At 45.5% G+C, this 57,671-nt stretch carries 44 protein-coding genes, 4 tRNA genes and 1 other RNA gene (1 of these 49 running past the window's edge); 28 read left to right on the top strand and 21 right to left on the bottom strand.

Annotated features, from left to right (window positions below; translation table 11 throughout):
- Positions 1 to 620, bottom strand: partial view of an aldose 1-epimerase family protein gene (locus tag VIR50_RS11345; RefSeq protein ID WP_331935223.1) — the 5' portion only. It extends 250 nt beyond the left edge of the window; only the first 620 of its 870 coding nucleotides appear in the window; its start codon is at positions 618 to 620; its stop codon lies off the left edge, out of view.
- Positions 621 to 722: 102 nt separating this feature from the next.
- Between VIR50_RS11345 and VIR50_RS11340 the strand changes: the two genes are divergently transcribed.
- The 5 genes from VIR50_RS11340 (at position 723) to VIR50_RS11320 (ending at position 6,922) form a co-directional block, all read left to right on the top strand.
- Positions 723 to 1,607, top strand: a complete 885-nt coding sequence (locus tag VIR50_RS11340; protein ID WP_331935222.1) for a DMT family transporter — start codon at positions 723 to 725, stop codon at positions 1,605 to 1,607.
- Between the two features lie 530 nt (positions 1,608 to 2,137).
- Positions 2,138 to 3,253 (top strand): tRNA 2-thiouridine(34) synthase MnmA, encoded by a 1,116-nt coding sequence (mnmA, locus tag VIR50_RS11335; protein WP_331935221.1) that lies wholly within the window; start codon positions 2,138 to 2,140, stop codon positions 3,251 to 3,253.
- A 10-nt stretch (positions 3,254 to 3,263) separates the two neighbouring features.
- On the top strand, positions 3,264 to 4,466 hold the full coding sequence (locus VIR50_RS11330) for an AAA family ATPase (RefSeq protein WP_414703555.1): 1,203 nt from the start codon (positions 3,264 to 3,266) through the stop codon (positions 4,464 to 4,466).
- A gap of 61 nt (positions 4,467 to 4,527) precedes the next feature.
- Positions 4,528 to 6,066 carry a kinase gene (locus VIR50_RS11325; protein WP_331935220.1) on the top strand — a complete coding sequence of 513 codons (1,539 nt, stop codon included), beginning with the start codon at positions 4,528 to 4,530 and terminating at the stop codon, positions 6,064 to 6,066.
- Positions 6,067 to 6,184: 118 nt separating this feature from the next.
- The gene (locus VIR50_RS11320) at positions 6,185 to 6,922 is read left to right on the top strand and encodes a sigma-70 family RNA polymerase sigma factor (protein ID WP_331935219.1); all 738 of its coding nucleotides are present in this window, start codon (positions 6,185 to 6,187) and stop codon (positions 6,920 to 6,922) included.
- A 122-nt stretch (positions 6,923 to 7,044) separates the two neighbouring features.
- Here VIR50_RS11320 and VIR50_RS11315 read toward each other — a convergent pair whose 3' ends face one another.
- The 6 genes from VIR50_RS11315 to lysS form a co-directional block, all read right to left on the bottom strand.
- Positions 7,045 to 7,467, bottom strand: coding sequence for a DoxX family protein (locus VIR50_RS11315; RefSeq protein ID WP_331935218.1), 423 nt, complete (start codon positions 7,465 to 7,467; stop codon positions 7,045 to 7,047).
- Between the two features lie 157 nt (positions 7,468 to 7,624).
- On the bottom strand, positions 7,625 to 8,545 hold the full coding sequence (locus VIR50_RS11310; protein WP_331935217.1) for a GYF domain-containing protein: 921 nt from the start codon (positions 8,543 to 8,545) through the stop codon (positions 7,625 to 7,627).
- A gap of 34 nt (positions 8,546 to 8,579) precedes the next feature.
- Entirely contained in the window at positions 8,580 to 9,299 is a 720-nt protein-coding gene (locus VIR50_RS11305) for an HAD family hydrolase (protein WP_331935216.1), read from the bottom strand.
- Positions 9,300 to 9,306: 7 nt separating this feature from the next.
- On the bottom strand, positions 9,307 to 10,653 hold the full coding sequence (locus VIR50_RS11300; protein ID WP_331935215.1) for a glucose-6-phosphate isomerase: 1,347 nt from the start codon (positions 10,651 to 10,653) through the stop codon (positions 9,307 to 9,309).
- 60 nt (positions 10,654 to 10,713) lie between these two features.
- Positions 10,714 to 11,709 (bottom strand): NAD(P)H-dependent glycerol-3-phosphate dehydrogenase, encoded by a 996-nt coding sequence (locus tag VIR50_RS11295; protein ID WP_331935214.1) that lies wholly within the window; start codon positions 11,707 to 11,709, stop codon positions 10,714 to 10,716.
- Positions 11,702 to 13,438 (bottom strand): lysine--tRNA ligase, encoded by a 1,737-nt coding sequence (gene lysS, locus VIR50_RS11290; protein WP_331935213.1) that lies wholly within the window; start codon positions 13,436 to 13,438, stop codon positions 11,702 to 11,704. Before lysS ends, VIR50_RS11295 begins: the two co-directional genes overlap by 8 nt.
- Positions 13,439 to 14,029: 591 nt before the next feature.
- Here lysS and htpG point away from each other — a divergent pair.
- From htpG to VIR50_RS11275, 3 genes are all read left to right on the top strand, one after another.
- Positions 14,030 to 16,084 carry a molecular chaperone HtpG gene (gene htpG / locus VIR50_RS11285; protein WP_331935212.1) on the top strand — a complete coding sequence of 685 codons (2,055 nt, stop codon included), beginning with the start codon at positions 14,030 to 14,032 and terminating at the stop codon, positions 16,082 to 16,084.
- Between the two features lie 106 nt (positions 16,085 to 16,190).
- A tRNA-Arg gene (locus VIR50_RS11280) sits at positions 16,191 to 16,264 on the top strand.
- Between the two features lie 30 nt (positions 16,265 to 16,294).
- Positions 16,295 to 16,371 (top strand) — tRNA-Arg (locus VIR50_RS11275).
- A 234-nt stretch (positions 16,372 to 16,605) separates the two neighbouring features.
- Here the strand turns inward: VIR50_RS11275 and eptA are convergent.
- Positions 16,606 to 18,156: a phosphoethanolamine--lipid A transferase EptA gene (gene eptA, locus VIR50_RS11270; protein WP_331935211.1), complete on the bottom strand. Its 1,551-nt coding sequence runs from the start codon at positions 18,154 to 18,156 to the stop codon at positions 16,606 to 16,608.
- 199 nt (positions 18,157 to 18,355) lie between these two features.
- On the opposite strand from eptA, the gene VIR50_RS11265 reads away from it, so the two are divergent.
- The 4 genes from VIR50_RS11265 (at position 18,356) to VIR50_RS11250 (ending at position 21,119) form a co-directional block, all read left to right on the top strand.
- Entirely contained in the window at positions 18,356 to 19,054 is a 699-nt protein-coding gene (locus VIR50_RS11265) for a phosphatase PAP2 family protein (protein WP_331935210.1), read from the top strand.
- A gap of 329 nt (positions 19,055 to 19,383) precedes the next feature.
- Positions 19,384 to 19,917 (top strand): outer membrane beta-barrel protein, encoded by a 534-nt coding sequence (locus tag VIR50_RS11260; protein ID WP_331935209.1) that lies wholly within the window; start codon positions 19,384 to 19,386, stop codon positions 19,915 to 19,917.
- A 28-nt stretch (positions 19,918 to 19,945) separates the two neighbouring features.
- A complete protein-coding gene (locus VIR50_RS11255) occupies positions 19,946 to 20,581 on the top strand; it encodes a hypothetical protein (protein ID WP_331935208.1) in 636 nt (211 codons plus the stop codon).
- Positions 20,538 to 21,119, top strand: a complete 582-nt coding sequence (locus tag VIR50_RS11250) for a hypothetical protein (protein ID WP_331935207.1) — start codon at positions 20,538 to 20,540, stop codon at positions 21,117 to 21,119. The genes VIR50_RS11255 and VIR50_RS11250 overlap by 44 nt, the downstream gene beginning before the upstream one ends.
- A 307-nt stretch (positions 21,120 to 21,426) precedes the next feature.
- Here VIR50_RS11250 and VIR50_RS11245 read toward each other — a convergent pair whose 3' ends face one another.
- On the bottom strand, positions 21,427 to 22,884 hold the full coding sequence (locus VIR50_RS11245) for an aminoacyl-histidine dipeptidase (protein ID WP_331935206.1): 1,458 nt from the start codon (positions 22,882 to 22,884) through the stop codon (positions 21,427 to 21,429).
- Between the two features lie 152 nt (positions 22,885 to 23,036).
- Between VIR50_RS11245 and VIR50_RS11240 the strand changes: the two genes are divergently transcribed.
- Genes VIR50_RS11240 through VIR50_RS11220 form a run of 5 tightly spaced genes read left to right on the top strand, consistent with a single transcriptional unit; the run spans position 23,037 to position 25,960 of the window.
- Positions 23,037 to 23,231, top strand: a complete 195-nt coding sequence (locus tag VIR50_RS11240; protein ID WP_331935268.1) for a hypothetical protein — start codon at positions 23,037 to 23,039, stop codon at positions 23,229 to 23,231.
- A 31-nt stretch (positions 23,232 to 23,262) separates the two neighbouring features.
- Positions 23,263 to 23,883 carry an OmpH family outer membrane protein gene (locus tag VIR50_RS11235; protein ID WP_331935205.1) on the top strand — a complete coding sequence of 207 codons (621 nt, stop codon included), beginning with the start codon at positions 23,263 to 23,265 and terminating at the stop codon, positions 23,881 to 23,883.
- Between the two features lie 16 nt (positions 23,884 to 23,899).
- The gene (nth, locus tag VIR50_RS11230; protein ID WP_331935204.1) at positions 23,900 to 24,550 is read left to right on the top strand and encodes an endonuclease III; all 651 of its coding nucleotides are present in this window, start codon (positions 23,900 to 23,902) and stop codon (positions 24,548 to 24,550) included.
- A 2-nt stretch (positions 24,551 to 24,552) separates the two neighbouring features.
- Positions 24,553 to 25,254, top strand: coding sequence for a DUF2461 domain-containing protein (locus tag VIR50_RS11225; protein WP_331935203.1), 702 nt, complete (start codon positions 24,553 to 24,555; stop codon positions 25,252 to 25,254).
- A 7-nt stretch (positions 25,255 to 25,261) separates the two neighbouring features.
- Positions 25,262 to 25,960 carry a tRNA1(Val) (adenine(37)-N6)-methyltransferase gene (locus VIR50_RS11220; protein WP_331935202.1) on the top strand — a complete coding sequence of 233 codons (699 nt, stop codon included), beginning with the start codon at positions 25,262 to 25,264 and terminating at the stop codon, positions 25,958 to 25,960.
- A gap of 13 nt (positions 25,961 to 25,973) precedes the next feature.
- On the opposite strand, the gene VIR50_RS11215 is transcribed toward VIR50_RS11220, so the two are convergent.
- Entirely contained in the window at positions 25,974 to 27,002 is a 1,029-nt protein-coding gene (locus tag VIR50_RS11215; RefSeq protein ID WP_331935201.1) for a diacylglycerol/lipid kinase family protein, read from the bottom strand.
- 188 nt (positions 27,003 to 27,190) lie between these two features.
- On the opposite strand from VIR50_RS11215, the gene spt reads away from it, so the two are divergent.
- Positions 27,191 to 28,378: a serine palmitoyltransferase gene (spt, locus tag VIR50_RS11210; protein WP_331935200.1), complete on the top strand. Its 1,188-nt coding sequence runs from the start codon at positions 27,191 to 27,193 to the stop codon at positions 28,376 to 28,378.
- Between the two features lie 218 nt (positions 28,379 to 28,596).
- Here the strand turns inward: spt and VIR50_RS11205 are convergent, their stop codons facing one another.
- Positions 28,597 to 29,844 carry a BaiN/RdsA family NAD(P)/FAD-dependent oxidoreductase gene (locus tag VIR50_RS11205; RefSeq protein WP_331935267.1) on the bottom strand — a complete coding sequence of 416 codons (1,248 nt, stop codon included), beginning with the start codon at positions 29,842 to 29,844 and terminating at the stop codon, positions 28,597 to 28,599.
- Positions 29,845 to 30,520: 676 nt separating this feature from the next.
- Between VIR50_RS11205 and nhaA the strand changes: the two genes are divergently transcribed.
- The 3 genes from nhaA (at position 30,521) to VIR50_RS11190 (ending at position 34,715) form a co-directional block, all read left to right on the top strand.
- Positions 30,521 to 31,837, top strand: coding sequence for a Na+/H+ antiporter NhaA (nhaA, locus tag VIR50_RS11200; protein WP_331935199.1), 1,317 nt, complete (start codon positions 30,521 to 30,523; stop codon positions 31,835 to 31,837).
- A 181-nt stretch (positions 31,838 to 32,018) separates the two neighbouring features.
- Positions 32,019 to 34,403, top strand: a complete 2,385-nt coding sequence (locus VIR50_RS11195) for a TonB-dependent receptor domain-containing protein (protein WP_331935198.1) — start codon at positions 32,019 to 32,021, stop codon at positions 34,401 to 34,403.
- Between the two features lie 75 nt (positions 34,404 to 34,478).
- Positions 34,479 to 34,715, top strand: coding sequence for a hypothetical protein (locus tag VIR50_RS11190; protein WP_331935197.1), 237 nt, complete (start codon positions 34,479 to 34,481; stop codon positions 34,713 to 34,715).
- Positions 34,716 to 34,854: 139 nt separating this feature from the next.
- Here VIR50_RS11190 and VIR50_RS11185 read toward each other — a convergent pair whose 3' ends face one another.
- Positions 34,855 to 35,580 carry a hypothetical protein gene (locus VIR50_RS11185; protein WP_331935196.1) on the bottom strand — a complete coding sequence of 242 codons (726 nt, stop codon included), beginning with the start codon at positions 35,578 to 35,580 and terminating at the stop codon, positions 34,855 to 34,857.
- 188 nt (positions 35,581 to 35,768) lie between these two features.
- Here VIR50_RS11185 and VIR50_RS11180 point away from each other — a divergent pair, with 188 nt between their 5' ends.
- Entirely contained in the window at positions 35,769 to 36,434 is a 666-nt protein-coding gene (locus VIR50_RS11180) for a DnaJ domain-containing protein (protein ID WP_331935195.1), read from the top strand.
- A 332-nt stretch (positions 36,435 to 36,766) separates the two neighbouring features.
- Here VIR50_RS11180 and secA read toward each other — a convergent pair whose 3' ends face one another.
- From secA to VIR50_RS11165, 3 genes are all read right to left on the bottom strand, one after another.
- Positions 36,767 to 40,123: a preprotein translocase subunit SecA gene (gene secA, locus VIR50_RS11175; protein ID WP_331935194.1), complete on the bottom strand. Its 3,357-nt coding sequence runs from the start codon at positions 40,121 to 40,123 to the stop codon at positions 36,767 to 36,769.
- A gap of 131 nt (positions 40,124 to 40,254) precedes the next feature.
- The gene (locus VIR50_RS11170; RefSeq protein WP_331935193.1) at positions 40,255 to 41,658 is read right to left on the bottom strand and encodes an alkaline phosphatase family protein; all 1,404 of its coding nucleotides are present in this window, start codon (positions 41,656 to 41,658) and stop codon (positions 40,255 to 40,257) included.
- 6 nt (positions 41,659 to 41,664) lie between these two features.
- Positions 41,665 to 42,882, bottom strand: a complete 1,218-nt coding sequence (locus VIR50_RS11165) for an Lnb N-terminal periplasmic domain-containing protein (protein WP_331935192.1) — start codon at positions 42,880 to 42,882, stop codon at positions 41,665 to 41,667.
- Positions 42,883 to 43,011: 129 nt separating this feature from the next.
- On the opposite strand from VIR50_RS11165, the gene VIR50_RS11160 reads away from it, so the two are divergent.
- The 4 genes from VIR50_RS11160 (at position 43,012) to VIR50_RS11145 (ending at position 48,599) form a co-directional block, all read left to right on the top strand.
- Positions 43,012 to 44,298, top strand: coding sequence for a hypothetical protein (locus VIR50_RS11160; RefSeq protein ID WP_331935191.1), 1,287 nt, complete (start codon positions 43,012 to 43,014; stop codon positions 44,296 to 44,298).
- 23 nt (positions 44,299 to 44,321) lie between these two features.
- Positions 44,322 to 45,002 (top strand): LPS export ABC transporter periplasmic protein LptC, encoded by a 681-nt coding sequence (locus VIR50_RS11155; protein WP_331935190.1) that lies wholly within the window; start codon positions 44,322 to 44,324, stop codon positions 45,000 to 45,002.
- Positions 45,003 to 45,010: 8 nt separating this feature from the next.
- Positions 45,011 to 46,279: a hemolysin family protein gene (locus VIR50_RS11150; protein ID WP_331935266.1), complete on the top strand. Its 1,269-nt coding sequence runs from the start codon at positions 45,011 to 45,013 to the stop codon at positions 46,277 to 46,279.
- Between the two features lie 181 nt (positions 46,280 to 46,460).
- Positions 46,461 to 48,599, top strand: a complete 2,139-nt coding sequence (locus VIR50_RS11145) for a peptidylprolyl isomerase (protein WP_331935189.1) — start codon at positions 46,461 to 46,463, stop codon at positions 48,597 to 48,599.
- 433 nt (positions 48,600 to 49,032) lie between these two features.
- On the opposite strand, the gene VIR50_RS11140 is transcribed toward VIR50_RS11145, so the two are convergent.
- The 4 genes from VIR50_RS11140 to lon all read right to left on the bottom strand — a co-directional run bounded on the left by VIR50_RS11140 (position 49,033) and on the right by lon (position 55,723).
- The gene (locus VIR50_RS11140) at positions 49,033 to 50,727 is read right to left on the bottom strand and encodes a DEAD/DEAH box helicase (protein ID WP_331935188.1); all 1,695 of its coding nucleotides are present in this window, start codon (positions 50,725 to 50,727) and stop codon (positions 49,033 to 49,035) included.
- A 115-nt stretch (positions 50,728 to 50,842) separates the two neighbouring features.
- A complete protein-coding gene (locus tag VIR50_RS11135; protein WP_331935187.1) occupies positions 50,843 to 52,117 on the bottom strand; it encodes an LptF/LptG family permease in 1,275 nt (424 codons plus the stop codon).
- A 10-nt stretch (positions 52,118 to 52,127) separates the two neighbouring features.
- The gene (gene tgt / locus VIR50_RS11130; RefSeq protein WP_331935186.1) at positions 52,128 to 53,255 is read right to left on the bottom strand and encodes a tRNA guanosine(34) transglycosylase Tgt; all 1,128 of its coding nucleotides are present in this window, start codon (positions 53,253 to 53,255) and stop codon (positions 52,128 to 52,130) included.
- Complete coding sequence (gene lon, locus VIR50_RS11125) at positions 53,252 to 55,723, bottom strand: endopeptidase La (protein ID WP_331935185.1); 2,472 nt, start codon at positions 55,721 to 55,723, stop codon at positions 53,252 to 53,254. Before lon ends, tgt begins: the two co-directional genes overlap by 4 nt.
- Before the next feature lie 177 nt (positions 55,724 to 55,900).
- On the opposite strand from lon, the gene rnpB reads away from it, so the two are divergent.
- Together rnpB and VIR50_RS11115 are read left to right on the top strand one after the other, a co-directional pair.
- Positions 55,901 to 56,291: RNase P RNA component class A (rnpB, locus tag VIR50_RS11120), an RNA gene on the top strand.
- Positions 56,292 to 56,377: 86 nt separating this feature from the next.
- Positions 56,378 to 56,785 carry a YkvA family protein gene (locus tag VIR50_RS11115; RefSeq protein ID WP_331935184.1) on the top strand — a complete coding sequence of 136 codons (408 nt, stop codon included), beginning with the start codon at positions 56,378 to 56,380 and terminating at the stop codon, positions 56,783 to 56,785.
- A 73-nt stretch (positions 56,786 to 56,858) separates the two neighbouring features.
- On the opposite strand, the gene VIR50_RS11110 is transcribed toward VIR50_RS11115, so the two are convergent.
- Both VIR50_RS11110 and VIR50_RS11105 read right to left on the bottom strand, forming a co-directional pair.
- Positions 56,859 to 56,933, bottom strand: a tRNA-Glu gene (locus VIR50_RS11110).
- Between the two features lie 37 nt (positions 56,934 to 56,970).
- Positions 56,971 to 57,057 (bottom strand) — tRNA-Ser (locus tag VIR50_RS11105).
- Between the last annotated feature and the right edge of the window lie 614 nt (positions 57,058 to 57,671).

Genomic DNA, 57,671 nt, shown 5'->3' with positions numbered 1-57,671 from the left:
TGATCGAATATCACCGCGTCGTCCTTAAACGTGTCCTCATCTATTTCCCAAAGGCCATCTTGGGTTTCAACCTTGTGATAACCCGGCTTCAAACAGCCTTCCACGTTGCCAAACACCCGATGAGGCTCGGCCTCGTCTAATCGCAGTTTGGCCTTCATAGGCTCTCCCTTCGTGCATCCGGGCACCATGAAAGCGGGATGACCGCCTATTTGGAAGAATATCTCTTTGCTGTCGGTATTCTCCACATGCCACACGACATGGAGCTTGTTCTCAACAAGTTTATAGCTGATAGCCAAGTTAAAATGGTAAGGATACACCTTGTAAGTCTCGGCATTGTCGTGAAGTCCCAATACGATTCGGTTCTCGCCTTTGGCCAAAACGGTAAAGTCGGTGTCACGGGCAAAGCCATGCCGTTCCATGTGGTATTCCTTTCCATTGATTCTGAATGTGTTTTTCCACAGTCCACACACGATGGGGAAGAGGATGGGAGACTTGCGTCCCCAATATGTAGCGTCACCATCCCATAGGTATTCTTGGTCATCCGCGTCCTTGATACTTTGCAACTCGGCACCGTGTTCCGCTATTTCCACGGTGAGCACGCCGTTCTTTATTTGTTCCATAAGGCTTCTTTTTTTATTTGCTATTGTTGCAAAGGTAGCAACTTTTCCTCAAAGAGCCCTTTTAAACATCAAACTTTTGCTACTTTTGCAGCCAAATACGAAATGATGATGAATACAAAAGTAAAAGGTTTTACGGCAGGTATTCTGGCCGCGATGTTCTATGGTACCAATCCGCTTGGTACACTTTATCTCTATGAAGGCGGCATAACGTCGGGCTCGGTCTTGTTCTATCGCTATGCCTTGGCAGCGCTCATGTTTGCCATTTGGATGATAGCGAAGGGCGAAAGTTTCAAGATCAAGCCCGGCCATGCTATCCGTTTTGCCATTTTGGGCGCCTTTTTCGCCATGTCGTCCACCACGCTTTATCTAAGTTTTCGCCACATGGACGCCGGTATTTCCAGTACCATTCTTTTCAGTTATCCTATCATGACCGCCGTGCTTATGGTGGCTTTTTTCCATGAGAAGATAACTTGGGGCACCACCTTTTCTATCATTATGGCCATCGTTGGTATCGGATTGTTGTACCGGGGCAACGGCACGGGGCGGCTCTCGACCACGGGTGTCAGCTTGGTTTTGCAGTCCTCGCTGTTCTATGCCTTCTATATTATCGGTGTAAACCGCATGAACACGAGCTATTCTTCCTTGAAATTCACGTTTTGGATAGTGCTTTTCGGCCTGCTGTCCATCCTTGCTTACACATGGGTTTCGGGTGAGTCATTGCAACCTTTGCATGGAACTTGGCAATGGGTCAACGCTTTTCAGTTGGCGCTTTTGCCCACGGTGTTAAGCCTTTTCCTCATGACCGTGGCCATAAAGAACATCGGCAGTACGCCCTCGGCTATCATGGGAGCCCTCGAACCCGTGACGGCGGTGCTTATAGGCGTGCTTATTTTTCATGAAAGTTTCTCTTTTCGGCTGGCCGTGGGTATCGTGATGATTCTGTCGGCCGTCATCATTCTTATCCTCTCAAAGCGCATGCGGGCTTGAACAGAGCGTAAGATGAAAACGTGGTTTTGTTAAATTCTTTCATCGAAAAACCTACTCCGGCGGCGAAGCTATCCGGCTTTAAAATGGTCCGAAATACGTATTTCGTGGCTCGATGAGCAGTTTCTTGGCGCCCGTAATGGTGTTATGGGCCGGTCAAATGGCTGCTATGACGTGGCCGGAGTGGTGCTTTCGCCGTTCCGAAAGGCTACATTCAGACCGTAAAAGAGGGCATTTTGAAGGATGAGAAATGGCTTTTTGTTTTATGGAAAAATGTAAATGGTTGATTCATACCGATATACAAAAGCGGCTAAAAACGTGATTTCATTGACCGATAGTTGCTCGTTTGCAAAATCAATAGCCATTTTTTATCCTTTGTAAAGATAATTCTGAACTTTTATTGAAAGCATTGTGATGATGAGTTTTCCATGCTTTCATGATTCTATTTCTTGGAAAGACACCCGCTGTTCTTGGCATTATAAAATATGGAATCTTGCCATGCGTTGTCTCATCTTTTTTGTAACTTTGCACCTATGATACATGAGGAAGATACAATAGACGGTCTTACGGTCGATGAGTTGCGTGGCAAGCGTATTGCCGTGTTGCTCTCCGGCGGTGTCGACAGCAGTGTCGTGGTGTGGGAGTTTGCCCGTTTGGGCCTCCATCCCGACTGTTTTTATATAAAGATAGGTCCCGAGGAGCAGGAGGAATGGGACTGCTCGAGCGAGGAAGACTTGGAAATGGCCACTGCCGTGGCAGCCCGTTTCGGTTGTCGTTTGGAGGTGGTAGATTGTCATAAGGAGTATTGGGACCAAGTGACCCGTTACACCATGGAGAAGGTGAAGGCCGGTTTCACGCCCAATCCCGACGTTATGTGCAACCGACTTATCAAGTTTGGTGCCTTCCATGAGAAGCGGGGACACGACTACGACTTGATAGCCACGGGCCATTATGCCCGCACCGAGCTGATCGATGGCGAGAAATGGCTCGTCACCAGCCCCGACCCGGTGAAAGACCAGACCGATTTCTTGGCGCAGATTTACGACTGGCAACTTAAGAAAGCCATCTTCCCGATAGGTCATCACGTGAAAAACGAGGTGCGGGAGATAGCCGAGGCCGAGCATTTGGTCAACGCCCGACGCAAGGACAGTCAAGGTATTTGCTTCTTGGGGCAAATCAATTATAACGATTATCTCCATCGGTATTTGGGCGATTGCCCGGGTGATGTCATCGAGTTAGAGACCGGTAAGAAGATAGGTGAGCACAAGGCACTGTGGTATCACACGATAGGACAGCGCAAAGGCTTAGGTTTCGGAGGCGGACCGTGGTTCGTCGTGAAGAAAGATGTGGAGCGTAACATACTCTATGTGAGCCATGGTTACGACCCGCAGACGGCCTATAAGCAGGATTTTAAGGTGCATGATTTTCATTATCTCACCCGAACGGACGTGTTGCCGTCGGGCACCAAAGTGACCTTTAAGATACGTCACACGGCCGAATACCATCCTGCTACGATAGAACGGCTGTCCGATCACGAGTTCATCGTGCACTCCGCGGCGCCTATCCACGGCGTGGCGCCGGGTCAGTTCTGCGTGGTTTACGACGAGCAACACCATCGTTGTTTCGGCAGTGCCGAGATAACTTTATAATCAGTGGGGCATGAAAGAGCGCATACAACAGCTTCTTGCCGAACTGAACCGGGGCCTTTTCGAGAAAGAGAGCGAAGTAGCCTTGTCGCTTTTGGCGGCCATTGCCGGGCAGAGCGTCATTCTTTTAGGCCCTCCGGGCGTAGCCAAGTCCATGGTGGCGCGCCGTTTGAAGCGGGCTTTTGCGGGTGGTCGGGCCTTTGAGTACCTCATGTCACGCTTCTCAACGCCCGATGAGATATTCGGCCCGGTGAGCATATCCAAACTCAAGAGCTGCGATAGCTATGAGCGGGTGGTCGACGGTTATCTGCCGACGGCCGACGTCGTGTTTCTCGATGAGATATGGAAAGCCGGTCCGGCCATACAGAATACGCTGTTGACGGTTATCAATGAGAAGGTGTTTCGCAATGGAAATAGGCTCCTGACCTTGCCACTCAAGCTATTGGTGGCGGCCAGCAATGAGTTGCCGGCCAAGGGTGAGGGGCTCGAAGCGCTGTGGGACCGTTTCATTATTCGCGTGGAGAGCCGGCCCATTGCCACGGAGGCGGGATTTGACGCTATGTTTCGGTTGCGCCGTGAGGACGAGTTGGGCGATGACGTCTCGGCCGGGCAGGAGCTTGAGGGCGCCATTCGGCCCGAGGAGTATGCCCGATGGGCAGGCCTGATTGACGAGGTTGAGATAGGCGACTATGTCTTGTCGTGCATTCACTCCATCCGAAAGAGCCTTCGACAAGTGAGCGTGGACGAGACGGAGGAGCGCCGCGACATCTACGTTAGTGACCGTCGGTGGCGTAATATCGCACGATTGTTGCGTACATCGGCCTTTACGCACGACCGCCGTAAGGTTATTTTAGCCGACCTATTGCCCATTTACCATTGTCTGTGGCAGGAACCTGACGAGCGCGACGCCATCCGTCGGCTTGTGATAAGTGCTCTTTTCTCGGCTTCGGCCTATCGTTTGGCCGACATCAAGCAGGCCGTCGAGGAGGATATTCGCTATCATCGGCGTAGGGTGGAAGGCCGTTTGGCCGCGGGACAGCGTGATTATGAAGCCGAGATAGAACAGCTTTCGGAGCAGCTCTCGGGGCAGGAAGCGCAGATAAAGGCCCATCTTTATGTTTCAAAAGAAGACTTAAAGGAGTTGCAGACTTACCTGACCGACTTCTATCGTGCCATCGCTTTCACCCGTCAGGATGTGAGTAAGCTCTATGAGTGAGCCTTTATAAGGAGCCGATAATTGCGGTTCCGTTTTGTAAACTCTCTTATTTCCCGTTTCATTGGATAATCCCCTTTTAGACATTCATCGCTATTTGAAGTACCTTGACGACTTCATCCAACGTGGACTTGCGCCCGAACCGGCGTCTGTCGATGAGCGTTTGAGGCCGTGGGAGAATCGCCGTGACCCTTTGTTCGACTTTCTTACGCGTCTTTTTAAAGCGCCCAACTACCTTCAGCAGGTGAAAAACAGCCGGTTGCGGTGTCGTGTTTTCCAAGAGACTGTGGGCAAGTTTGTGGCCGAAGTGGTGAAACATGCGGGCTTTCAGTACCAACGTGCGTGGACGGAACGCAATCGAATGGAGCTTGTTTTGGGGTGGACTGATGTTCAACGGCTTGACCGTCAGCGGTTAGAGCAGTTGTTGAACGATATTATGGAGCTGCATCGGGCGGATGGTTTCGACGCCGATTTCTTTTTGAAGCGCATGGTTGGTCCCGCGGTTTTGGACTCCCTGCTTTGGGAAAAGTTGGTTCATGATTGGCGCGAGGCCTATCTCACGGGATTTGCCGGTCAGGTTTCGGCTTATATTGAGCGCCATCGTGGGGCTTTTGAGGAGCGTTTGGAATTGCTGATGAAGCAGGTCACACGGTTTGTCAAGGTGCGTCAGGTGACAGAACGGCAGGCTGTGCAGGCGTGGAACATGCTCAATAACCAATGGACGGAGACGGAGTTTGAGCGACAATTGAACAATGTTCGCATTCAAGAACATTATCCGGAGATTGACGAGGTGGTAGCTAAGATGGGGCGGACGGCCGATGAAAACGGCAAGGATAGGCTGGCCGTGGCTTCCGGATTGGCCATGAAGATGGAGCATGCCTCGGGCAGCGACATCGAGGGAATCAGCGTTGGCAACGACTTGCATGCGCTGTTGCCGCTGGAGCTGGCCCTTTATGCCGACCATGATATGGAGAGTCTGTTCTTTTACAAGTACAATGCACGCCGATTACAGACGTTCAAGTATAAGAGCGAAATGAGCACACCGGCCCGTCGGTTGGGCTTGGCTCATGCCTCACGCCGTGGTCCTATGATCGTATGTATCGACACTTCGGCCAGCATGTATGGCACTCCGCAGCGTATAACGTCATCAATGCTGGCGCTGATAGAGGAAACGGCCGAGTCATTGGACCGTGACTGTTTCCTGATAGATTTCTCCGTGTCGATTCGACCGATAGATTTGAGGTTGCGTAGGCGTGAGAAGCGGTTGGAGCGTTTGGGCTTGAAGCCCGAGGAAAACTTCGCCAAAGGAAGCGTACCCTTCATAGGTGGTGGTACGAGTGCCCGCAAACTGATGGACCAAATGTTTGAGTTGCTCGATCGGCAAGGGGGCCATTATGTCAATGCCGACGTGTTGTGGGTCACTGATTTTTATGTGCCATTGCCGCAAAGGAGCTATTTGGAGCGGTTAAAGACCTACCGTGACACGGGCACAAAGTTCTACGGACTGCGTATTATCAGCGCTGACGATAAGCAGGAAAACGAGTGGGAGAGCTATTTCAACCACACCTATGAGATTCATTATCGCAATGTGCGCCGCTATTAAGAAAACACCGACCGGGCGATAATTTGTATTTATTTTCTTTCTTTACCTTATTCTTTTTCGTAAATTTGCAATTACAACAATGCCACATATTGTTGTCATTAGTTAGAACATACGATTTATGAGAAAAATAAAGACAGGAAAACCGCTCTCCGAACGTGAGAGCAATTCATTGAATACTTATTTGGATGAAATCGGAAAAGAGGCTTTGCTCTCTTTGGAAGAGGAAAAGGAGCTTTCGGAACGTATCCGACAAGGTGACCGCCGGGCTCTGAACAAGCTGGCAGAGGCCAATCTTCGTTTTGTCGTTGCTGTGGCCAAGCATTATCAGGGAGAGGGTTTGGGCATGAATGACCTTATCAGTGAAGGCAACATGGCGCTTATTCATGCGGCCGAGAACTTTGACAGCAGCCGTGGATTGCGCTTCATCGCTTATGCCGAGGCTTATATACGGAGGGCTATCGAGCGGGCTTTGAATGAGCAGGCCGGCATTTATCGGCTTCCAAAGAACGAGACCAATCCGATGGAACAGTACAACAGCCGTCCTTTTTCGGTAGATGCGCCGCTGGTAGAGGGTAAGAGTGTGAGCTTGTTGAGCGTGCTTCATGACGAGGATGCGCCCGAAGCTGACGATGAATTGGTAGCGGAATTTGACCGAAAAGCCTTGGAAGAGGCGATGATAGTGCTCAATGAGCGTGAGCGTTTGGTCATTTCGGCTTTCTATGGGATAGGAACTGACCATACGGCTTTGGCCGAGATAGGCAACCATTTGGGCCTGAAGCGTGAGCGGGTGCGGCAGATAAGGAAGACCGCCCTGCGTAAGTTAGGCAAATATAATCCCGTTTTGAAACGATTGTAGCACAAGGATAAGTATGTAGAAAGAAATATAAAAGGTGGAAGATGACAAACCGTTGATGTTTGAAATCTTCCACCTTATTATATGATAGGGGGTAGGCCACGGTTTGCGTGGCCCAAAGCTGTTTAGTCAAGTACGCTTCCGTGGGTAACGGCATACTTACCGGCACCGGTGAAGCAGAGAACTCCTGCGCCGAGGAGGTAGAGCATTGGCAACTCAATGGCCCAACCGCCGGTCATCGGATCAACGGAGAATATTTGTCCTGCGTGGGCCATCAGGATAGCCACAACCATGTTGCCGGCAAACACGACGGCTGCCGCACGGGTCCATAGGCCGATAATGAGCATGATGGAAGCCACAAGCTCGGCGGCCAAAGCGCCATAGGCAATGAACGAGGGCAGGCCCATTTGGGTCAGCATGCCACCGATGAAGCCTACGCCGGCAGTCAGTTTGTGAACTCCATGGAACAACATGAGTCCGCCTATGGCTAAACGTAACAACAGTAAACCGCAGTCATTGCTGCGAAGAAAATCCTTTTCTAATGTCATAATTCTTAAAATTTAATTGTCAAAATGTGTCCCAACAGTGTGTCGGAACGGTAGTTATAGTCTGTGAAAGGGGTGTCTTGTTTTTGTGAGATTATTATTATTGTAAATTTAAAAAGCAGCTTACGTCTGTCCGAAGCGTGACTTCTGCAATGCTTAATCAATTTTTCAGTAAATCCAAAACGCCGTCAATAATCTTTTGGAGGCCGCTTCCCGTTGTGCTGTCGCTTTCTTGTTTGACCTGTTCTTTTACGATATTGCCAATCGTATTAATGATTTTGTCGGTCGTATTCTTATCAGCAGTGTGCTCGTCGTTGGTCGTTTGGTCTGCGTCAGTGGAGTTTACGTCGGTTTCAGTTTGGCCTTCGGTACTTTCTTCCGTGCTCTCATAAGCGTTGCTTGCGTCGTTTTGATCGAGTAGTCCGGGGCTTTTGCGCTCCAAAGCCTTGGTTATGTCATCGCTGTTCATTGTGATGATTTTGCCTAAAAAGCCATAGGAAACAGTGTGGTCCTTACCGTTCCAACGCACGGTTGTCTTGGAAAAGAACAGGTAATTGTGGTAATCCAACGTGTTGCTGAGTGCGTCGAATACGCTTCCCGTGAGCATTCGGCTCATCATCTTAAGTCCGGCGGTGATGAAATCATCATTCTCATTGACGGTCTTTTCATCTACATAAGACGTCAGGCTGTCACGAATGGCGTCTTGATGGGCACGCTTGTCAGGGTTGGTAAAGGCAAAAGTAAGTGCCAAAAACGCAACGATGGCGCCTAACCATAGGCCTATGTGGCGGTTCTTTTTAGGAAGTGGTGGTTGAACAGCTTGTCGGTAGCCGTTGGCAGTGGTCGTTTGGTAGGGCCGCTCGCTGTTAGTGGCATATTGGGATGGGGTGAAAGGTGGTGGCGTAGCGGTTTCTTGGGAGTTGAAGAGCAAATCTTTCAATTCCTCAACCTGCCATGCCGGCGTCCAATTGGTCATGCCTTCAGTCCATACAAGGGTCTCTGACGTAATGCCTTTAGCCCTTAATTCATCTATTGTGAAAGGGCCTTCCTGCCGGTTGTTCTTGATGATAAAATAGTTCATACGTAAATGATGGCGTTTTAGTGATACCTTTTTCTTAAAATAAATCGTTCAGTGCAACACGCAACTCGGTCATCTTTTGGTAGACGATATGGGCGCCGGCATCGTAAAGCACTTGGTCGGGCAGGGGACCACTGTTGACTCCTATCGTGAATATATCGGCCGATGCACCTGACTGGACGCCCAGTGGCGCATTCTCAACGACCATCGCTTCCCACGGCAAAAGGTCGCCGGCTTTGCGTAGTCCCATAAGATATGGGTCGGGATAGGGCTTTCCACGGTCCACGTCATAGGCCGTTACGATATGTTCTTTGCTAAGAAAACGACCGAAATCACGGAGCAATCGGTCGATCAAAGGGCGTTGTCCGCTGCCTGTAACGACATTGATCGTTATATCATGGTGGGCAAGCAGCTCCATCACATCGAGCACTCCATCGAAGATGGGAGCCTCGGGCATGGTGTGGAAGATATGGGTTTTGACGTCGTACATGGTCTGCGCGTCGGCCAATGATATGTCCTCACCCTTTTGGAGTTTGACAAAATGCCGGATGGTGTCAATGCCTCGTGCGCCCTCCGTGGCGTAAGCGTCCTGCGCGGTCATGGTAATGCCAAAGCGTGCCATGCTCTCTTGCCATGCGATAGCGTGATGGGGCATGCTGTCATACAGCACTCCGTCCATATCAAAAAGCACGGCTTTGGGGCAGAAATGTCCCAAACCGTGCTTCTCTAAGTATAGATTTATCTTTTCTTTTAGCATGAATAGATTACAATCTCTCGCGTATTGCCTTGCTCTCTGCCTCATAACCGGGCTTGTTAAGTAGGGCAAACATATTCTTCTTATAGGCCTCTACACCCGGCTGATTGAAGGGATTAACCTCCTGAAGCAGGCCGCTGATACCGCAAGCGATTTCAAAGAAGTAGATGAGTTGGCCAAGATAGTATGCCGAAAGCTCGGGAATGTTGATGAGAATGTTAGGTACTCCACCATCCACATGGGCCATGCGAGTGCCAAGTTCGGCCATTTTATTGACTTCATCCACACGTTTTCCGGCGAGGAAGTTAAGCCCATCGAGGTTCTCTTCATCGTGAGGGAAGTCCACTTTGTGGCAAGGTGACTCCACGGAGATAACCGTTTCAAAGATAGAACGCTCACCCTCTTGAATCCATTGGCCCATAGAGTGGAGGTCAGTGGTAAAGTCGCAGGCGGCAGGGAATATGCCTTTGAGCTCTTTTCCTTCGCTTTCACCGTATAATTGCTTCCACCATTCGGCCATGAAGTGGAGCTTTGGCTGGAAGTTAGCTACGATTTCGATCTTCTTTCCGGCCTGTGTATAGAGTGCTTGACGCACTGCCGCATAGCGGGCAGCCATGTTTTCGGCGAAAGGAACATCCTTTCCGCAGGCTTTTTCCATGTCAGTGGCACCCTGAACCAATGCTTTCACGTCGAGACCGGCGCAGGCTATAGGCAGCAAACCTACCGGAGTGAGTACCGAGAAGCGGCCACCAACGTTGTCGGGGATGATGAAACTCTTATAACCTTCCTTGTCGGCGCAGGTGCGGGCGGCACCTTTCTTGGCGTCGGTTACGGCAACAATAACGTCACGAGTTTCGTCCTTACCCCGTTGAGCCTCACATTGTTTCTTCAATAAGCGGAAAGCCAAGGCGGTCTCGGTGGTGGTTCCGGACTTTGAAATATTGATAACGCCGAACTTCTTGTCCTTCAAATACTCGGTCAGTTCATAGAGATAATCCTCTCCAATGTTGTTTCCGGCAAAGAGAATGGTCGGGTTCTTGCGGTCGTTGATGAGCCAATCGAAGCTGTTTCCCAAGGCTTCAATCACCGCACGGGCACCAAGATAGGAGCCACCGATACCGGCTACAACAATCACTTCACACTTTTCACGAAGTGTGTTGGCCACGGTTTGGATTTCATTGAGGAATTCCTCGGTGATACCTGATGGCAAATGGAGCCAGCCAAGGAAGTCGTTGCCGGCGCAGGTGCCATTCTCGAGGGCTTCCTGAGCAGCCTTTACTTTTGCCTCATAAGCCTCTACCGCACCCTTAGAGAGGAACTGTTCGGCTTTTGTAATGTCTAATTTGATACTTTTCATTGTTGTTTGTGTATTTTGAACAGTGGCGAACGAGGGTGTCACTACTGTTTTCATAAGTCATTATTGTAAACGATCGGCCAATTGCTTTATCTCAAAGAACGCGTCTTTTCGCTCATAGAGAATGTTATAAACGGCGTCAAGGATAGGCATGTCAACCAGCACTTGGCTGTTGATTTCCTTCATACACTTGGTTCCGTAATAGCCTTCGGCTATCATTTCCATTTCGATTTGCGCACTCTTAACGGAGTAACCTTTGCCTATCATCGTACCAAACGTACGGTTACGGCTGAAGTTACTGTAGCCCGTAACGAGCAAGTCACCCAAGTAAACGCTATCCTCAATAGAACGACTGGTAGGATATACGGCGGTCAAAAAGCGGTTCATCTCTTGCGTGGCGTTAGATATGAGCACGGCTAAGAAGTTATCTCCGTACTTCATTCCATGACAAATGCCGGCCGCAATGGCGTAAACATTCTTTAAAACCGCAGCGTATTCTATACCGACAATATCGGATGAGGTTTTTGTTTTGATGAACTCACTCGATATGACGTCGGCAAATGCCTGCGCCTTTTCGATGTTCGAGCAGCCGATAGTCAAATAAGAAAGGCGCTCCATGGCCACTTCCTCGGAATGAGAGGGGCCACCTATGCAGGCGATTTGGTCGTAGGGCACGTTCCAAACCTGATGGAAATACTCCGAAACCACCACATTCTCATCGGGCACAATGCCTTTGATGGCCGAAACGATGTGCTTATCGTGGAGCGGAGTGGTAAGTTTCTTTAAGTGATTCTTGAGATAGGGCGATGGTGTTACGAAGACAAGCGTGTCATAGTCGTGCACAATGCGGTTGATGTCGCTTGAGAAATCAATCTCATCCGTATTGAAATGAGCCGTCATAAGGTACGCGGGATTATGGCCTAAGCGCTTGAATTCCTCGATACGATCCTCACGACGCATGTACCATCCGATGTGATGCGTATGGCGCACCACTATCTTGGCGATGGCCGTAGCCCACGAACCACCGCCTATGATAGCTATTCGTCCGCAGTTATACATTGGCCTTATCTATCCAAGATTGGAACTCTTCTACCGTGGGTTTCTGATAATCGAGCTTGTATTTCTTGACAATCTCGCCCAACTTCTGCTGCAATCCCTGTGCCTTTTGCTCCTTAATGTCGCTGATAAGATTAAAACCGGCCTTGCGAAGCACGTAAACCCATTCTTCACTGACGCCAAGTTCGGCCCATTCCTTTACACTATTCTGCGGTATTTTGGCCTCGGGCTTCATCTGGGGGAAGAGAAGTACCTCTTGAATGAACTCCTTACCCATCATCAACATGCAGAGGCGGTCGATTCCAATGCCGATACCCGAAGTGGGAGGCATACCGTATTGGAGCGCACGCAAGAAGTCTTGGTCAATAATCATGGCCTCATCGTCGCCCTTATCGGCCAACTGCATTTGGTCTTTAAAGCGCTCTTCTTGGTCTATGGGGTCGTTAAGCTCGGAGTAGGCGTTGGCCAATTCCTTACCGTTTACCATCAACTCAAAGCGTTCGGTCAGCCCCGGTTTAGAGCGATGTATCTTTGTCAACGGGCTCATTTCTACCGGATAATCGGTTATGAAGGTAGGTTGGATGAAGGAACCTTCGCAGAACTCGCCGAAGATTTCATCGATCAGCTTGCCTTTACCGAACGTTTCGTCAATGCCTTCCATGCGTAAGTCGACGGTCGCTATCTTACGAATCTCGTCTTCATTCTTATCGCTGAGGTCGAAACCGGTCTTCTCTTGGATGGCCTCAAGTATGGGAAGACGACGGAACGGAGCCTTAAAGGAAATGACATTGTCGCCATTTTGTACCTCGGTACTGCCGTTGTTAACGGCCTTACAGATGGTTTCGAGCAGTTGCTCGGTGAAACTCATCATCCAGTTATAATCCTTGTACTGTACGTAAAGCTCCATACAAGTAAACTCGGGGTTATGGAATTTGTCCATACCTTCGTTTCGGAAGTTCTTACCTATTTCGTAAACACCCTCAAAACCGCCCACGATGAGTCGCTTCAAGTAAAGCTCCGTGGCGATACGCATGTACATGTCGACATTCAACGCGTTGAAATGAGTGATGAAAGGACGGGCCGACGCACCGCCGGGAATGCTCTGGAGCGTAGGTGTTTCTACCTCGGTATAGCCGTGCTCATCGAAGAAGTTGCGCATGGTACGCAGCACGGTGGCTCGCTTGAGGAAGGTATCTTTCACGCCATCGTTGACAATGAGGTCCACGTAACGCTGACGGGCACGCAGCTCGGGGTCGTCAAACTTGTCGTAAGCCACGCCATCCTTGTACTTCACGATGGGCAGTGGCTTGAGACTTTTGCTAAGAATGGTCAGCTCCTTGGCGTGCACACTGATTTCGCCCGTTTGTGTCTTGAAGACAAAACCTTTCACTCCGATGATGTCACCAATATCGAGTAGTTTCTTGAAAACCTTATTGTAGAGGTCTTTATCCTCGCCCGGACAAATGTCATCGCGCGAAATATAGACTTGAACTCGGCCTTTGCTATCCTGAAGTTCCGCAAAGCTGGCCTTTCCCATCACACGTCGGCTCATCATACGGCCGGCAATTACCACCTCGGGTTGCTCCTCCTCGCTGAAGAGTTCTTTTATATCGGTAGAATAAGCATTGGTTGGAAACTCGGCGGCGGGGTAGGGATTAATCCCCATGTTGCGTAATTCTTGAAGACTTTGTCGGCGGACAATCTCCTGTTCACTTAATTCTAAAACGTTCATAACTTTATATTGGAATATATACTTTTGGCTGCGAAGTTACTAATATTTTTTGATATGGCGGTTGATTTCACCTTATTTATTATATAGAGGCCTTGTAGAGGCGGGATTGCGGTGGGCTGTCGGCGTATTCGGAGAGGAGAAATGGAAGCATGATTTGTAAAGAATTATTCACTAAAAAAGTGCTCTTGAAAATCTGTCATTTAGCTTTCCGAAATGGCGTTTATGAGCTTTGACAAGTCTTAAAATCAGCTTTTACGCTTCAAAAAACGTGCCATGAATGGCTCATTTGGGGCCTTTGACGCTGTTAGAATGGCGTTTTAAACGAGTGGTTGATGGTCTTTTGCCGGCTGAAAGCAGTGCTTTGGCGTGGTCATAAGGGGCAAATGGGGTAGTGAGAATGAAGCTGTTATGTGGTAAGATGTGATAACTTATTGATTAATAATGGGTTATCAAAGTCTTGAAAAATTACGTTTTTTCGCATCGTAAATTGTTTTCTTGCAAATAATCGACCCACGATGAGGCATTTGTAAATAATTTTGGCACGCTCTTTGCATTACGAATGACTGGAAACAAATAACTAAATAACATATTATGCAAAAAGGAAATATTGGGGTTACGACCGAGAACATCTTCCCTGTTATCAAAAAGTTTCTCTATTCTGATCATGAAATCTTCTTGCGTGAAATGGTTTCTAATGCCGTCGACGCTACGCAGAAGATGAAGACTTTGGCCGAACGTGGCGATTTCAAGGGCGACTTGGGCGACCTTACCGTTCGTGTTAGCTTGGATAAAGAGCAAAAAACGCTGACCATCAGCGACCGTGGTATCGGTATGACCGAGGAGGAAATAGATAAGTATATCAATCAGATAGCGTTCTCGGGAGTGACCGATTTCTTGGATAAATATAAGGATAATGCCAACGCTATCATAGGTCATTTCGGCTTGGGATTCTACTCTTCGTTCATGGTTTCCGACAAAGTAGAGATTATAACCCGCAGCTATAAGGAAGGAAGTAAGGCCGTGAAGTGGAGTTGCGACGGCAGTCCCGCGTTTGAGATAGACGACGCCGACAAGGCCGATCGTGGTTCGGACATCGTTCTCCACATATCTGACGACTGCGCGGAGTTCTTGGAGAAGAATAAGATAGAGGAGCTTCTGAATAAGTATTGCAAGTTCCTTGTGGTGCCGGTGGCCTTTGGCAAGAAGACCGAATGGAAGGAAGGTAAGCAGGTAGAGACCGCTGATGATAACGTGATTAACGACGTTGAGCCGCTGTGGGTTAAGACTCCCAGCAGTTTGAAGGACGAGGATTACAAGAGTTTTTATCGTACTTTGTACCCCATGCAGGACGAACCTTTGTTCTGGATTCACCTCAATGTGGACTATCCTTTCAACCTTACGGGTATTCTTTACTTCCCTCGCGTGCGCTCAAACATCGAGTTACAGCGCAATAAAATTCAGCTTTATTGTAATCAGGTGTTCGTAACAGATCAGGTAGAGGGTATCGTTCCCGAGTTTCTTACGCTGCTCCATGGCGTTATTGACTCACCCGATATACCGTTGAACGTGAGCCGCAGCTATCTGCAGAGCGACGCCAACGTGAAGAAAATAAGCACTTACATCACCAAAAAGGTGTCCGACCGCCTGCAAAGCATATTTAAGGAGGACCGAAAGCAGTACGAGGAGAAGTGGGATAACCTGAAGTTGTTTATCAACTACGGCATGTTGTCACAGCCTGACTTCTACGATCGCGCCAAGGACTTTGCCTTGTTGAAGGACGTGGAGGGCAAATATTTCACCTTCGATGAGTACAAGGACGTTATCAAAGGTGAGCAAACCGATAAGGAAGGCAACCTTATTTACCTCTATGCCACCAACAAGGACGACCAATATACATATATAGAGGCGGCCAAGAACAAAGGGTACAGCGTTTTGTTGATGGATGGTGAGCTCGATGTTCCCGTGGCTTCCATGCTCGAACAGAAGTTTGAGAAGAGCCGGTTTACCCGTGTCGACTCTGATATTATCGACCGTATCATCGTTAAGGAAGACGCTAAGGCCACCGATTTGACCGACGAACAGCGTGACAATTTGTCAGAAGTGTTCCGTAGTCAAATGCCAAAACTCGACAAAGCAGAGTTCATGGTAGAGGTGCAAGCCCTTGGTTTGGAGGCTCAACCCGTAGTGGTTACGCAGAATGAGTACATGCGTCGCATGAAGGAAATGAGCCATTTCCAGCCCGGAATGAACTTCTACGCGCAAATGCCCGATAGCTATACGCTGGTACTTAACAGCGATCATAAGCTCGTAAAGCAGGTGTTGGGCGATACTACCGCCGCTACCGCCGAGGCGTTGAAGCCTATCGTGAGCGAGATAAAGGGCCAAGAAGCTCGTTTGGCGGTGCTTCGTCAGAGCCAAGGGCAGAAGAAGCCCGAGGAAATTACGCAGGAAGAGCGTGACGATGTGGCCAATACCGAGAAGGCAGTGCAGGACGAGCGGGCTAAGAAAGCCGACGTTCTTGCTACTTATGCCAAGGATAATGCCGTGGTACATCAGCTCATCGACTTGGCTCTTTTGCAAAACGGAATGCTCAAGGGTGCTGCGCTCGACGCATTCCTGAAGCGTAGTGTGGATATGATTGGTTAATAACGACTTTCTGATTCGTTAATTACAATTATGTGATAAAATGTGTGCAAAAATTTGGTAGTTACAGAAAAAGTAGCTACCTTTGCACTCGCAAATGAGAAAAACTGGCTTCGTAGCTCAACTGAATAGAGCATCTGACTACGGATCAGAAGGTTCCGGGTTTGAATCCCAGCGAAGTCACACTTTCTCGAAGCGTACAAATATGGTCATGGCTTCGTAGCTCAACTGAATAGAGCATCTGACTACGGATCAGAAGGTTCCGGGTTTGAATCCCAGCGAAGTCACCATCAAGAGGTTTTCAGAAATGAAAACCTCTTTTTTGTTTGTGGCAAACGGCGCCTTGATTGGTAAGGAGTTATGCAATAGAAAATCGGCCCTTGAGAATTACTCTTTAGGTAATTACCAAGGGCCGATAGGTGTTTTGAGCAGTAAGCATAGGATGGGCTGTGGCCCGTATCCTTCGTTGTATGGCGCGGGGAATGGCTTGATGAAGGAGAGGGAGCGGCAGTTATGCTTGCGGTTTATTTCTTTTTATTTATAAATAGGTCGTGTTCGCCATCGTAGATGGGGCTCTTTACGGAGAGCAGATTGAGCACCGAGTGGAATACATAGTGCTGGTCGATGAGCTCTTTCTTTGGCTTTAATTGTCGGAATCCGGGCGAGGTCCATACGAAGAACGGTATTTCGTACTGTTCTTTCGGGGCCATGCTCATAGGCAAACCGTGCATGTAGAGGTCGTTTTCACCGAGCGATTCGCCATGGTCGGACACGAACATCATGGCGCTATGCCATCCTTCAAGCGTACTTAGCGTATCGATGAGGCCGTTGAGCAGGTGGTCTGTGTAGAGTATTGTGTTGTTGTAAGCGTTGATAAGTTCGGGAATGGAGTCCTTGGCGTGCTCCACATTGGTGCATACCGGTGCGAATTTCTCAAACTCTTTCGGGTATTTGGTGTTGTAATTAGGGCCATGGCTGGTGCTGGTATGGAGCACTATGAACACTTTGTTCTTCTTACTTGCGAGGATACGGTCGCGTAATCCGGCGGTAAGAATCTCATCGTAGCGGGCCGGAATATCGGGATGTTCTTTTTGAAGGTCATGTTTTGTCTTGTATTCCTTTATGTGTACGGGTGGCTCTCCCCAATTACTGGTGCGCCATACCACCTCAGCACCCATGCGGTTAAGGTAGTTGGGCAGTATTTCATATAGCTTTGAAGTCTCCTTGTATTCGAGAATACTCTTCGTTCCGGCCGTAGTATAGGTGAAACATGACTGCGCATTGAACACGGTAAGGTCGTTTCGGCGGGATAGCTCGGGGTTGGTCGGTACGTCATAGCCGTAGAGTTGGAAGTTAGCTTTGCGGGCCGACTCTCCTATAACGAGCACTACGACCGTCTTCTCGTTGTCCTCGAAGGTGCCTTTAGGTAAGAGTATCTCCTCTTTATTGGCGTCGGCTTTGGCCGAGAACCAACGAATGGTGTTGACAATATAGGAGTAGGGCATGACCAAAGCGCCCAACTCGGTGTCGTATTTGCCAATCCATAATACTTGATTGAGGTTGAGCAATACCAATACGACAGCCATTCCGAGGGAACTGCCGCAAGCTATGCCGAAGCGTTTTAGCTTTCCTCGGTCAATCTTTTGCGCAAGGATATAGATGGCCGGCAGTACTCCGAAGACGAGAACGTAGAGAAATAACGTTGGCGTTATAAAGCCCGAAGCCTCTGATTCGCGGGTATTGAACACGTTGCCCAGCATGGAGCGGTCGATCAATACATGGTAGTTGATGACAAAGAAGGTACAAGTGGCGCTCAAAATGCTGCAGATGGCAAGGATGATTCGCCCCACATAGCGCAGCAGATAGATAAGTAAATAGCACATCATGAAGTTGAGTACCAACATGATGATGACCAAACTTATCATCAGGAATGATTTTGTGAGGAAGGAATGGTTGGCATGTTCCAATACAAAATTAAAGAAAGGAATATTGTAGAACACCAAATTGCCAAGGCTCATGAGTCCCGCGAACACCGTCAAGGACATGGGCTTGCGTAGAAATTGAAATACTTTCATACTTTTAATGAAGCGTTTTAATTGTTTCTAAGGCAAAGGTAAGAACATTCTTTAGCATAACCTTGGGTTTCAACTGTTTTTTGATCATGCGTATGAAGACTTCCTTACAATTCTTGTTTTGTAGTGGTTGTTTGGCTCATATCTTTGGCTTTCCCGAGAAATATGCCTACCTTTGCGCCGATTTCTATATTTACCAACAATGAAAAGAACCTTTATACCATTCGTTGTATTGTATGTTTTGTTTATTACAACCATGATTATCGCGTTGGTGGTTTACCCCAAAGGCGAACTCCATCTGCTGTTAAATAGTTATCATACGCCATTTTTAGACGGGTTGTTTGCCTACAGTACCCAATTGGCAGAGTGGCCTTTTTACGTTATCGCAGCCTTTCCGCTGTTGTTTTGGAAGGCCGGATGGACTTATCTTTATGCGGCTTCAGAGCTTACTTGCGCATTGACGGCCTTTACAATCAAGCGATTGTATAACATGCCTCGCCCTATAACGTTCTTTGCGAACTCCGGTGTGGACCTGCCATTGGTCGAAGGTGTGCGCATGCGTACCCAACATTCTTTCCCTTCGGGACATACTTCCACGTTCTTTGCCTTTGCTACTTTGACGGCATTACTTATCGCTTGCTGCTATGACAGTCGGTGTAAGGACAAGAAAGCAACGAAGGGTATCGTCCTTACTATAATCTTATTCTTCCTTCCTGTGTTAGGAGGCTACTCCCGCATATACCTTTCGCAGCATTTCTTGAGCGATGTTCTCGGGGGTAGTTTGATAGGTTTTATCATACCTTGTCTTATGTTTTGCTTGTTTTACAAAAAGCAGTGGATGCAGAAAACGTGGTTTAATCAACACCTTTTACCTATTAATAAGGGGAAGAAAAAGATTTAGCAGACTTATTCTTTTCGGCAACCGGGCAAAGTAGGACCGGCTTGTAACAGTGTTGTTATCGCTTTTGAGACAGATGGCAAAGGCCCTTTGATTTTTGTCTTTTCCCTTAATGGAGCATGCGCCCTCATGCTTCATGCGGTTTGTCATGGGCTTTTTGATTTATTTGTGAATAAAACAAAAAAAACGATAACGGAGTTAAAATAAGTTCGGAAAAGGGCTTTTCGAGAACAACCGATTAACTTTTTCGTTATATTTGCGCAGTAATGGTTATGTAGAATGTACAGTTGATTGATATAACTTATTTGACTTATATAACTAATTTTAATCCAATGAAAAAAGCATTAATCTTATTCTTGATGGCTGTGAGTTGTGTTTCGGCCCATGCGCAGCTAAAAGTAGACTTCGGTAGTTATGCCTTTGGTGCCACGGCAAGCTATGGTACGAGTAGTAATTATACCAATCTTGGCGCGGGTTTGGTTGTTCATAAGTTCTTCAGTGACCACTTTCGGGCCGCCGTTTATGGCAACTATTTCTTTGAAAACAAGAAGGTTAGCATGTTCGATTTTGGTGCTGACTTCCATTATGTGTTCCCTTTAACGAAGCAAATGGGCGTATATCCGTTGGTTGGTTTGGGCTATACGAAGGTGAAAATGAAGGACGTTATAGCTCCTCCTCCCGGAGTATTAGTAGATTTAGGCGATGACTATGGCGACGAGGAAGAGGGTCGTATACATGCCAATATTGGCGCGGGTTACGAGTATTATCTATCGCCGAGTTTCAAGGTTTTTGGCGAAGTAAAGTATCATTATGCCAAAGATTTCGATCGCCCGGTATTTACCGTGGGCGCGGCTGTAGTATGGTAATCAAACGAAAAATAAAAAAGAAGTATTTATGAAAAAGTTATTTGTTATGGGAGCCATGATGGCTTTCACGGCCATATTGACCGGTTGCGAGGTTTATGGTTTGGTAAAAGATGCCACCGATAAGGAAGATGGCCGTATCGTTACTACCTCTGGAAAGACTTATACGGGTAGGGTAGAAACGCCCAATGCCAATACCAAGAAGCTCACTATAGTGATGGGAGAGAATGATAAGGTGGTAGTGGAGGCAAAAGACATAGCTTCTTTACATATTTGGAAGAAGACTCACGCAGAGAAGAAGCACGCTTTGCAATATCTGCCTTCGTACTGGTTGAACGGTAAAGAGCGTAAACCTATGTGGATGGCCATTGTTAATACGGGAAAATATTTGGACATTTACGCTTGTAGTTTTGATTATACGATAACGCAAAGCGGCGACTTGAAGATTACAAGTATCAAGAATGGAAGCATAAATTACTACGCATTGAAACGTGGTGAAACCAAGCCCCGTGCTTTTGGCATGACCGATTTAAGCAAACGACAGACACGGAAGTATCTGTTGGAATACTTGAGTGACGACCCCGTTCTGTGTAAAAAGCTGACCGATTTAGAGATAAGTCCTTATGACTTTGACAAGATTGTGGAGCAGTATCAGCCACGGAAGTAAGATGCGAAGTGAGCTGTCGGGGCGATTTCGACGAATGTTGCTCCTTACGCTGCTCTTCTTTCCGAGTGTCGCTTGTGCGCAATACTTCCATATTGACTTAGCCGGTGGTCCCCAATACTTTAATCATCTTGATAAGAAAATAGGCTGGGGCTACAATGTGGGAGGCCGAATGTTGTTAGGAGAGCGGTGGTATGTGGCCGCGCTTGTGCATGGCGGATTCAATCGAAAGGCCGAAAAATGCGACGCGTTCTTGTTAGGCGTGGGCCCCGGCTACTCCTATCCGATAGGCGAACAGACGTTTCTCACGGCGCAGCTTATCGGTGGTTGGGGCGCCATAGAGACGACACGCGACGAGTATGGTGCGGATGGCGACATCATCATGGATAAGTTCAAGGGCTTGTCGGTTGGCGCCATGGTCGGTTGGGAGTATTATTTCTATGCGGGATATGCTGTTGGTGTGAACGCAATGACGCATTTGATAGATGGCAAAATATTGCCTTCGGTAAATGTAAAGTTGGGTGTCAGCTTTGAGTTATAAGCCCTTCGAGCCCCATGTTATAGGCTTTTGATGGGCCGAAAGATAAAGAAAAAGGCGTTGTTTGCATGTGATTGATTCAAGCAAACAACGCCTTTATGGTTGAAAGAGCTATGTATCGTCTGATGAAAGCATAGCTCGTATATTGTAAAAGAGGGCTTATAACGCAGTCAAAGAGGGCCTTTCGCAAGGTCAAAGCAGGCATATCGCAATGCCAAAAGCCGCTTATGATTTTACAAAACGCTTGTACCGTCGTTATAAAATTCCAATGATTACCTTTTCCGCAGGCTGTGCGGAAAAGGTAATTGCTTTATTTTACGGGAACGTTCTTGAGGATTTCAAGCAGGTGATCCCATACCATTTGAACGGTAGGAATGTGGAGACGCTCTTCAGGAGTATGCACATAGCGGAGCGTTGGGCCGAAAGATACCATGTCGAGGTTAGGGTAGCGCTCCGAGAAGAGTCCGCACTCAAGGCCGGCATGAATACCTCTTACCTCTGGTTCTTTGCCAAACAACTTCTTATAAGTATCGACAGCCAATTGCGTGAGCTTGCTATCGGGATTCATCTTCCATGCGGGGTAGCCGTCGTTTTGCAGCACCTTGGCGCCTGCGAGTTGGAATACGGCCTTGATAGTGTTGCACTGGTTGTCCAAATTACTCATCACATTACTGCGCTGTGATGCGAGAATTTCTACTTGATTGTCGGAAGTCTTGACTACGGCAACGTTGCTTGAGGTTTCTACCAAGCCTGCCAAAGCCTCGTCTTGGCACATAGAGAAGATACCATTGTCAATGGCTTGGAGCGACCGGATGATTCTGCTGCTGACCTCTTGGGGGAGAACCGGGCAGGCCTCGGCGCTGCTCATATTGAATACCATGGCGGTATCGGTAACGTGGAACTCATCTTCTACCTCGTGTGTAAAGACGTTCCAATCGGCCCGAACATTCTCTTTTTGGTCGGCGGGAACGGCAAAGATTACCTTACCATCACGGGGAATGGCGTTATGGAGCTTGCCGGAGTTGAAGCCGGCAAGGCGTAAGCTGATCTTCTCTTGCTGTATATAAAGGAATCGGGTCAGGATTTTGATGGCGTTGGCACGCATCTTATTGATGTCATCACCTGAGTGGCCACCGGTCAAACCCTTTAAAGATACTTCAAAGAAGAAGTAGTTTGCGGGTGCAGCCTCACGTTGGAAGTCGAATGTTGCGGTGGTGCTGCGGCCTCCGGCGCATGAAACGAAAATCTGACCTTCGTCTTCTGAGTCAAGATTAATGAGCCAATCACCTTTCATAAAGCCGGCTTTCATGCCTGAAGCACCGGTGAGCTGGGTTTCCTCATCACGTGTAAAGACACACTCAATGGGGCCATGCTCCAAATCATTGCTATCTAATACGGCCAATTCTATGGCGCAACCAATACCGTCGTCAGCACCTAAGGTAGTGCCTTTTGCCTTCAGCCATTCACCATCTATATAAGTTTGGATGGCGTCAGTGTTGAAATCGAACTCTACATCGACAAGTTTGTCGCATACCATATCCATGTGGCTCTGCAGAATAACGGTGGGACGATTCTCATAACCCGGTGTTGCGGGCTTGCGGATGATAACGTTTCCGGTTTCGTCAACTTCAGTTTCAAAATTATGTTTTGCGCCAAACTCCTTGAGATATTCTATCATCTTCTCTTCATGTTTGGACGGACGGGGGATTGTATTGATAATAGCAAACTGCTCAAATACACTCGCGGGGGTCAATAAACTTTTCTCCATATTATTAAAGTTTGATTATTATAATTCTTCATAATTAAAGTCCGGGTAACATTTTGGTAATCAAAAATGAAGTAATTATTTTTGTTATTCCATTCAATTACACTATCTTTGCACCAAATAATTTACACTGGAGCACTGCAAAATTAATAAAAATGGTAGAAACACTGCTTCTTAGCATGTTAATAATTGCTATCTGTATAGCATTATTATCGATTAAATTGTTGCTCAAGAAAAAAGGTAAATTTTCTTCACAGCATATTCATGATAATCCCGGACTTCGAAAACAAGGGATTCACTGTGTGATAGATCAAGATAAGGAAGCCCGTGCCAAAGAGCGTGCTTTCTGATGAGCAATGGAAAATAGATAATTAAAAAGATATGAAAAAGAAAAACATGATGAGCAGTCTGGCCATGACTGCAATGGTAATGATGGCTATGACATCTTGTAATCAGTCGAGTCCTAAAATGGATTCTAAAGCTGACGCGGAGCCGAAAGCGCCTGCCGGTCTTAAAATTGCTTATGTAGAGGTTGATAGTATCATGTCTCAATATACATTCTGTAAGGACTATTCCTTGATACTTCAAAAGAAGGGACAGAACATTCAGAACACATTGGCTGCCAAACAGCAGCAGTTGCAGGCTGCGGCTGCTAACTTCCAGCAGAAGATTCAGCAGAATGCTTATACACGGGAGCAGGCTGAAGCCATTCAGGCCGGCTTGCAGAAGCAGAACAATGACTTGCAGGCTTTGAACCAGCGGTTAAGCACTGAGTTCCAAACCGAGACCGATAAATATAATGTAGCCTTGCGTGATAGCATTCAGCATTTCCTTAATATATATAATAAGGATAAGAAGTTTAGCATTATTTTCAGTAAACAGGGCGATAATTTGCTCTATGCCGATAAGGCTTATGATATAACCAAGGAGGTTGTTGCCGGTTTGAATAAGGCTTATAAGCCGGCCAAGAAGGCTGAAACTCCTAAAGAAGAAAAGAAATAAAACGATTTATAACAATATGACTCGTAAGGAAAGATACGAATTCATATTAGAACATTTTCGGAATACGCTGCCAATTGTGACGACTGAATTGCAATTTGGCAGCGCATTTCAGTTATTGGTGGCTACTTTGTTAAGCGCACAGTGCACGGATAAGCGGATAAATCAGGTGACGCCTGAGCTCTTTCGACATTTTCCTGATGCGCAAACGATGGCGGCTGCCGATGAAGAGGACGTTCTTGAATATGTGAAAAGCGTTAGTTATCCTAATGCCAAGAGCAAGCATTTGGTAGAAATGTCGCGCATGTTGGTTGAGAAGTTTGACGGCGTAGTGCCCGATAACATGGCAGAACTGACCATGTTGCCCGGTGTAGGGCGCAAAACGGCGAACGTGGTGCAGGCTGTTTGGTTTGGCAAAGCTACCATGGCGGTAGATACCCACGTGTTTCGGGTGAGCCATCGATTAGGTTTGGTGCCCGCAACTGCCAATACGCCTAAAAAGGTGGAGGAGTATTTGGTAAAGCATATTCCTGAAGCTGATATTCCCAAGGCCCATCATTGGTTGCTGTTACATGGAAGATATGTCTGCCAAAGTCAGAAACCGAAGTGTAGCCAATGCGACTTTGAGAAGTTTTGTCCTAAGTTAATGGCTAACAGTAAATTGGATTAGCGATGAATACAAAGAGAATTTTAAAGTATCTGCAGGCTATTGCGGCTCATAATAATCGTGAATGGTATCAAGAACATAAGGCGGAATATCTGTCGGTAAGGCAGGATTTTGAGGATGGTATAGCCAAGGCTATTACTCGTTTCAGCTCTTTTGATGAGGAAATTGCCCATTTACAGGTAAAGGATTGTACGTATCGATTTAATCGTGATACCCGTTTCTCACCTGATAAATCGCCTTATAAGAACCATTTAGGGGCTTATATCTGTGCCAAAGGTAAGAAATCATTGCGTGGAGGATATTATATTCATTTGGAGCCGGGCCACTGTATGATAGCCGTTGGTAGCTATTGGTTGCCTACGAATATCCTTACTTCGTGTCGAAACGAGATTATGGGCAATATTGATGAGTGGCGTAAGTGTGTGGAGAGTGGGCAATTCATCAAAATGTTTGGCTATCCCAATGAAGGAAGTTGGGAGGAGTCGGAGAAAGGATTTGGCCTTGCCGCATTAAAAACATGCCCTTCGGGATTTCCCAAAGATTATAAGTACATCGAGTATCTTCGCATGAAAGACTATTGTTGTTGGCACCGTGTGGCTGATAATTTCTTTGAAGGAGAGGGTTGGTTGGACGAAACTGCCAAGATGTTTCAGGTAGCCAAGCCCATGATGGACTTTATGAACAACGTCATTGACGACTACGAATAGCTTTTGTATGGGCAAGGATTCGTTTTCTTTTAAGCAATTTGTTGTCCGGCATGACCGATGTGGCCAAAAAGTTGGTACTGATGGAGTCTTGTTAGGGGCTTGGGCAAATGGTGGAAAGCGAATCCTTGACATTGGAACAGGGTCGGGATTGATAGCGTTGATGATGGCGCAGCGGTTTCTGCAAGCGGCTGTTACCGGGATTGAAATTGATGAGGAAGCCTGTAAGCAGGCATGTGAGAATGTGCGGGAGAGTAAGTTTTATCATCGTATTTCTTTGTTTCACAGCCCTTTACAATCCTTTTCTTTTGATGAAAAGTTTGATTCTATCGTTAGTAATCCTCCTTTTTTTGTTGATTCCTTAAAAGCTGCGGAAGTGCAAAGAACTAACGCCCGCCATACGGATAGTTTGAGTTTTCGGGATTTGATAGTCTGTTCTGAAAGATTGATGGGCGAGGATTCTACTTTGTCTTTGATTGTTCCGACCGATGCGGTAGAGCCAATTGTCGCTCAAGCTGCTTTAGTTGGTTTGCGTCTTAGTAGGCGTTGCGACGTGAAGACGGTAGAACGAAAAGCGCCGAAACGCAGCTTGTTGGAGCTTACGAATCGGCGGAATGTCGTTTATAGCTTTGAAGTTCAGCTATTAAATGCCTCTGATGGCAGCCGTAGTGAGTGGTATCATCGGCTCACCAAAGACTTTTATCTTTAATCATTGTTTACTTTTAGAAATTCAGTTTTCGGAGTAGAGCCTTGTTAAGGGCTTGTATTTGCCGGCCTTGTCTTTCTATTCCCGTCTTAATACTGTTGATTTGATTGAATATTTCACAAGCCGTGTTTTGCAACATGTTAGGTTGTCGGAGTTTCTTGTCGGCATGTGGATTTACAATAATGTTGATACCTTTTTCTATCAGCTCCACTGTGATGTCCTCACCGGTCATGACCGGGTCGCCATCGTAATGGATTACTCCGGGATTATTGCGATGGATATGGAGTTTCTTGCATCTGAAACTTTTAATCTTAGAGCTTTTATCCAACGTCTTATTAAACATGTCAATGCTTATTTGAGGAGCTTCAAGCACATCGAATGGTTCCATAATGACAATGTCCATCAATCCGTCGCTCATTGATGCTTGTGGAGCTATGTAAGCATTGTTCCCATATTGTGAGGCATTGGCACATGAAATAAGGAATGCTTCGTATTGGCTGGCCCCGTTTTCGTCCTCTATCGTATAAGTCTCGGGCTTATACTTTAAGCCTTCTCTCAATACATTCTCTATATAGGAAATAGGTCCTCGTTTGCCCGATTCGGCAAACTTTTGGCTTACAAAGGCGTCAAAGCCCATGCCACAAGTACAGAAGAAAGGAAAATTATTGATGATTCCATAATCCAAACGATGAATAACACACTCGTTGATGATGGCAATCGATTTGCGAATATTCAAAGGGAGCATTAAGTGGCGGGCCAATCCGTTACCCGAACCACATGGGATGATTCCGAGCGTAGTATCAGAATTGACGATTGCTCTCGCCACTTCGTTGACGGTACCGTCGCCACCTATCGCGACAACTATATCAATTCCATTCTCCTTACACTCTTTTGCAATTTCAGATGCGTGCCCGGCATGTTCGGTAAGTTTTAGTTGGTAATCGAACTGATCTTTATCAATATCGCTCTCAATTAGGTCGGGAATTCCGGCCTTGCTGGCCGTTCCCGATATGGGGTTCATGATAAATACAATCTTCTTCTTCATTTATACGCGCATTACTGTTGCATAATTTATTGCAAATATAACACTTATTTCAATTAGATAGCTTTAATATGGGTGTTAATTTTCTCTATTATTCACTTTTTAAAGAAAAAATAATGCCAAATCATATCTTTTTAGTATCTTTGCAGCCTGTAAAAAATTAACGTAGTTTACTACACCTTTATTTAAAAATGGGACAATTACAAGAAAGATACGCAGCCTACCGCGAACCACAAAAATATATGGAGGCAGGTGTGTATCCGTATTTCCGTGCAATCACAAGTAAGCAAGGTCCGGAAGTAACAATGGAGGGACATAAAGTCTTGATGTTTGGTTCTAATGCCTATACTGGTCTTACCGGTGATGAAAGAGTTATTGAAGCTGCGCATAAAGCTTTGGATAAGTATGGGGCCGGATGTGCTGGTAGCCGATTCCTTAATGGAACATTGGATTTGCATGTTCAATTAGAGAAAGAGTTGGCAGCCTTTGAGGAGAAAGACGATGCACTGTGTTTCTCTACCGGTTTCTCAGTAAATGCGGGCGTTATAGCAGCCGTTGTAGGTCGTGGTGATTATATTATTTGTGACGATCGTGACCACGCCAGTATTGTTGATGGTCGTCGCTTGAGTTTCGCAACACAACTTCATTACAAACACAACGACATGGAGGATTTGGAGCGTGTGCTTCAAAAGCTTCCAATTGAGGCTGTTAAGCTGATAGTTGTCGATGGTGTATTCTCCATGGAGGGCGATTTGGCCAAATTACCGGAGATAGTTGAGCTCAAGCATAAGTACAACTGTTCTGTCATGGTAGATGAGGCACATGGTCTCGGCGTGTTTGGAAAGCAGGGACGTGGCGTTTGTGACCATTTCGGATTGACCCATGAGGTCGATTTGATCATGGGAACTTTCTCCAAGAGTTTGGCTTCTATCGGTGGCTTTATTGCCGGTGATAAAGATACAATCAATTATTTGCGTCACTCATGTCGTACCTATATCTTCTCTGCCAGTGACTCTCCGGCCGCTACAGCCGCAGCTTTGGAAGCATTGCATATCATCCAAGAAGAGCCCGAACGTTTGGAACACTTGTGGGACATCACCAATTATGCGTTGCGTCGCTTTAGAGAAGAAGGTTTTGAAATCGGTGATACAGAGAGCCCCATCATTCCTTTGTACGTTCGAGACATCAATAAGACCTTTGAAGTAACTAAGCTCGCATTTGAAGCAGGTGTGTTTATCAACCCCGTGATTCCGCCAGCTTGTGCTCCTCAAGACACATTGGTACGCTTCGCTTTGATGGCCAGTCACACGCAAGAGCAGGTAGAGCGTGGTGTGCAAGCATTGAAGAAAGTATTTGTTCAAGAAGGAATCATCAAGTAATCTTCTTGAAACAATTCTCAAAGAAATATTCTTTTTAATACAAAACCCCGAAAGTCAGGCAACTACTTTCGGGGTTTATTGTTTCTTGTATGTTGGCTATGAAGGGCGAAGGGGTGGCCGGTGGGGCGCTTATTCGTTTTTTTTGGCCTTTTTTATGTTAGTTATGAAGGGTGAGGAGATAGCCGGTAGAACGCTTACTGATGAGGGTGCAAGGCGCTTTAGATAGCCGATGATAGTTGCTCGGCGGCGCTTTTCCCGGCCGTGTAGCCCGTTGTCCATGCGGCTTGGAGGTTAAATCCACCCGTGATACCATCGATGTCGAGCACCTCACCTGCGAAAAAGAGGTTTCGACAAGCCTTACTTTCGAGCGTATTGGCTTGTATGCTTTGTAAGCCAATGCCACCACAAGTAACGAATTCTTCCTTAAAACTGCCCTTGCCACTGATGATGTGCATATCGTTAGTGAGGGTTTCGATGAGTTTGTTGAGGCCTTTTCGGCCGAGTTCTTCCCACCGTTTCTCCGCGTCAAGCCCGGCCCTGCCCAGCAAGAACAGCCAAACACGCGACGGCAAGTCAAAGGGTCGCAGGCTGCTCAATTGCTTTTTAGGATTCTTGATGGCCATTTCCATGAGGCATTGTTCCACGGCCGACGCATTGGATTGGTTTACCCAATTGATGGCCACCTTTGTTTGATATTCGTTTTCATACAGATAGCGGGCCGCATGGGACGAAAGTTTCAACGTAGCCGGACCGCTCATGCCCCAATGAGTGATGAGTAATGCGCCCGTACTTTTAAACTTTGTGGTCGGAATAGAGAGCGTTACGGGGTCGATAACGGCCCCCATGAGCTGCGTGAAAGCCTTGTCGGCGATGTTGAAAGTGAATAACGAAGGCACCGGCAAGGCTATTTCATGGCCCAATTGGGCATGGAGCTGAAGGCCTTGCAGCCGTGGCGATCCACCCGTAGTGACGATAACCTTGTCGAAACACAGTGATTTCTGCCCCTTGAAATCGGCCTCCAATCGTCCGTCTTCCAACGACTTGAGCGCCACGAGCCCATGATGAAACACCACGTTCACCCCCAATCGCCGAGCCGTATTGACAAGACAATCAATGATAGTTTGCGAGTCTTGCGACTTGGGAAACACGCACCCGTCGTCCTGCGTCACCAATTCCACGCCATGCTCCTCGAACCATTGGTACGCATCAGTCTCACGAAACGACTTAAAAAGCCGCTTCATGAGCCGGTGACCTCTTGGATAGGCCTGCTTCAAATCGCTGATATGGGCGAAGTTATTAGTCAGGTTACACCGTCCACCGCCCGAAACGCCGACCTTAGCCAGCACCTTTCCGGTCTTCTCATAGATGGTAACATTGGCGTCCTTGGCCATTGATTTGGCGGTGATGGCGGCGAAAAAGCCGGCTGCCCCGCCACCAATCACGGCGATATGTTTTGTTGCGCTCATCATCGTGAATTAACTATATAGGTGCAAAGATACGCCAAAACTAAAGCCAAAGCAAATTAATGAAGCGATATTATGTCATATATTTTTCACTAAAAAAGCCATCCTTGTTTTGTGTTAAATAGCATGGAAAATGCTCTGCTTGGTCCCGTGAACGCCCCGTTTTCATGAGATGGGGCGGTGAATGGTAGATGATGATATGATGAAAAATACGCGATGAAACGCTCAAAGCAGCCTTATGACCGACCCGTAGCCCTGCTTTGAGCTCCTGATAGGTATGCTTTCATCTGCCCGAAGCAACCCTTTTATTTGCCCGAGGCAGCCCTTTCGCACGGTCATTGCAGGCATATTGACTACCATGCAAGGCCTAACCGCAAGAGTAAAGATATACATAAAGAAGATAAAATGTTGATTATCAATGTTTTATTGATAATCCATGAAAAATCCGTTTTTTGACAATAGATTTTTATTTGTCAGAAATAATCAATTCTACAGAGGCTTTTTGTCAAGAAAAATCGCAATTTTTTACTTGATTATTTGCCTGCGTCCCATCAGATTTAACGTGCACTTCATAGGGCCTTGCTTTGATATTTCAATATTTATTCGTATCTTTGTAAGGAATTGTAAGTAAGGAATGAGGTCACGGTTTGTGTGACCCAAGACAAATAACCCACTTTTTATGAGAAGAAAATATCAAAGAGAGATAGAATCGAGAGTGATTTTACCCGCCGTTCAATTTATGCAACGCGAGCGCTCGAGCGGTATTATTTTGGCCATATCGGTCATCGTTGCCCTGCTGTTGGCTAACTCGCCGTGGCGTGATGAGTACGCCGGTTTCCTGCATTACCACTTCGGTTTCGTGTTCAATCATCAGCCTTTCCTTAATTTCAGCATAGAACATTGGATCAATGATGGGCTTATGTCGCTCTTCTTTTTCGTCGTTGGATTGGAGTTGAAGCATGAGTTTATCGGCGGAGAGCTGCGCAATATACGCAGCGTTGTCATGCCCGTGGTGGCCGCTTTCTTCGGAATGCTCTTCCCGGCAGCCATCTATGCTCTCCTTAATTGGGGCACCCCGGTGGTGCAAGGGTGGGGAATACCCATGGCTACCGACATCGCTTTCGCCTTGGCCGTGCTGTATATATTGGGCGACCGAGTGCCTATCACGGTGAAAGTGTTTCTTACTACGCTGGCCATTGTTGACGACCTTGGCTCCGTTTTGGTGATAGCGCTGTTTTATACCTCTGATATTTCCTTGGCCAGTTTGGCTGTTGGCATGGCCATATTGGTGGTAATGTTTATCGGTAATCGGCTTGGCGTGAAGAATGTTTGGTTTTACGGCATATTAGGAATAGGCGGCGTGTGGGTAGCTTTCCTCATGTCGGGTATTCATGCCACCATTTCGGCCGTGTTGGCCGCCATGGTTATTCCTGCCGACTCTCATATTCCGGAGGTTGCTTTCATAGCCCGTATGCGGCGACAGTTGCGCCGTTTCGAGAACGCCGAGGGCAATGACGTGCGCACTTTAGAGCCCGAGCAGTTGGAAATACTGACCCGTGTGCAGGCCGACTCCGTGCAGGCCATGCCTCCTTTGCAGCGTTTGGAGCACGGATTGCAGCCTTTGGTATCGTTTGTTATCATGCCCGTATTTGCCTTGGGCAATGCCGGCGTGTCGTTTATCGACATGGATTTCTCGGTACTTACCGAAAACCACGTGGCCATAGGCGTGTTATTGGGCTTGCTGTTGGGCAAACCCTTGGGCATACTCTCGGCCGTTTGGCTGACCGAACGTGCGGGCTTGGGCCATCGGTCGCGCTCCATGACTTGGCGACGGGTGGCCGGTTTGGGCTTCCTTGCGTCCATCGGATTCACCATGTCGATGTTTGTCACGATGTTGGCGTTTAATCATCACGACCAATATATACAGGCCAAGGTGGGCATTTTCGCCGCTTCTATCCTTGGCGGAATCATCGGTTACCGACTCTTGAAGAAGTAGTTGGTAAACGATTGTTTTTCAATTACTTATTGATAGTTGTGTTTTGTGTGATAAATAGGGTGGATATAGGTGTGTTAAAGTTTTACTTTGGTAAAAAAAACGGACAATATTGGCTAATTTAAAATAAAGTATTAACTTTGTAAACGCATTAATTAACCACGGTTATAACCTTTATTTCTTTATGAACCATCTATCAAATAAGTATTTATTTTTGGTGCTTTTTTTAGTTGTCGGAACGCTTGTTGCCACGGCACAAGTCCGTTTAAGCGGTCGCGTTCTCGACGAAAACCATCAGCCTTTGGAAGCTGCCGTCGTCATGTTGTTGGCCGAGAAGGACAGCGTTTTGGTGGAAACATCTATCACCGATGAGCAAGGTAAATTTTCCTTTAGGCCCAATGTCGGTACATACGTGGTCTATGCTCGCTATTTAGGCTATGCCGATGGGCGCCAAAGGGTAGAAGTTAGCGCCGACAAGCAGTTGGCTGACATGATGATGAGGCCCGTAGCTTCTGATTTGAAGGAAGTTATCGTAACGGCAAAGCACCGCCGCCCCTTGGCTAAAATGGATGGTGGAAAGCTCCAAATAGACGTGGCAAAATCGTATTTGACAGACTTGGGCAACGCATTAGAAGTGCTGCGCCATTCTCCGGGCATATCCGTGAGCCGGCAGGGCGACATCGCCTTATCGGCCTTAGGCGGCACGGCGCTTTATGTGAACGGCAAAAGAATACGCATGCAAGGCGAGGAGTTGGCCGCCTATCTGCGCTCCTTGTCGTCGGCAAGGATAGCCCGGGTAGAGGCATCGGCCCTGCCCGACGCCCGTTATGACGCCGACGGAGCGGGTGGAATCATCAATATCGTGTTGAAATCGAACGATATGCACGGGTTTTCATTGGCCACATCGCATGGTGTTGCCTATTGGGATAACCTCCGAACCACGTCCGACGTGGGCCTGTCTTATCAGTCGGGACAGTGGCAATTGGGCCTGAATTACAACCATGCGCTGGGCCATTACGCCATGAATTACGGCACAGATAAGATACAAGACGGTATCAAGAATATCTCTTATACGGACGATGAGGACATGCGCAACACCTATGCGGCGAGCATGGATGTGGTTTGGCAACCCGGTAAGCGCCACAAACTGTCACTCAATACCTCCTTTAATCTGTTGGCGGGGCCCGGCATTACCGAAACGACTACAAAGATATTTGACAAGGGTGGGACGTTAGATAAGATTCTCTTGGCCAAGAACGACTATGTAAAACAGCATAATCCACGCTATGGCGGTGGGTTGAGCTATGAGTTTATGCCGTCTTCCCGGCAGTCGTTGGCGGTGGCATTGGATTATATAAAGTTCACGGGCCACTCGCGGTGTGACCAGCCCAACCGTTATTTTACGGCGCAGTCGGTTCCTCTTTACACGGATAATTATTACTCCGAGCCACGTAAGGACATTGATATTTACTCGCTGAAGGCTGACTATCGGCATGGGTGGCCCAAGGGAGAAGTGCTGGCCGGCCTGAAGACCTCGGCCATAGAGAGCAATAATAATTTTATTTTTAAGAAGAATGGGCAGCTCGATGAGTCGCGTTCTAATAGCTTTGACTACCGTGAAACCAATGTTGACGGTTATCTGCAGTGTACCTTTAACTTGGGCCAATGGCAGTTGAGCGGCGGTGGACGATTGGAGTATATGCGCACCAAAGGTGAACTTCTGTCGTATAAAAAGGAGTCTGAGATAAATCGTATCAATAGAATCAGGTTTTTCCCCAACCTCTCCTTGGCGTGGCAATTGGGTGAGCAGACGAAGTTGTCGGCCCAATATGGCAGGCGGCAAGACAAGCCCAGATACGAGGACTTGAATCCTTTTGAGTATCTGTTAGATGAGCTTACGTATTGGAAAGGCAATCCTTTTTTGGTGCCACAAACAAGCGATAAATGGCTGTTGGGCTTCTCATGGAGAGCGTTCTCGGTAAATCTGTTTTACAATCATTTGAGCGATTACTTCGTAGGATTGACCGATGTATATGGCGAGGGAAAGGCTGTGATGACCACGAAGAACGTGGGAGACCAGCGCCAATGGGGCTTGGAAATGGTTTATTCGGGTAGGGTGTTGCCTTGGTGGGATGTAAGTTCCAATGTAGGCCTTTATCATTTTACCAATAACTTGGACTATGAGACGTTTCATGAGCGCTATCGTCGGCCGTCGCTTACCTTGTCGGTCAATAATGATATTAGCCTTCCGGGGAAGGTACGGATGGAACTTTCGGCCCGTTATTACTCCAAACGGCAGGGTGGAAGCTACGAGGTGGTAAAGTCGCATGGCAATATGGACGTGGGTTTCAGCCGTGCGTTCCTGAAGGATAAGTTAAGATTATCGTTGCTGATGACGGATATTTTCCATACCGAGCGTTGGGATAACTATGGTCAAAAAGGCACGCTCAATCTCTTTACATGGGGACATGGCGAAACCCGACAGGTGATGTTTAAGGCCGCTTACAGCTTAGGTAGCTTCAAACTAAAGTCTAATCATGCGCCGATAGAGGAGTTAAATCGTTTGTAAAGCGTGGAAAGATAGGGCTGTTTGTGCTTTATTTTGTACTTTTGTAGCTCATAATATTAAAGTAATATAACAACGATGACAAACCGCTGGTTGAAAGTTATCATCTTGGTGGCCTTTCATGGACTGATGATGACTGATTTTTATTATTGGGAACAAGCTAAGAACAGTATCAATTTATTGAAGACCGGCTCGGTGGAAGTGCTGCGGCAGGGGGCTTTAGGCCAAGTAAATATATTGGGAGGACTGCTGATAGCCAACGTAACACTTATAGCTATATTGGTGATATTGCTCCTTTTGAGGAAAAAGAAGTGAGCGTCGGGGCGATAAGAAAGCCAAGATGAATTGGAAATAGAGCCGTGGATGGCTTGGCAGTATAAAAAGAAAAGGAAACCAATGATGGTTTCCTTTTCTTTATGTTTTATCTGATCGCTATTTAAATCAGGTGCTTTGTTTAAAGACCTAAGCCTTTGATAGCATTCTTGGCAGCGTCGTTAACCTTTTGAGTAGCTTTTTCTGAAGCCTTGTTGATGGCTTCATTGGCCTTGTTCTGTGCCTTGTTAGCTTCTTCGTTTACCTTAGCCTTGGCTGCGTCTTCGGCGTTCTTAGCGGCTGCGTTGGCTGCATTTGCGGCTGCGTCTTTGGCAGCTCCGGGCATATTTTTGATGGCTGCGGCAGCGGCTGAGCCTGCTGTTACCAATTTAGAGAGGTCACCCGTAACGGCTGCTTTGGCTTGCTCAATGGTAGCCTCGGCTGAAGTAGGCAGGTTGATGATACCATTTACGAGCGTATTTACGGTAGCATTACCGTTGGTAAGCTGCTTAATCTTCTCTTGATTTTCCTTTATGAAGTTCTTGATGGCTGCGCCATACTTCTTGGCTTCTTCCAATTTACCGCTGTTAACGAGCTCTTGGTACTTAAGCTGAAGGGCTGCCAAGGTAGAAGCAAGGGCATTGGGATCGTTGCTTTCAAGGTTTTTTGTAACCTCGCTTGTCAACTGCTGGGCTGCGCTTTTAAGCGAAGGGTCGGCCAAGGCGTCGATAGCTTGCGCAACAGAAGCGCTGTCTACAACGGTAATGCTGTCGGAGTCGCCGGTTGATTGATTAGCGTTGGTCTTGTTACCACAGCTTGTGAACGAAATAGCAGCAATGGCTGCGGCGAATAACACGATTTTTTTCATAACTTTCTTAAGTTTAAACTAATAATAAATGTCTTTGTATTTAAAACGTCGCAAATATAAGAGTTTTATTTCCTGATTGGCTCTTTTGTTTGTTATTTTTAACTTATAGGGCTGAAAGAATGATAGGCATGCTTTTTGCTGCAAAAGGTTTTAGAAAATAATACATATATAATAAAGAGGAAAAGATTATGGCATTTATAGATTATTATAAGATTTTGGGTGTGGATAAGGATATTCCTCAAAAGGATATTAGAGGCGCCTATCGCAAGAGGGCGAAGCAGTTTCACCCCGATTTGCATCCTAACGACGCGAAAGCCAAGGCTAAGTTTCAGGCTTTAAACGAGGCTTACGATGTGTTATCGGACCCGGAGAAACGCAAGAAGTATGACCAGTATGGCGAACGATGGCGTGAGGCCGATATGTTTAATGGGGCCGGTGGCCAAGGCGGAAGTTATAATTGGGGTGGAGGTCAAGGCGCTCCCTTTGACGGATTTGACTTCTCTTCATTTGGTTCGGGTGGAGGTTTTTCGAGCTTCTTCCAAGACTTGTTCGGGTCAGGTCGTGGCAGTTCGCGTCGTACCAAGACTACGACCACGGCTGCAAAGACAATGACCGTGGACCTTGATTTGAAGACAGCGTTGTTAGGTGGTGAGGTTGTTATACAATTGGATAACGCGCAGAAAGTACGCTTAAAGGTAAAACCTGAAACGCAAAACGGTACGAAGGTGCGTTTGAGAGGTAAGGGCAATGACCGTGGAAATGGGACTTTGGGTGATTTGATTATCACCTATAATGTAGTATTACCTACCGGACTTAACGAATATCAACGCGATCTTATTCGTCAAGTTTTATAAAAACAAAAAAGCGATGGCCTTCACAGGCAACCGCTCCAAATCTTCAATAGGTATTAGTTTCTTTAAGGTAAAAAGATTGTTTTCAGGATAACGATTGCAAATATACGTATTCTTTTTTTATAAACAAAACATTTCATTAATATTTTTTGCTTAAAACGGTTGTGTGGGCACACAATTGTAAATGTTTTGTAATTTGCTGAAAAAAAGAGATTTGCTACCACTTCTTTCACTTATTTGTGAGAAGAAATGATAGCAAATCTCTTTTATTTAATAGGACTATGTGAATTATCTGCTCCTGATAGTCACGGGGCTATCAGGAGCAAGTGGTCGTATTAGATGTTGCGACCATGACAATTCTTGAACTTTTTGCCTGAACCGCAGGGGCAAGGATCGTTAGGGCGAGGCATTCTCTCGGCGTGATAAGGCACGTGGTTGACCTGCTGTGCACCTTCACGGGTGTCTTGTGTGGCGGCTCTACGTTGTGCTTCACGGGCTTGCATTTCCTCAATATTGTCCTTCTGCTCTACATAGTTCTGCTGCTGATGGGGCAATTCGGGAGCGGCTTCGTGAACCTCTTGCTGTAGCTCAGGTATCTGGCCACGCATCAGAACGCTGCAAATACGGTTGTTCATATCGTTGATCATACCGTCCCAAAGCTTCACACTCTCGAGCTTGAAGATAAGCAGCGGGTCCTTTTGCTCATAGCTGGCGTTCTGAACAGAGTGGCGGAGCTCGTCGAGCTGGCGTAAGTTCTCCTTCCAGTTATCATCAATGATATGGAGCATGATTTGCTTTTCAAATTCCTTTACGACCGTCTTGCCTTCTGATTCGTAGGCTTCCTTGAGGTTGCAAGGTATCTGATAGGTGCGCTTACCATCCGTAATGGGCACCAATATGCGCTCAAACATAGCGCCTTGGTTTTCCTCTACTTGCTTGATAACGGGGTAGGCTACCGTTTGGATGCGTTCGGTCTTGCGCTTGAAATTCTCCATCGCAAGTTGGAAGGCACGCTCTTCCATATCCTCACGGTTACCGGTGATTACCTCATTTTCGGTAAATGGGCATTCCATGGCCAGCACTTTGATAAACGCCTCTTTCATTCCCTCATAATCGTTTTGCTCGATAATGTTGGAAACCCGATCCCAAATAACGTTGGTAATATCCATGCCGATACGCTCACCCATCAAGGCATGGCGACGTTTCTCGTAGATTACGGTACGCTGCTTGTTCATGACATCGTCGTACTCGAGCAGGTGTTTACGAATACCAAAGTTGTTTTCTTCCACCTTCTTTTGGGCACGCTCAATGCTGTTGCTGATCATGGGGCTTTCGATACGCTCACCATCTTCAAAGCCAAGACGGTCCATGACGTGTGCGATACGCTCACTACCAAACAAGCGCATGAGCTTATCTTCCAACGAAACGTAGAAAACAGAAGAACCGGGGTCGCCCTGACGTCCGGCACGACCACGCAACTGGCGGTCAACGCGACGGCTCTCGTGGCGTTCGGTACCGATGATGGCCAAACCACCCGCAGCCTTTACTTCGTCAGAGAGTTTGATGTCGGTACCACGACCGGCCATGTTGGTAGCGATGGTTACGGCTCCGAGGCCATTGGTACTCTGACCGGCCAAGGCCACGATGTCGGCTTCTTTTTGGTGAAGTTTGGCATTGAGGACCTGATGTGGGATGCGACGCATCTGCAACATCTTAGAAAGAAGCTCTGATATTTCAACGGAAGTAGTACCTACAAGGCAAGGACGTCCGCTTTCACGCATGGCGATAATCTCGTCAATAACTGCGTTATATTTCTCACGGGCTGTCTTGTAAACACGGTCATCCAAGTCTTTTCGTTGTATGGGACGGTTGGTAGGAATTTCTACAACGTCGAGTTTGTAGATGTCCCAAAACTCACCTGCCTCGGTAGAAGCCGTACCCGTCATACCCGATAACTTATGGTACATACGGAAATAGTTTTGCAACGTGATAGTGGCAAAAGTCTGGGTAGCGGCTTCAACCTTTACATGTTCCTTGGCTTCGATAGCCTGATGAAGACCGTCGCTCCAGCGTCTGCCTTCCATGATACGGCCGGTTTGCTCGTCAACAATCTTGACTTCGCCGTCCATGACAACGTATTCGTCGTCTTTATTGAACATGGTGTAGGCTTTGAGCAATTGCTGCAGAGTGTGAACACGCTCACTCTGAATGCCATAGAAGCTAAGAAGTTCATCTTTCTTATTGAGATATTCCTCTTCGTTTTGATCCTTATGAGCTTCAAGTTGAGACAATTGCGAGGTAATATCGGGCAATACAAACAAGTCGGGATTGCCGGTTTGCTGGGCCAACCAAGCGCCACCCTTATCGGTAAGGTCGGCAGAGTTGAGCTTTTCGTCTACCACAAAATACAACGGCTCTACGGCTTTGGGCATTTCACGGTTGTTATTCTGCATGTAGAATTCTTCCGTCTTGAGCATGCCGGCCTTGATACCTTCTTCAGAAAGGTACTTGATGAGAGGCTTATTTTTGGGCAGGGCTTTATAAGAACGATAAAGGGCGAGGAAGCCTTCCTCGTTGAGTTGGTTTGCTTTATTCTTATCTGATTCGTTTTGAGCGGCAGTTATTTTCTGCTTGGCGTCGGCTAAAAGTTCGGTGGCTTGTTTGCGCTGTACCTCATAAAGTCTTTCTACAAGCGGTTGGTACTGCTCAAACATTTGGTCATCACCTTTGGGGATAGGACCTGATATAATCAATGGTGTACGGGCGTCGTCAATAAGTACGGAGTCGACCTCATCCACAATGGCGTAATTATGTTTGCGTTGTACCAAATCGGCGGGGCTGTTGGCCATGTTGTCACGCAGGTAATCGAAACCAAATTCATTGTTGGTACCAAATGTAATATCGGCCATATACGCCTTGCGACGCTCATCAGAATTGGGACGGTGCTTGTCGATACAGTCAACAGAAAGGCCGTTGAACATGTAAAGAGGTCCCATCCATTCGGAGTCACGCTTGGCGAGATAGTCGTTGACGGTTACCACATGAACACCGTTACCGGTCAACGCATTGAGGAAAACGGGGAGGGTAGCAACGAGCGTCTTACCTTCACCGGTTGCCATTTCGGCAATCTTACCTTGATGGAGTACGGTACCACCAAACAATTGGACGTCATAATGGACCATTTCCCATTTGAGATCGTTGCCTCCGGCAGTCCAATGGTTATGGTAAAGAGCTTTGTCGCCGTCAATAGTGATGAAGTCATTGGCGGGATTAGCGGCCAATTCGCGGTCGAAATCAGTAGCCGTAACGATTGTTTCCTCATTTTCGGCAAAACGACGGGCCGTATCCTTTACAATGCTAAAGGCTGTAGGAAGCACTTCGGTCAGGGCTTCTTCGTATTTTTCTAACGCTTCTTGCTCGAGCTTGTCTATCTCATTAAAGACATCTTCACGCTTGTCGATGGGAAGATCCTCGATTTGTGATTTCAGTTCTTCAATCTTTTGTTTTTGTTCTTGGGCAGCAGATTGAACATACTGCTGGATTTCTTTGGTCTTAGCACGCAGTTCGTCATTGCTAAGAGCTTGGATCTCAGGATATGCTGCTTTAACCTTCTCTACGATAGGTTGAATCAACTTCATATCACGTGAGGATTTATCACCGAATAGTGATTTGAGAAATTTGTTGAAATTCATTCGTTTATATTTATTGATTTATATTCATTAAGATGGCGCAAATTTACAAAAAATATTTTGTAAAGCTTTTTGCCATATAGGCTAATGCCTGCTATATCATATATAATATATAGGTATAGCGGGGGCGTTCTTTAGAAAAGAGGTGATTTTGAGCAAGCGTTGGGTGCTCGTATCCTTATGGATTTGGCAATAGTAGGTGCAATGTGATCTACTGTAATTGGTGTAAGGATATTCTCATGTTTGATTCCGTTTCCGTAGAAAATGACGGGAAAGGGAATAAAAGCAAAGCTGCTGTTGGTAGATTCTTGTGTATCTTCGTTGTATAACTTCCATCCCGGGGCCACTTCTATGATAATGTCGCCGCTGTTTGTCGGGTTGAAACCATTTCTGATATTACGCAAACTGCCGTTGTCAGCAAGCAAACGTTCGAGTGTATATACGTCTGCCACTCCCGCATTTTGGATAAGGAGCTCTTGACAACTGTTTAAAATATCATGTAGGGAGAGCTTTTTCTGCTCTATGATTTTATGGTTAAGGTAAATCTGATTGGAGTGATAAGCACTTATATATTGCCCTTGGCCGTAGATAGCGCTTAGATATACATTAAGCAATTTGGACGTTCTATTAATGTAAAACGTGCCTGTGGGGACTTTGTAATTGCTATATTCGTTGCCTTCTTCATCACGTCCCGTGCTTGTCAGTACAAAGAGTACGCGCTCTTTGCCTACCTGCCGCTCGATGTCATTTACCAGTTTACCGAGCGTCCGGTCCAATTGCATATAGACACTCTCCATCTCTGTTTGCCAATTTAATACGGGCTTGCCCGTAGGATTGGAGGCAGATAATGTGAGATTAAGCAAGTCGGTAACTTCGTCAGCTCCCATGGCAGCAGCCTTGATGGTAGTTATGGCCATGTCGGCGAGAGCCTCATTTGGGGAAGAATCGAATTTGCTGCGGGCTAATTTGCCGGATATGCTGTTGAACCATTTATCCGTTGGAGAAGCATAGAAAGCTGAGTTTTTCCATCGGTTGCTTCTACTGTCTATCCAAATGGCATTATTGGCTGCGTGTCCCGCTGACAAAATGGCGGCTTCCGGATTAGCGGCAATACCGTAAACGATACTTGCTCCACGGGATGAAACTTTCATTTCATCGCCAATGGTAGACGTTTTCAGTTTGTTGGGGGCATATCCATATTGATTGTCGGCAACACAAAAAGAAGGTCGAAGGGTATTGCGATCGAGCCAATTTGTTGAGATAATACCATGATAAAAAGGTGTGGTGCCCGTTGCGATGGTGGCAACAGCGGAGGCAAGATCTACGGGAGTAAATGGATAAGAAGCCGTTTCGTAGACTTTACCTTCTTCTATGAGCTTCTTGAAACCATTGGGAGTGAACAGGGGAGAGAATGCTTCCATATAGTCAGAGCGCAACTGGTCTATCGTGATGTTTACCACGAGCCGGGGCGCTAACTGGAATGCTTGCATTTCCGCTGTCGTCAGTGCGGCTATAAGGAAGGCTAAATATCTATTCAAAAGCTTTTAATTATATGGTTTCTTTTTTATAAGAAGCGTTATTCTAACTGTCAAAATAAGTGCCAATAGGGTAATTCCACTGGCGTAATCTTGAATGAATGAGCCTGCAACTCCTAAGATGAGGCATAGAAGAATCAGTATAATGAAGTTGCGATTTCTTTGCAAAGAGGGTACTAATAACCCAAGTATCAATGGGTTAAGTATCAGAATCTGAAGATTTAGGCTAACTGTAGGATGACGACTAAAGACCATTGCTGTAAGGATAAGTCCGGCCAATCCACAAGTGAGCCATGTCAAATTGTCGCATATTTTGCCTAAAACAGTATATTTGTGTCTGATAATCTCAATAATGGACATGATTAAAAAGAAAATAGACAAGGCTATTATAATATGTAAAGGATTATCAAATATAGAACTTGTAGCGTTCGTTTGAGGGATTGCATTGGTGTCTTGTGGTGAAATCAACCAATGAGTTTCTTTGATAAGTTTGTGCTTATAGCCACCTTTACCAATTAAATAAGTTTTATCAAAGTCTTGTCGTAGCTGGTCAGGGAGGAAATGTTTTTCTTGAAAACCAATACTCGCATCTGCTTTCAAGCCAAGTAATAGGTCGTTGCCCCAGCGTGCCCATAAATGGTTGTCATTCCAACGGTGAATTTCTTTCCTATAAGAAGTCCTGATATGTTTGTCTTTGGGGAAGATAATTGTTTCGCTCAGGTTGCTTAATAGAATGTTACGCGCTCTGGTGGTACAGTTGTCATAAAAGTAATTATACCTATAAACACGATTTTCGGGCAGGTAGTTTTGACGAAGAGCTTTCTCTATAGCCAGCTTGTCTTCATAACTTATATCGAGTATTTGTTCTTTCACCCATCGGCCTTCATAGAGATATTCGGCAATAAAAGTAGAAAAAGGGACGATTCCCATTTCATAATCGGTGATACCAAAAACAAAGCGTGGAATAAAATATTTCTGACGAAAAGAAAACATGCCATAATTAATGACTAAATCTTCATTTGTTTTCTTGTTGTTAAAACGTATGGCCGTGTGTCCATAAAGGCTATAGATCTGTTTGCCGGGACCGCAGGTTATAAGGCTTATATCAATGGAATCAGAATGAAATAATTCAGAAGTGGGGATAGGCTCTTGTGCTTTAGCAATACTTGTTAAAGACACTAAAAAAAAGAATATGGTAATTCTTAAATGCCATCTAAATTGTTTCATGATGCAAAAATAACCTTAATTTCTCACTTATCGTGCAATTAATTCTTTTTTTTTTGATAATTTTGCAACCATAATATATCAGAAACTTTTCGGAAAAGTACTGATAAAAGTATAGCGAACAAATTTGATATGAAAAAGATATTACTGAGTGTAGCGTTTCTTGGATTGGTGGCTACAACAGCAACTGCACAGAGTGGAACGAATTCTCCTTACAGCCGTTATGGTTTAGGAATACTGGGTGATCAGTCGGGAAGTTTCAATCGAGGAATGAATGGCTTAGGCCTTGGATTCTATGAGCACAATCAGGTGAATTATTTAAATCCTGCTTCATATTCTCAATTAGATTCGCTTACTTTTATTTTTGATGCAGGAGTATCTGGTCAAATCACGAATTTTAAGGAAGGAAATGTAAAGAAGAATGCTAAGAACGCAGACTTTGAATATGCTGTGGCTGGTTTCAGGGCTGCCCGTCATTTGGGTGTTAGCTTTGGTGTTCTTCCTTTTTCAAATGTAGGTTATAACTATTCATTGACAAAGAATGTCGGTGGTAGTACTACTGCCGTGTATCAGAATACTTATAAAGGCTCGGGAGGATTGCATCAAGTTTATCTCGGTATGGGATGGATGCCTTTTAATAGATTCTCCATCGGTGCCAATATTTCTTATTTATGGGGAAGTATTTCACGGTCATTGACCAATACGTATAGTGAAACAACCGTAAATTCTATTTCAAAATATTATTCCGTTTCCGTCAATAATTTTAAGTTGGATGTTGGTGCTCAATACACCTTGCCCGCCGGAAAGAATGACATGTTGACCCTCGGAGCCGTTTATAGCTTGGGACATAAATTGGGAGCGGATTTACATAGTGATGTTATTTCAACCAACTCTTTGACGCAGAAGGCTGATACTGCTAAGAGTACGATCAGTAATGGTTTGGAGTTGCCGCATAGCTTTGGCGCAGGTTTCATGTGGGTACATAAGGATTCTTGGCGTATAGGCGTTGATTATAATTTGCAGAAGTGGAGCAGTCTTAAAATGCCGCTCTATTCTTCGGATTCTAAGTACACCTTGATTGATGGTCAGTATATGGATCGTCAGAAGTTTACAATAGGAGGAGATTGGTGTCCTTCTGTCCGTAGTCGCAGTTATTTAAAGCGTGTTCACTATCGTGCTGGCGTTTCTTATGCGACTCCATATTATAAAGTTAATGGTCAGGATGGCCCTAAAGAGTTGAGTGCCAGCATAGGTTTCGGCTTTCCCATCACTAACAGTTGGAACAATCGTTCGCAATTGAATATAAGTGCGCAGTGGGTTCATCAGGCGGCTAAAGGGTTGATTACGGAGAATACTTTTCGTGTTAATATAGGCTTTACATTTAACGAACGTTGGTTTGCTAAGTGGAAAGTAGAATAATAGAATGTATTTTCAAGGATTAAATGACTTGTAAATTGAAGATAAAAGTTAGATATTTATTCCTTGTATTGTTGTATGTTCTTGTTTCTTGTAATGAGCAGAAAGAGCATACAGCGCCTGCTATTCATGACCGAGATTCCGTTGCGGTCATGACAAGTTATGGCGTGAATACATTGATTTCGGATTCCGGAGTTATTAAATATCGAATTGTGACCGAGGAATGGGAGGTTAATCAGATTAGGAAACCCTCTCGGTGGATATTTAATAAAGGCTTGTTTCTTGAGCAGTTTGATGAGAAATTCCATGTCCAGTCTTATATTCAATGTGATACGGCGTTCTATTATGACCAATTGAAGTTGTGGGAATTGCGTAGTAGGGTGCGTATATTGACAAAAGACGGCCTTCGCTTCTCCAGCGAACAGTTATATTGGGATGAGGCCGCGCATGAACTATACTCTCATACATTTTCACGTTTGGTAACTCCGGAACGGACGCTTCAAGGCAGTTATTTCCGAAGTGATGAGAAAATGACAAAGTATTTCGTTTCTAATAGTAAAGGTTCGTTTGAGCGTACTGACTTTGATGGAAGTAAGGGAGATGATTCTTCTGATTCTGCAAAGGCTGCTGTTGATTCCATACAAAAGGCTCAGCGTCAGCAAGCACAGCCACAACGTAAAAACACATCAATTCCTTTGATGCACTAATCGTATTAATTTTGGAACAAATAGACATTTCTTTAATTGTTAGTATCATCATCGTGATGGCCCTTTCTGCTTTTTTCTCGGGCATGGAGATAGCCTATGTCTCGAGTAATAGGATGTTGGCAGAAATGGGAAAAGAGGAGGGACGTTTGTCTCGTAAAATCATAGAGTTGTTTTATCATCATCCTAATGACTTCGTCTCTACGATGTTGGTGGGTAATAACATCGTCTTGGTTATTTATGGAATCTTGATAGCCCGCTTGTTTGACTCTACTATTTTCAGTGGGTTTGAGCCTGCTTTTACAGTACCGGCCGATACTATTTTATCAACATTCATCGTCCTATTTACGGGCGAATTTCTCCCTAAAACCCTTTTTAAAAGTAATCCGAACCGTTTGTTGTCAATCTTCGCGTTGCCGGCTTTTATCTTTTATATAATCCTTTGGCCTATCAGTAGGTTTGCATCGACCTTATCCAAGTTATTATTAAAAGTGGTAGGGATAAAGGTTGTTAGTGAAGAAGATAGCGAAGAGTTCTCCAAAGTGGATTTGGATTATCTGCTCCAATCAAGTATAGATAGTGCGAAAGACGATGAACAGATAGGGGAAGAGGTTAAGATTTTCCAGAATGCGCTTGATTTTTCGGAAACAAAAGTACGGGATTGCATGGTTCCTCGAACAGAGATCAATGCCGTAGATTCTGAATGCTCACAAGAAGAGTTGATGCAAAAGTTTGTAGAGAGTGGTCATTCAAAGATTATTGTATATGATGAAGATATAGATCATATAATAGGTTATATCCATTCTTCAGAGATGTTTAAGGGCCCTACAGACTGGCATAGTGGCATTCGGCAGGTTCCATTTGTGCCGGAAACCATGTCCGCTCACAAGATGATGCAAATCTTTTTGCAACAGAAAAAGTCGTTGGGTGTTGTCGTAGATGAGTTTGGAGGAACAAGTGGTATAATCGCTTTAGAGGATATTGTTGAAGAAATTTTTGGTGATATTGAAGACGAGCATGACAGTTCTAAATACGTGGCTCGGAAAATAGGAGAGCGAGAGTATATTCTTTCGGCTCGTTTGGAAATAGATAAAGTCAATGAAATGTTTGATTTGAATTTGCCCGAAAGCGATGAATACAAAACGGTCGGTGGATTGATACTGCATGTGTTTCAGAGTTTCCCGAAGTTGAATGAAGTCGTTACATTTGGTCAATATCAGTTTAAGATTTTAAAGAATACGCATACAAAAATAGAATTGGTAAAGCTGATAGTATTGTAATCAGATGGGCAAAAGCCTTGTTGCATGCGTTTTTTTATCAATTATTGCGCTATTTGCATTTTTATTATTATTTTTGTACGCAATTTGTATAAAGATAGTAGGGCCTGATAGGGGCGTTGCTACTTTTTCAACTACAGCTAAACATGAAAAAATAGAAATATAAAAATAAAGTTTAAAAACAATGGCAGCATTAGGAAAAATTAGAGGCAGAGGTCCAATTCTGATTTTAATAATCGGTTTTGGTCTATTTGCATTTATTGCCGAAGAGGCATTCCGTTCTTGCGAAGCTACTCAAAATGATAGGCGTCAGCAAGTGGGAGAAGTGTTAGGTGAGAAAATCAGCGTTCAAGATTTTCAAAAAATGGTAGATGAGTATACTGAAGTTGTCAAGATGCAGCAGGGGACTCAAAGCTTGAACGAGGAACAGCTTAACCAAGTAAAGGATGTGGTTTGGAATACTTATGTTCAAACTAAAATCTTAGAAAAAGAAGCAAATGCTTTGGGTTTGACAGTAACAAATGCGGAGTTACAGAATATTTTGAAAGAAGGTTCAAACCCAATGTTGATGCAGACACCTTTTGTTAATCGTCAAACAGGTCGTTTTGATGTTTCTTCATTGCAAAAGTTCTTAGCTGATTATAAGGCACAGAAGGGAACAAATCCCCAGCTTGCCCAGCAATATGAGCCTATTTATAAATATTGGTCATTTATAGAGAAGACGCTGCGTCAGCAAGTTTTGGGACAGAAATTCCAAGCTCTTTTTGCACATTGTTTGCTTTCAAATCCTTTAGAGGCAAAAATGGCTTTCAAGGATTCGCATGAAGAAAGCCAAATTCAGTTAGCTTCTTTCCCTTATTCTTCAATTGATGATTCAAAGGTAAAGATTGCTGAATCTGATTTGAAGGCAAAATATAACGAATTGAAGTCTCGTTTCCAGCAGTATGTTGAGAGTCGTGATGTCAAGTATGTTGATATTCAGGTTCTGCCTTCTACTACAGACCGTCAGGCTCTTCAGAAGCAATTTGCTGATTACAGCAAAGAATTAGCCGCTGCGGCTGACCCTGCCGAGGTTATTCGTAAGAGCACTTCTTTGGTTAGTTATCTTGGTATTCCCGTATTGAAAACAGCTTTCCCCTCTGATATTGCAAACCGTATAGACTCTATGTCTGTAGGTCAAGTATGGGGACCCGTTGAAAGCAAGCAGGATAATACACTTAATATTATTAAGTTAGTTGCTAAACAGCAGTTGCCTGATTCAGTGCAATATCGTCAGATTCAGGTGGCTGGCGCTACAATTGATGCGGCTCATAAAACCGCGGATTCTATTTATACAGCTTTACAGAACGGAGCTGATTTTGAGGCTTTGGCCAAGAAGTATGGGCAAACCGGTGAGAAGGCATGGTTGACTACCAGCCAATACCAAAACACACCCTCTTTGGATAAGGATAGTAAGAACTATATCGTTACGGTGAATTCCATGGCTGTGAATGAAACCAAGAATTTGCAGATGGGTCAAGGTAATGTAATTGTTCAGGTCTTAGACCGTAGAGGCATGGTTAGCAAGTACACTGCGGCAGTTATAAAGAAGACGATAGAATTCTCTAAAGACACTTATAGCGCAGCCTATAATAAGTTCAGCTCTTTTGTTAGTGCCAATCAGTCAGGTGCGGACATCTTGAAGAATGCGGCGAAGAGTGGCTATAGCGTTCAGGAAGCTAATGATGTGACAACAGCCGTTCATTACTTGGCTAACATTCATAGCACTCGTGAGGCCTTGAAATGGCTGTTTGAGGCCAAGGAAGGTGATGTTTCTCCGATGTATGAGTGTGGTGACAACGATCATTTATTGGTTGCTGTGCTCGACAAGATTCATCCCGTCGGCTATCGCACGTTGAGTGATCCGCAAGTAAGAGATATGGTGAAAGCTGAAGTTATGAAAGATAAGAAAGCAGAAATGCTGCTGACTCAGTTGAAGGGTGTTTCAAGTATCGCAGCGGCAAAGGCTAAAGGTGGTAAGATAGCCGATGTAGAGCAGATTACTTTTGCTGCGCCTGCATTTATATCAGTTACCGGAGCCAGCGAGCCTGCATTGTCGGGTGCTGTTTCTGCTACAGCTAAGGGCCGTTTCTCTAAGAATGCCGTAAAGGGTAATGCCGGTATCTATCTTTTCCAAGTTACAAATAAGAAGATGCGTCCGGGTAAGTATGAAGATAATGAAGAGCAAAAACTTCGTCAAAGATATGGCCAATATGCCAGCAACTTCATGAACGAGCTTTTCATCAACGCTGGAGTTATCGATAATCGCTATCTGTTCTTCTAAGAAATAGTTTAGTTTTTATATAGAAATCCTCAAATGTTGTCATATAACATTTGAGGATTTTTATTTTACCCTTGTTGAAAAACTACTGTCTCTCTCAGCAATAGGCTATATAAAGGCTGTAGAAATAAGTTTTAAAAGCTGGCCTATTAGGAGGTTGAAAGGGGCCTATGAGAGGCTGATAGGGCATGAATGACAGCCTTGTAAGGCCATCATCATTTAAGCGTCTTGTGTGGGCTATAAACCATGTGCCATGCTTAGGACGTTTAGTGAGTTTCATTTCCTTGAATGACTTCACGCTTTACGGAATACATGTGGCATGTTTGGGGTGTTTAGCAAATACTATTATCGGCTACAAACAAGAAGGATGAAATTACCATGAATAAGTAATTTCATCCTTCTTGTTTAAAAAATGCCACTTTACAGAGTAGGCGTTTTATTTCTTAAAGCCTAAAATACGTTTGAAGAACTTCTTGATTCCACTTTCTGCATTGCTGCTTTTAGGGCTATTTACGGCTTGTGGGGCTATGCGTGAGCTTTCTACCCGAGGCTTGTTATTGTGCCGTTTTCTATTGTTCCCACCATTACGTTGTGCATTCTTGGCTTGCCCTTCCTGAGCCGGCATGGAATTTTTATCATTTTGCTTCTTATTGCCGATGCTGTTTTCATCTACATTATGAGCATAGTTCTTTCTGTTTCTGTTACGATTCCTGCCTCTATTTGCATTTTGTACGCCATCCTGCTGCTCCGGATTTTGCTGTGACCTATTTGCGTTATGATTAGAATTATGCTTACGCTGCGCAGGTCTGTTGTCCGAAGGGCGCTCCTGCCGTGGTTTATCAGTCGAAGTTCTCTTTTCTTCAGATGTAGCGGTTTTGGGTCTGTCTGTATTCTTAGGCTTGCGTTTATGAGCTGTTTGGTCGCGGTCTTTTCTACGACGCTGCTTGGCGTTACCCGATTTTTTCGGTTTTCCTGCAGGGATATATGCAGGTCCTTCGCCAAGGTCTTCGGGTAAGGTAACCTTTTCAACTTCCTTATCAAGGAATTTTTCTATTTGTTGGAAATAGAACATGTCGTTATCACTGATGAGCGTAATGGCAATACCATCACGGTCTGCCCGCGCCGTACGGCCGATTCTATGTACATAGTCTTCCGCATCGTGGGGTACATCATAGTTGATTACCATGGAAATATCATCTATGTCTATACCTCGGGCAACTATATCCGTAGCAACAAGAACATCCAACTGTCCGCTTTTAAATTTGAACATGATGTCATCGCGTTGTGCCTGATCAAGGTCGGAGTGCATTTCTCCGCAATTAATATTTTTCTTTTGCAGCGCACCATTGACTTGTTTCACTTTCAATTTGCTGCCGCAAAAGATGATGACACGTTTCATATCATCTTTTTTGAAGATGTCTTTAATGATACCCAACTTTTGAGTTTCGTAGCAGACATAGCCTTTCTGCTGGATTTTCTCTGCCGGTTTGCTGACAGCGAGCTTAATTTCCACGGGGTCTTTTAAAAGAGTTTTGGCCAATTCTTCTATTTTTGGCGGCATTGTTGCGGAGAACATGATGGTCTGGCAGGTTTTGGGCAGCTTTGAAGCTATTTTCATGATGTCGTCAGAAAAGCCCATGTCAAGCATTCTATCGGCTTCGTCTAACACAAAGAATGAAACCTTGCTCATGTCAACATTGCCAAGGCTCATGTGTGAAATGAATCTTCCGGGTGTCGCAATGACTACGTCAGCGCCCAATTGCAGGCTCTTCAATTCCTGATCATATCTGTTGCCGTCGTTTCCTCCATACACAGCTACGCTGCTTACACCATTTAAATAATAGCCAAAGCCCTGCATGGCTTGGTCTATCTGTTGTGCCAACTCGCGTGTGGGGCTCATGATGACGCAGTTGATGGCGTCTTTGGGGTAATTGCCATCATCAAGTTTGCTTAGGATTGGCAGCAGGTAAGCAGCGGTTTTTCCGGTTCCCGTTTGGGCCACTCCCAGCACGTCTCTGCCTTTAAGGATTTCAGGAATACAGTTTTCTTGCACCGGTGTGCAAGTATCGAATTGCATATCATAAAGTGCGTCAAGCACATTGTCATTTAAATCTAATTCGTCAAAATACATATCTTTTTACTTTTTTATTCGGGAATCTGTATGTTCAGGTCCCTACGTTTTGATTGATGTTCTACAATGATAGTAGATATAATTAATATAAGGTGTGCCTATTGGCACTAAAATTCTAATTTGGCGCTTGCCGATAGCAGAAGTATGCTACAATGGCAAAGATGAAATTGGGCACCCATGCGGCCAACATCGGCGGTGCACCTGCGTTGATGGCAAATGTGGCAGAGACTGTTTGCAGCATGATATAAATAAAACTCAATGCCAAGCCTATGCCCAAGTACAATCCCATCCCTCCTTTTCTTTTCTTGGAAGACAGCGATAAGCCGATGATGGTCAAGATAAACGAGGCAAAGCTGGACGCTATTCGTTTATGGTATTCTACCTGATATTGCACCACATGGCCCGAACCTCTGTCTATTTGTTTGGAGATATAGTCGCTCAGTTCCGGACTTGTGAAGGTTTCCTGCTGCCCTTTGGAATATACCAAGTCCGTGGGTTCCATCATGATGAGGGTATCTTTCGTAGAGCCGGAGGTGATATGTTCTCTCAATCCCTTTAATTCCCTGATTTTCCAATTGCTGGCTTTCCAATGAAATTTTGAGTCCGCGATGGTGTCATATTGAATTTCCATGGCAGTCATGTGGCTCACCAGCTTCTTATCTTCAAACTTAACCAGCGAAAATCCATATCCCTTTTTCATGTTGTTGTCGTAGTGCTGTATGCTGGCGATGGTTCCCTTTGCTACTTGCAGCAGAACATTGTCGGCTGATGTGTCCTTCTTCTTATTCTTGTACATGGACTCAAAGTTTTGGCGAATCACCGTTCCGTGGGGAATAATGAATGCGCTGAGGAAGAAAGACAGCACTGATATGAATATACATGAAATCATGTAGGGGCGCATGAGCCGCTTGAAAGAGATTCCTGCGGCAAGCATTGAAATGATTTCGGAGTTGCCGGCCAGTTTGGATGTAAAGAAAATGACCGCAATGAAAACAAACAATGGGCTGAACAGATTGGCAAAGTATGGAATGAAATTCATGTAATAATCCACGACAATGGCGCGTAGGGGAGCGTGATATTGTGTGAACTTTGCCAAGTTCTCATTGACGTCGAAGACTATGGAGATACTGATAATCAGAAGAATGGAATAGATATAGGTTCCGATGAACTTCTTGATGATATACCAGTCAATCTTTTTAATGTAATGAAATGGATTTAAGTATTTGGTCCATCTCAACTTTGGTCCCATCCATTCCAGCAGTTGCCTGAGCCATGAGGTGTGCTGATAGAGAAAACTTATCAGCTGATGAAGCCATGCGGGGTGCTGCGCAAAATAGCGCATTACCCTATAGAACCTATGGTATTTCCTGATACGGTGGAATGTTTTCATTGCAATCCAATTATATTCGTTGGCCTAATTGGTCTATAATCGATGATTTCCATTGTACGAAATCGCCGTCTATGATGTGCTGCCGTGCGTCCGTAACCAATCGCAAGTAGAAAGCCAGATTATGAATGCTGGCTATCTGCAAGGCTAAGTACTCTTGTGCCTTGAAAAGGTGGTGCAGATATGCCTTGGTGTGTATCTTGTCTATGTCACATCCGTCAGGGTCAATGGGGGAGAAATCCATTTCCCATTTCTTATTGCGCATGTTCATAGTGCCGTTATAAGTAAACAACATGGCATTGCGACCATTGCGCGTCGGCATGACACAGTCGAACATGTCAACACCTCGTTCGATGGCTTCCAATATGTTCTGAGGAGTTCCTACTCCCATGAGATAGCGCGGTTTGTCTTTAGGCAGAATCTCATTGACCACCTCGATCATTTCATACATCACCTCAGTAGGCTCACCTACGGCCAATCCACCGATGGCGTTGCCGTCGGCTCCCTTGTCTGCCACAAATTTGGCGGCTTCTTGTCGTAAGTCCTTATAGGTACATCCTTGCACTATGGGGAAAAGACTTTGCTGATAGCCATACAAAGGTTCTGTCTCATTACAGCGTTTGATGCAACGGTCCAGCCAGCGTTGCGTCAGTTTCAAGCTGTTCTTGGCGTAGTTATAATCACTCTGGCCGGGAGGACATTCATCGAAAGCCATCATGATGTCGGCACCGATGATGCGTTCCGTATCCATCACATTCTCGGGTGTAAAGAAATGTTTGGACCCGTCGATATGTGACCTGAATTCGCAACCTTCCTCTTTCAGCTTTCTGATACCTGATAAAGAAAATACCTGAAAACCACCACTGTCGGTCAATATAGGGCGATCCCAGCTATTAAAACGATGGAGGCCACCTGCTGTCTTTAGGACTTCAAGTCCCGGACGCAGGTACAAGTGATAGGTGTTTCCTAAAATAATCTGAGCATTTACTTGTTGGCGTAACTCACTGAAGTGTACACCTTTCACGGTGCCACATGTGCCCACGGGCATGAAAATCGGAGTTTTGATTTGCCCATGGTCCGTTGTGATGACGCCGGCTCTTGCGTCACTGGCTGTATCTGTGTGCTGAAGCTCAAATTTCATTTCTGTTCCTCTTTCTCTTTTTTGTCGTCTTGAATCGTGAAGTTAACGGGAGATTTAACAGTCTCATTCGTCAAGGCGAAGTTCCATACGTCTTGTACGTTTTCTACGTAGTGGAACTCCACGCCCTTGCGATAGGGCTCCGGAATTTCGTCTACGTCCTTTTTATTGTCCTTGCACATGACAATATCGGTAATGCCGGCTCGTTTGGCAGCGAGTATTTTCTCCTTGATACCGCCCACGGGCAATACCTTTCCACGGAGTGTTATTTCGCCGGTCATGGCCGTGTTCTTGCGAACTTTACGCTGGGTTAGCGCCGAGGCTATGCTCGTGGCGATTGTGATACCGGCCGAAGGCCCGTCTTTGGGCGTGGCACCTTCAGGAACATGGATATGAATATTCCAATTATCAAATATCCGATAGTCTATGCCGAGTGTATCGACGTGGGCTTTTACGTATTCCAATGCGATGACTGCGCTTTCTTTCATCACGTCGCCCAAGTTTCCGGTCAGGGTCAGCTTTCCGGCTTTGCCTTTGCTTAAACTTGTTTCGATGAACAGTATTTCACCACCAACGCTGGTCCATGCCAATCCGGTAACAACGCCTGCATAGTCGTTGCCTTGATAAATGTCGCGATAGAAAGGAGGATTACCTAATAAGGTTTCAAGCTCCGTGGGGGTGATGGTTGACGTTTTCAGCTCACCATTCATTTGTTTCAGGAAGGCGAGTTTGCGCAGTGCCTTGTTGATTTGCTTCTCCAATTGGCGCACACCGCTTTCACGTGTGTATTGCTCAATGATTTTTTCGAGCGCAGGTTTGGTGAACTTCACCTTTTCGGTCTCCTTGTCGAGGCCCGTATTCTTGATTTCTTTCGGCAGCAGATGGCGCTTGGCTATCTCCAATTTCTCTTCCGTGATGTATCCGCTGACCTCGATAATCTCCATACGGTCGAGGAGTGGGCGGGGAATGTTACCCAAATCATTGGCCGTGGCGATGAAAAGTACCTTGGAAAGGTCGTAGTCCACATCGAGGAAATTGTCATGGAAAGCGTTATTCTGTTCAGGGTCGAGCACCTCAAGCAAGGCCGATGAAGGGTCGCCGTTGATGGTGTTTTGCGTTACCTTGTCTATTTCGTCGAGAATAAAGACCGGGTTACTTGTTCCCGCTTTCTGAACACTTTTGATGATTCGACCCGGCATGGCACCGATATAGGTACGGCGATGGCCTCTTATTTCGGACTCGTCGTGCAGACCACCCAAGGATATGCGTACGTACTTGCGCTTCAGTGCCTCGGCAATACTTTTACCCAAGCTGGTTTTACCCACGCCCGGAGGGCCATAAAGGCAAATGATTGGCGACTTGAGGTCACCTCTCAAGCTCAGTACGGCGATGTATTCCAAAATACGGTCTTTCACCTTTTCCATGCCGTAATGGTCGTGGTCCAATATGTGTTTGGCTCTCTTGAGACTCAAATCGTCTTTGGAATATACGCCCCAAGGCAGGCTCACAAGATTTTGAAGATAGTTGACTTGTGTGCTGTATTCGGGGCTTTGTGGGTTGAAAAGGTCGAGCTTGTCAAGTTCCTTACGGAAAATCTGCTCTATATCCTCGGGCCATTTCTTGCCCTTGGCTTTTTCTTCGAGTTCTATTTTCTCGGTAGTGCCATTGCCGTTGCCCAACTCTTCCTTGATGTTCTTGATTTGTTGCTGAAGGAAATACTCCCTTTGCTGTTCGTCAAGGTCCTCCCGGGTCTTCGAGCGTATGTCTTTCTTAATCTCTACATACTGCTGTTCGCGATGGAGCGCCTTGAGCGCTTCGTAGATACGTTCCAAGATAGTATTCTGCTTCAGCATGTTGAACTTATCCTTTACGGCGAAAGGTAAGTTGCAGCAAATGTAGTTTACCTTGATCAGGTTCTGCGAAATACTGTCCAAGGAGTATTGCAATTCGTTGGGAATTTCCTCATTATCAGTGATAAACTGGCGGGTTGAGGCCAATAAATCTTTGTAGGCAGCCCTGCAAATCTTATTGTTCATGGCCACGTCTTCCTCGGGAATGGGCAATACGTTGCCTACCAAGAAAGGCTGGTCTTCTACGATAGATTCAAGCTCGCATCGGCCCAAACCCTGCACGATGGCCGTTACCTGATGGTTGGCACCGGGCATGTCGATCACCTTGATGAGGCGGGCAAATACGCCGACGGGATAAAGGTCTTTGGCTTTTGGGGCGTTTACGTTTTCATCTTTTTGCGAGAAAATCGCAAAATTGGTAGGATGTTGACCTATATGTTCTAAAAGATTTAAACTTGCTTCTCTTCCTATAAGGATGGGAGTCATCACTCCCGGGAATAAAACGATGTTTCTTGTTGCGAGAATCGGAAGCACTCCACCTTTCTCTTCATTAAAAAGACTTGTGATGTCGCCCTCAAAATCGGCGATCATCTGTATGGTAGCATTGTTTTTGTTACTCATTTTCTATTAACCAATGTATAACTGCGTATATCGTTGCAAAGTTACATAAAAAATAATATTTGTGCAAAAATGCGCAGTCCATTCACCTTAATTAGTATTAAATAAACACAGAGGTGTGATTATTTGAGTGGAAAATAGTATCATCATAGAATGTTTTTGTTAACTTTGCCGTTGGAAATAGTACCTCGGTCTGCCGCTGGCATACTTGTATGCGAGAGGAAAGTCCGGGCGACAAAGAGCACTCCGCTTCTGAAAATGGAAGCTAATGGTGACATTAGGTGTAGGTAGAAGAAAATAACCGCCACGCAAGTGGTAAGGGTGAGAAGGTGGAGTAAGAGACCACCGGGCGTCGGGTGATCGGCGTGCTGTGCCTGCCGGAGGTCGCAAGTTCATGTATACCGCAGAATGAGGGCTGCTCGTCCGATATTATGCTTGGTCGTAATGCTGCGGAGGGTAGAACGCTTGAGCTACAAGGTGACTTGTAGATTAGATAAATGGTAGACCGTTTTGACTGTTTAACTATTTGCAGGCAAGATGACAGAACCCGGCTTATAGAGGTGCTATTTCCTTTTTTTATTTGAATCTATTACAATTTTTAAGGGCTTTCTCGCGGTGTGTTAAGCATGAAGAATTATAATATTAAAGCATAATACGATGGAATTACCTGATTTTATGAGTTACAAGGACAAGTTCACAAAAGCGGGATTTGTCGAGAAAATACAGAAGATAGCCAAGCGTTCGGGGGCTAAGTTGGTCTATGCGGCCTTGGTTTTGTATTACACTTTGGAGAGTGATAGGGTGTCGATGAAGGATAAAGCCATTATCATTGGCGCCTTGGGATATTTAATCAGTCCGATGGACGTGATTCCCGATGCGATACCTATTGCCGGATTGGCTGACGACATAGCCGTTCTTATTTATGTGTTGCGCAAAGTATGGGGGCAAGTGTCGGATGAGGTAAAGGCTAAATCGAAGGCCAAACTTAAACAGTGGTTCGACGAGGAGGAGCTGTTGGCTGCCGACAAGTTGTTTGATGACGATCCTACGCAAGACCCTGTATGAGTGGAATGTGAACAAGTTGAATCGGGAATGTAAATAAAAAAATGGATATATCGTTTGATATATCCATTTTTATTGGTAGTCGGTATGAGAATCGAACTCATATGCCAAGATTGAGAATCTTGTATCCTAACCGTTAGATGAACCGACCGTTATATAATATTTTGCTAAATATTTCAATCTGTCAGCGGAAGGAGGGGGATTCGAACCCCCGGTACGGGAACCCGTACGGCAGTTTAGCAAACTGCTGGTTTCAGCCACTCACCCATCCTTCCTCTAAGGCTTTTGTTTTAGCTGAGCATTATTTTCTAATGCGGTGCAAAGGTAGTAGTTTATTTTTATTCCGCAAAATATTTCGTATATTTTTTTGATAAAACTTTTGAACGGCTGTTGTGAAGCTGTTAGTGCGCAGGGGCTGTTTATAAAGAGTTTGAAGGTAGGAAGGTCGTAGTTGTTTTGATGGGTGGTGGTGTGTAATATATTGATAATCAATAGGATGTGGGTGGCTTTTTGAAAGTGGCTTTTTCATGCGGTCAAAGCTGCCTTTGGGGGTTGTTAAAAGGCTGCTTTTATCGCATGAAAGCATAGCTTTGGGTAAGTGGTTTGCCCGTGGTGAAGCGTAGAGGGCGTAAGGAGAAGAGGGGAAGAGCGTAATGTTGATGAGATTTTCTATATGAAAGTTTGATGATAAATGTTTGCTTTACCTATTTCTATTTGGGTTTATAGATAATTATACGTACTTTTGTGAGGTCAATGCCGCTGTGCTTTCTTTTTGTATTTAAAAAGCATGAGATGGCGTGAAAAGTGGTTTGGCAGAAGTGAACCATAGTATGTTGGAATTGAAAATTTGAGAAAGATGAAATCTTTAACAGACCTTTATAGAATAGGT

Source organism: Prevotella sp., assembly GCF_036570325.1.
Lineage (GTDB): Bacteria > Bacteroidota > Bacteroidia > Bacteroidales > Bacteroidaceae > Prevotella.
The sequence above is the reverse complement of the archived record's forward strand: the minus strand, read 5'-3'. Positions and strand labels throughout refer to the sequence as shown.

Bases quoted from the DNA above. Each gene is read 5' to 3' on its own strand.
- VIR50_RS11340 (WP_331935222.1), top strand. From the start codon at position 723: ATGATGATGAATACAAAAGTAAAAGGTTTTACGGCAGGTATTCTGGCC.
- mnmA (WP_331935221.1), top strand. From the start codon at position 2,138: ATGATACATGAGGAAGATACAATAGACGGTCTTACGGTCGATGAGTTG.
- VIR50_RS11330 (WP_414703555.1), top strand. From the start codon at position 3,264: ATGAAAGAGCGCATACAACAGCTTCTTGCCGAACTGAACCGGGGCCTT.
- VIR50_RS11320 (WP_331935219.1), top strand. From the start codon at position 6,185: ATGAGAAAAATAAAGACAGGAAAACCGCTCTCCGAACGTGAGAGCAAT.
- VIR50_RS11315 (WP_331935218.1), bottom strand. From the start codon at position 7,467: ATGACATTAGAAAAGGATTTTCTTCGCAGCAATGACTGCGGTTTACTG.
- VIR50_RS11310 (WP_331935217.1), bottom strand. From the start codon at position 8,545: ATGAACTATTTTATCATCAAGAACAACCGGCAGGAAGGCCCTTTCACA.
- VIR50_RS11305 (WP_331935216.1), bottom strand. From the start codon at position 9,299: ATGCTAAAAGAAAAGATAAATCTATACTTAGAGAAGCACGGTTTGGGA.
- VIR50_RS11300 (WP_331935215.1), bottom strand. From the start codon at position 10,653: ATGAAAAGTATCAAATTAGACATTACAAAAGCCGAACAGTTCCTCTCT.
- VIR50_RS11295 (WP_331935214.1), bottom strand. From the start codon at position 11,709: ATGTATAACTGCGGACGAATAGCTATCATAGGCGGTGGTTCGTGGGCT.
- lysS (WP_331935213.1), bottom strand. From the start codon at position 13,438: ATGAACGTTTTAGAATTAAGTGAACAGGAGATTGTCCGCCGACAAAGT.
- htpG (WP_331935212.1), top strand. From the start codon at position 14,030: ATGCAAAAAGGAAATATTGGGGTTACGACCGAGAACATCTTCCCTGTT.
- eptA (WP_331935211.1), bottom strand. From the start codon at position 18,156: ATGAAAGTATTTCAATTTCTACGCAAGCCCATGTCCTTGACGGTGTTC.
- VIR50_RS11265 (WP_331935210.1), top strand. From the start codon at position 18,356: ATGAAAAGAACCTTTATACCATTCGTTGTATTGTATGTTTTGTTTATT.
- VIR50_RS11260 (WP_331935209.1), top strand. From the start codon at position 19,384: ATGAAAAAAGCATTAATCTTATTCTTGATGGCTGTGAGTTGTGTTTCG.
- VIR50_RS11255 (WP_331935208.1), top strand. From the start codon at position 19,946: ATGAAAAAGTTATTTGTTATGGGAGCCATGATGGCTTTCACGGCCATA.
- VIR50_RS11250 (WP_331935207.1), top strand. From the start codon at position 20,538: ATGACTTTGACAAGATTGTGGAGCAGTATCAGCCACGGAAGTAAGATG.
- VIR50_RS11245 (WP_331935206.1), bottom strand. From the start codon at position 22,884: ATGGAGAAAAGTTTATTGACCCCCGCGAGTGTATTTGAGCAGTTTGCT.
- VIR50_RS11240 (WP_331935268.1), top strand. From the start codon at position 23,037: ATGGTAGAAACACTGCTTCTTAGCATGTTAATAATTGCTATCTGTATA.
- VIR50_RS11235 (WP_331935205.1), top strand. From the start codon at position 23,263: ATGAAAAAGAAAAACATGATGAGCAGTCTGGCCATGACTGCAATGGTA.
- nth (WP_331935204.1), top strand. From the start codon at position 23,900: ATGACTCGTAAGGAAAGATACGAATTCATATTAGAACATTTTCGGAAT.
- VIR50_RS11225 (WP_331935203.1), top strand. From the start codon at position 24,553: ATGAATACAAAGAGAATTTTAAAGTATCTGCAGGCTATTGCGGCTCAT.
- VIR50_RS11220 (WP_331935202.1), top strand. From the start codon at position 25,262: ATGGGCAAGGATTCGTTTTCTTTTAAGCAATTTGTTGTCCGGCATGAC.
- VIR50_RS11215 (WP_331935201.1), bottom strand. From the start codon at position 27,002: ATGAAGAAGAAGATTGTATTTATCATGAACCCCATATCGGGAACGGCC.
- spt (WP_331935200.1), top strand. From the start codon at position 27,191: ATGGGACAATTACAAGAAAGATACGCAGCCTACCGCGAACCACAAAAA.
- VIR50_RS11205 (WP_331935267.1), bottom strand. From the start codon at position 29,844: ATGAGCGCAACAAAACATATCGCCGTGATTGGTGGCGGGGCAGCCGGC.
- nhaA (WP_331935199.1), top strand. From the start codon at position 30,521: ATGAGAAGAAAATATCAAAGAGAGATAGAATCGAGAGTGATTTTACCC.
- VIR50_RS11195 (WP_331935198.1), top strand. From the start codon at position 32,019: ATGAACCATCTATCAAATAAGTATTTATTTTTGGTGCTTTTTTTAGTT.
- VIR50_RS11190 (WP_331935197.1), top strand. From the start codon at position 34,479: ATGACAAACCGCTGGTTGAAAGTTATCATCTTGGTGGCCTTTCATGGA.
- VIR50_RS11185 (WP_331935196.1), bottom strand. From the start codon at position 35,580: ATGAAAAAAATCGTGTTATTCGCCGCAGCCATTGCTGCTATTTCGTTC.
- VIR50_RS11180 (WP_331935195.1), top strand. From the start codon at position 35,769: ATGGCATTTATAGATTATTATAAGATTTTGGGTGTGGATAAGGATATT.
- secA (WP_331935194.1), bottom strand. From the start codon at position 40,123: ATGAATTTCAACAAATTTCTCAAATCACTATTCGGTGATAAATCCTCA.
- VIR50_RS11165 (WP_331935192.1), bottom strand. From the start codon at position 42,882: ATGAAACAATTTAGATGGCATTTAAGAATTACCATATTCTTTTTTTTA.
- VIR50_RS11160 (WP_331935191.1), top strand. From the start codon at position 43,012: ATGAAAAAGATATTACTGAGTGTAGCGTTTCTTGGATTGGTGGCTACA.
- VIR50_RS11155 (WP_331935190.1), top strand. From the start codon at position 44,322: ATGACTTGTAAATTGAAGATAAAAGTTAGATATTTATTCCTTGTATTG.
- VIR50_RS11145 (WP_331935189.1), top strand. From the start codon at position 46,461: ATGGCAGCATTAGGAAAAATTAGAGGCAGAGGTCCAATTCTGATTTTA.
- VIR50_RS11140 (WP_331935188.1), bottom strand. From the start codon at position 50,727: ATGTATTTTGACGAATTAGATTTAAATGACAATGTGCTTGACGCACTT.
- VIR50_RS11135 (WP_331935187.1), bottom strand. From the start codon at position 52,117: ATGAAAACATTCCACCGTATCAGGAAATACCATAGGTTCTATAGGGTA.
- tgt (WP_331935186.1), bottom strand. From the start codon at position 53,255: ATGAAATTTGAGCTTCAGCACACAGATACAGCCAGTGACGCAAGAGCC.
- lon (WP_331935185.1), bottom strand. From the start codon at position 55,723: ATGAGTAACAAAAACAATGCTACCATACAGATGATCGCCGATTTTGAG.
- VIR50_RS11115 (WP_331935184.1), top strand. From the start codon at position 56,378: ATGGAATTACCTGATTTTATGAGTTACAAGGACAAGTTCACAAAAGCG.